This window comes from Ochrobactrum sp. P6BSIII (genome assembly GCF_014138065.1).
GTDB lineage: Bacteria > Pseudomonadota > Alphaproteobacteria > Rhizobiales > Rhizobiaceae > Brucella.
On record NZ_JACGXB010000003.1, the window covers coordinates 1 to 57,671 of the forward strand.

Genomic DNA, 57,671 nt, shown 5'->3' on the forward strand with positions numbered 1-57,671 from the left:
GGTGGCGATTTCCAGCGCGCGCTTGCGGCCATAGGACAGATCGGCAGCCAGTGCATGACGGGCATCGGCAAGGCCGACGCGTTCCAGAAGTTCGATTGCCTGCGCGTCCAGCCGATCCAGCGCGGAAAGCGCACGCCAGAATTGCGTGGCAAGGCCGTTCGGGCGCTGCAACGCCACCTTGACGTTTTCCAGCACAGTCAGATGCGGGAAGGTGGCCGAAATCTGGAACGAGCGCACCAGTCCCATCCGCGCCACTTTGGCCGGATCAGTTTTGGTGATCGTTTCGCCCAGAAGCGTGATCTCGCCGCTTGTCGGCTGCAAAAACTTGGTCAGGAGATTGAACACCGTCGTCTTGCCAGCTCCGTTCGGGCCGATCAGCGCATGAACACGGGCATGTTCCACATCAAGATCGACATTCTTCACCGCGTAAAAGCCGCCAAACGACTTGCCTAGTCCCCGCGCCGACAAAACATGACGCCCAGAACCCTGCCGTGAATTATCCGAACCAGACGGCCCTGCCTCACGCAGAGCCGCATCTCTCACAGTCGAAGCTTCCATCCAATCAGCCTCTTACTGCTTTACCAATGGACAGCCGCTTTCTTCCGGCTTCATATAAGCCTGATCGCCGGGGATCGTGGCCAGCACCTTATAGTAATCCCAAGGGGCCTTGCTTTCATCCGGCTTCTTCACTTCCATCAGATACATGTCGTAGATCATGCGTCCGTTGGGGCCGACCTTGCCGTGACGGGCAAAGACGTCTTCGACCGGCATTTCATGCAGCTTCTTGGCGACGGCTTCGGTTTCGTCCGTGCCCGCTTCCTTGATCGCCTTCAGATATTGCGTGACGGCGGAGTAGGTGCCTGCCTGGATCATGTTCGGCATACGGCCAGTGCGGTCGAAGAAGCGCTTGCCGAATGCGCGCGATTCATCATCGCGATCCCAGTAGAAGCCTTCGGTCAGGGTCAGGCCCTGTGCGGCTTCAAGGCCGAGACCGTGCACTTCCGACAGGGTGAAGAGCAGGGCGGCGAGGCGCTGTCCGCCTGCAACGATGCCGAATTCAGCGGCCTGCTTGATTGCGTTGGAGGTATCAAGGCCCGCATTGGCGAGACCGACAACCTTCGCGCCGGAAGACTGCGCCTGCAGCAGGAACGAGGAGTAATCCGTAGTGGACAGCGGATGGCGGACAGAGCCCAGCACCTTACCGCCCTTCGATTCCACGAACTTCGTGGTCTGTTCTTCCAGCGAATAGCCGAAAGCGTAATCGGCGGTCAGGAAGAACCATGTATCGCCGCCTTGCTGCACAAGCGAACCGCCGGTGCCAACTGCAAGCGCGTGGGTGTCATAGGCCCAATGGAACCCGTAAGGCGTGCACTGCTTGCCGGTCAGTTCCGACGTGGCGGCGCCCGTATTGATGGTGATCTTCTTCTTGTCCTTCGACAGTGCCTGCACGGCGAGGCCGACGGAGGAGGTCGTCAGTTCCATGATGGAATCGACCTGTTCTGTGTCGTACCACTGGCGCGCGATGTTCGACGCGACGTCAGGCTTATTCTGGTGGTCGGCGGTGATGATTTCAATCGGCGCATCGAGCACCTTGCCGCCGAAATCCTCGGCAGCCATTTTGGCGGCCTCATAAGACCATTTGCCGCCAAAGTCGGCATAGACGCCCGACTGGTCGTTCAAAATACCGATCTTGACTTTACCATCGGAAATTTCAGCTGCTGAAGATATGGCCGTTGCAGCCAGCAGTGCTGCCGTTGCGATCGCAAGACGCTTCATAAAATACTCCTCCCAATAATTCCCTTAACCCCTCGATAAAATCGAACGGTATCCTCCAGTGAAGCGGCCTTGTTACAGGCGGGACAATTGGCCTCCTCAGACCAGTCGTCTTTATGCTTCCGCCCGATTTTTTCCTCCATTCGGGCTTTCAATTCGAACGGTAGCATTGACAAATGCGTACAAGAACAACAATTTTTGAACAGCGTCTGTTCAGAAATGTACAGATGCGTTTGAAGAAATGCGGGCAGTCTTTTGGGAGCCAGGCATGCGGCAGTTTACATGGGACGATCTGCAATATTTTCTGGCCGTCGCGCGCACGGGACAGCTCTCTACTGCGGCGCGGCAATTGCGCACCAGCCATGTAACGGTGCTGCGCCGCATCGACCGGCTGGAGCAAGCGCTGGCGACCAAATTATTTGAGCGCAACCCGCGTGGTTATTTGCTGACGCCAATGGGTGAACGTCTGGTCGAGCCTGCGGAAGTCATGGAACGCGAGGCCATGAAGTTCCAGACCGAGGCCACCGGCAATCTTGCGGCGCTGTCGGGTGTCGTGCGTCTTTCGACGCTTGAGGGCTTCGGCAATTTCTTTCTGGCCGACCGCCTGCCGGTGCTGGCGCGGTCTTATCCGAGCCTGTTCGTGGAAGTGGTGACGATCCAGCAGATCATGTCGCTGTCGCGCCGTGAGGCAGAACTGTCGATCACGCTGCACATGCCGCGCAACGGGCCTTATCACAGCGACAAGCTCACTTCCTACCGGCTGTTTATCTACGGGCACCGCGACTATCTGGCCCGCCATCCGCCAATCCGCAGCAAAGAGGATTTGGCCCGCCATCCCTTCATCGGCTATATCGAGGACATGGTGTTTACACCGGGGCTGGACTATATGCGCGAGATCCTGCCGGGCCAGCGCTGCACCTATCAAAGCTCCAGCATTCACGCGCAGCTCCTCGCCACACAGACCAGCTATGGCCTGTGTGTGCTTCCCTTCTTTATCGCCAGCAAACATCCTGAACTGGTGCCAGTTCTGCCCCGCGACATGCATCTGGTGCGCGAATACTGGATGAGCTGCCATGTCGACGTCATGGCAGCGCCGCGTATCCGCGTCATCAGCGATTTCATGGTTCGCGCCGTGCGGGAATTCTCAAGCGATTTTCTGGGCGAAAGCCTTTTGCAGCCGTGATTGGCGTGGCCCTGACGTCAGAGATTGACGCCGGTAAAGGCGATAAAACATGCCACGGCGAGCGCGATGCAACCAAACAAAATAATGGATAGACTAAGCGTGTTCATGGTCCCCCTCCACTTTACGCAACGTAAAGTGGGTATGCGGGGCTTTTAAAGCGGAGTCCAGCTGGAAAGTTTGCCAGTGCGACAAAAGTTGTAGGTAACAAAGGAAAAGCCCCGGACGAACCGGGGCTTTGGATTACTTCTGTTTCGCGAGGCCTTGTTCCCGCATCTGGCTGAGCGACATTTTTGGCGAAAGCGCTTCCGGATCGATGCGGATTTCGATCAAAGCAGGTTTGCCGGATTGTTCGCAGCGCTCAAAAGCGGCTGCAAAATCGGCTGTCGCTTCGACCGTTTCACCATGCAGGCCATAGGCGCGTGCAAGAGCGGCGAAATCCGGATTGGCAAGGCCCGTGCCGGAAACGCGACCCGGATAGGTGCGCTCCTGATGCATGCGGATGGTTCCGTACATGCCGTTATTGACCACCACGAAAATCGCCTTGGCATTATATTGCGCGGCGGTCGCCAGTTCCTGACCGTTCATCAGGAAGCAGCCGTCACCGGCAAAAGCCACAACGGTCCGCTCCGGTGCGGCCAGCTTGGCCGATACCGCAGCCGGGACGCCATAGCCCATGGAGCCGTTGGTGGGCGCCAATTGGCTGCGATAGGTGCGGTATTGGTAAAAGCGATGCGGCCAGGCGGAATAATTGCCAGCGCCATTGGTGATGATGGAATCGGCAGGCAGATGTGCGCGCAGCCATTCCATGATCTCGCCCATCTGCACCGCGCCCGGTATGACCGGCGTTTTCATATTATCGCGATAATCGGCGTTGGCCGTTTCGGCCCATGCCTTGCTGCGTGGCGCGGCAATGGGGGCAAGCTTCGATGCAGCGCGGGCAAAAGCCGGCATGCTGGCATTGATCGGCAGATCGGCGTGATAGACACGGCCCAGCTCTTCAGCACCCGGATGGATGTGGATGAGCTTCTGTTGCGGCACCGGAATGCTGACAAGCTCATAGCCTTGCGTGGTCATTTCGCCGAGCCGCGCGCCGATGACCACGAGAAGGTCGCTGTCGCGCACGCGTTGCGCCAGCTTCGGGCTGATCGACGTGCCCATTTCGCCGGCATAAAGCGGATGGGTGTTGTCGAACATGTCCTGACAGCGGAAGGAAGCGGCCACCGGCAGATGCATGTTTTCGGCGAATGTGCGCAGGTCGCGCACCGCGTCCTGATCCCAGCCGCCACCGCCGACGATCATCAGCGGGCGTTCAGCCTTTTCGATCAGCTGCACCATGTCCTGCAACTGGTCCTGACCCGGATGCATCTCGACCTTTTTGTAGGCCGGGGCATCGCTGACGGCGGCATAAGATGTCAGCATATCTTCCGGCAGGGCAATCACAACCGGGCCGGGGCGTCCGTTGACGGCGCGATGAAAGGCCTGGCTGACGAGTTCTGGAATGCGGGCGGCATCGTCGATCTGCACGACCCATTTGGCCATCTGGCCGAACATGCGGCGGTAATCGACTTCCTGAAAGGCTTCGCGCTCCACCTGGTCGCTGGCCACCTGACCGATGAACAGGAGCATCGGCGTGGAATCCTGAAAGGCAGTGTGCACGCCGACGGAGGCGTTGGTTGCGCCCGGTCCGCGCGTGACGAAACAGATGCCGGGCTTGCCGGTCAGTTTGCCATGGGCGTCAGCCATATAGGCAGCGCCGCCTTCTTGACGGCAGACGATCAGATCGATTTCATCCGGTACGTCGTGAAAAGCGTCGAGCGCGGCGAGATAGCTTTCTCCGGGAACGCAGAAAACACGGTCCACGCCGTGAATGCGCAACGCGTCCACCAATATCTGGCCCCCGGTACGCGTATTGGGTTTGCTGGTCATCTGATGCATTTCCTCACTCTCAAATCTCGGACGATTGTTCGTCTCTTCTTTGGATGGCGGGGCGAACCGTAGGGCCCTTTGGATGCACCACACGCTGTTGATATTGTTCGGCCCCTCCCGGTCAAACATATGCATAACAGCATAGCCCCCGGCGTGAATACAGACTAAACATGATGAGCAAAACAGATGATCTCATGTCGGGAGGACAAGATGGCGCAAGCAAACTCTGGCAAAATTCGTGTCGGTATTGGCGGCTGGGCATTCGAGCCGTGGGACGAAAGCTTTTATCCGGAGAAGCTCGCGAAGAAGCGTCAGCTGGAATATGCGTCGAGCAAGCTGACCTCAATCGAGATCAATTCCACCTATTACGGCCCGCAAAAGCCGACGACCTTTGCCAAGTGGCACAACGAAACGCCAGACGGCTTTGTCTTTTCACTGAAAGCGCCACGTTTTTCGACCAATCGCCGTGTGCTGGCCGAAGCTGGCGAAAGCATTGAGCGCTTTCTGACGGGCGGCGTGATGGAGCTGAAGGAGAAGCTTGGCGTCGTCAACTGGCAGTTCATGGGAACGAAGAAATTCGATCCGGTGGATTTCGAAGCCTTTCTCAAGCTTTTGCCAAAGCGCCTTGACGGGCGCGACCTGCGCCATGCGGTGGAAGTGCGCCACGACAGTTTCAATTCGCCCGAGTTCACCGCACTGTTGCGGGAATATGGTGTTGCAGCCGTCATTGCCGGTGACAGCGCCTTTCCGCAATTTGCCGATCTGGCAGCCCCTTTCGCCTATCTGCGGATCATGGGAACCAAGGAAGGCGAGCCGCTCGGCTATAGCGAAGCCGAACTTGATCAATGGGCGACAAGGGCCAAAGCGATTGCCGCCGGAAAGGCCCCGGGCGGTTTGCGCACCATCGAACCTGCCGTGGATGACGGCGTGGCGCGCGATGTCTATCTCTATGTTATCAGCGGCTATAAGGCGCATAATCCCCATGCGGCTATGGCCTTGATTGATCGGCTGAAATGATGCCTCGTGACGGCTGTTGATTTTCATCCGAGTCGTCCGAGACCCATCATGCCGCATCTTGATCTTCCCGCCCTTCGCGCTTTCGTCGACACCATCCCGCAGAACTATAAAGGTCCCGGTGGTGTCGTCGCCGTCGTCAAGGACGGCGAAGTCGTCCTCAGTCATGCCTGGGGTTTTGCCGATCTGCGCGCGCGCCAGCCGATGACGGCGCAAACGCGGATGCCGATCTGCTCGGTCAGCAAGCAGTTCACCTGCGGCGTGCTTCTCGACAGCGTCGGCGAGCCGGAAGTGCTGGACGATGCGCTGGCCGCCTATCTCGCTGGTTTCGAGGATGAGCGCCCGAGCCTGCGCACCCTGTGCCACAACCAGTCGGGCCTGCGCGATTACTGGGCGCTAACGGTGCTGTGCGGCGGCGACCCGGAAGGCGTGTTTCTGGCCGAACATGCACAATCGCTGCTGAAACGCCTGAAGACGACGCATTTTACGCCGGGCAGTCATTATTCCTACTGCAATGGCAATTTCCGCATTCTGGCGGATTTGATTGAGAGCCATACGGGCCGCTCACTGGTCGATCTTCTGTCGGAGCGGATTTTCAAACCGGCTGGCATGAAGACGGCGGAACAGATCACTGATACGGCGCTTTTCACCGAATGCACCGGCTATGAAGGCGATACTGTGCGCGGCTTTCTGCCTGCCACCAACCGTATCCACTGGATGGGCGATGCGGGCATTTGCGCGTCGCTGGACGACATGATCGCCTGGGAACAGTTCATCGATGCAACGCGCGATGACGAGAACGGCCTTTATCGCCGTCTGAGCGGGCCGCAGGTTTTCAGCGATGGCGCAGCCGCGCCTTACGGCTTCGGCCTCAAATTCGAGGAAGTGGGCGGCAAGCGGCTCACCGGCCATGGCGGCGCGCTGCGCGGTTGGCGCTGCCAGCGCTGGCATTGCGCCGATGAGCGGATTTCCACCATCGCCATGTTCAATTTCGAAGGCGGCGCTTCTGATCTCGCGGCCAAGCTGATGAAGCTTGCGCTCGGTGTGCCATCGCCGGAACCGGAACGGGTCGAAGCCGATGCGGGCTGGTTCGGGTCGTGGCTCGACGCTGAAACTGGTCTGGTGCTCAGCCTTGAGGATGCCGGGCGCGGTCGGATGAAAGCGCGTTTCGGGACCGGCCCGGAAGTGATGGATGTGGTGAGTAAGGACGAGGCGCGTTCCTCCATGACCACGATCCGCCGAGAGGGCGATACGATCCATCTCGCGCGCGCCGATGAAAACCTGTTCCTCACCATGAGCCGTGTGACGGGCGAGGCCAAGCGCGACATTCTTGGGCGTTTCCGCAATGAAGAGCTTGGCGCAGACTTGGCTCTGGTGGCTGAAGGCGGCGCGATCTACGGCGCGTTCGAAGGTTTTCTCGGCAAAAGCGACATGTATCCGCTTTATGCCGTGGGCGCCGATGTCTGGCTTATGCCGGTGCAGCGTTCGATGGATGCGCCGTCGCCGGGCGAATGGAAGCTGGTCTTCCGTCGCAATGACAAGGGCGATATTATCGGGGCTTCGGTCAGCAGCTGGCTGGCGCGGGCTGTCGACTATGTGAAAGTCTCCGGCTGAACGAGGAAAGTCATGAGCGAGCTCAAGGTCAGAACCCGCGAGACGGGTGCGGTTGCCGAAATGCCGGAAGGCCAGTTGCCGGTGATCACCACGCCGACGGGCGGCAAGGTCGAGCTGGTGACGAGTGTGAGCCAGCCGGGTTTTAACCCGCTTGATCTGCTCTATGCATCGGTCGCCGCCTGCATGGCGCTGAGCGCACGCATTGCTGCGGGCAAGCTTGGTTTGCGTGAAAAGCTGGCCGATGTTCGTGTTGAGGTTAAGGGCGACAAGACACATGAAAGCCCGTCACGCATCGAGCAGTTCCATATCGCATTTCACTTCGATGGCGATCTTTCAGCCGAAGAGAAGCAACACATTGCCGAACTGGCCGAAGAAATCTGCACTGTCAGCAATACGCTGCGCAGCACTCCCGCTTTTGACCTGAAGGTCGAATAACAAAAAAGCCCGGTTACAACCGGGCTTTTCTTTGAATGGTGGGTGATCACACCGCTTCGTCGTTGGCAGGCTTTTCCCAAAGGTTCACGCCGCCTTCGACCGCATATTTGTCGATCTCGTTCAGCTCGTCTGCCGAGAAGGAGAGATTGTCCAGCGCCTTGACGTTTTCAACGATCTGCTCCGGCGAGCTTGCGCCGATCAGCGCCGAGGTGACGCGCGGATCGCGCAGCACCCAGGCCAGCGCCATCTGGGCGAGGCTCTGCCCGCGCTTCTTAGCGATTTCGTTGAGACTGCGGGCGCGCTCGATATTGTCGTCGCTCAGATGCACCGGGCGCAGCGATTTGTTGCCCGGCTGGTTGATGCGCGCATCCGCCGGAATGCCGTTGAGGTAGCGATTGGTCAGCAGACCCTGCGCCAGCGGCGTGAAGGCAATGACACCGGCGCCGACATCGTCGGTCGCCGACAGCAGATCCTTTTCGATCCAGCGGTTGAACAGATTGTAAGATGGTTGGTGGATCAGAAGCGGCACGTTGCGCGCGGCCAGTATCTTGGCGATTTCACGTGTCTTGCCGGCCGAATAAGACGAAATGCCGACATAAAGCGCCTTGCCCTGTTCGACGGCGCTGGCCAGCGCGCCAGCCGTTTCTTCCAGCGGCGTATTGGCATCGAAACGGTGCGAATAGAAAATATCCACATAGTCGAGGCCGAGACGTGACAGGCTCTGGTCGAGGCTCGCAAGGATTGCCTTGCGCGAGCCGCCGCCACGTCCATAGGGGCCGGACCACATTTCCCAGCCAGCCTTGCTGGAGATGATCAGCTCGTCACGATAACGGCCAAGGTCGCTTTTCAGGATCTGGCCGAAATTGCGTTCTGCCGAGCCGGGAGGCGGACCGTAATTATTGGCAAGATCGAAATGGGTGATGCCAAGATCGAAGGCCTTGAACAGCATCGCCTTCTGACGGTCGAGCGGAATTCCGTCTCCGAAATTGTGCCAGAGGCCGAGCGAAATGGCAGGCAGGACGAGACCACTGCGCCCGACACGGCGGAAATTGGCCTTGTCGTAGCGGTCGGAAGCGGCAAGATAAGACATGAAAAACCCTGTCGTGAGTATGGTGCGGGTGCACCTCGTATGAAATGGGCGGAAGGAATCCGATTTCTTTCCGGCGAATAACTAAGCCCACACTAGTTATAGGACGTGACGGATTTCTTTCAAACGCCGTGTAATTTTTATCCGCTTCTTCGTCAGATGACGTTGCGGATGCGTTCCACACCAAGTTTGATGACGCTTTCCATTGCTGCGCGGGCCTTTTGCGGATCGCGGGATGCGATGGCATGCGCAATACGCAGGTGGTTGGCCGCGCATTCGGCAATGCCTTCGCGCGATGCGGCAGGTGAGGAAAGCTGGAACGACACAGCAAGTGCTGCCTCGATCAGCCCGCTAACCGAACGCATGAACGGATTGCCCGACATGCGCGCAACCGCGAGATGGAATTCCAGGTCGACCTTGGCAATGGTTTCCGGCGTGTGCTGCGGATTATCGAACTTGGCGGCGAGCGCATAGAGTTCGACGATTTCGTCGCTGGTGGCGCGCTCGGCTGCGGCGGCGGCTGCAGCGGGTTCAAGCGCCATGCGCATTTCGGCCAGATGGTCGACAAAGACTTCATCGAAGCCCGCTTCGAAGCGCCATGTCAGAACATCGGGATCAAAGAAGTTCCAGCTGGCATGGCCCAGAACGCGGGTGCCGACCTTGGCCTTCGGTTCAATCAGGCGCTTGGCGGCAAGTGTTTTCATCGCCTCGCGCAGGACCGTGCGGGAAACGCCGAAGCGCAATGACAACTCGTTGTCACCGGGCAGGATCGAACCTTCGGGAATGGTGCCCGCGACAATGCCGCGCCCGAGTTCCCCCACGACGACAGCGTGGCTGTTATGCCGCTTGCGTCCGGTTATGGCCGTTTCCAGCAATCCCAATTCAGGCCTCCTTCATGCGTTGCCGCGCTAGTCTGAGATCCGAGAACCACAACAGTCCTCGTTGCAGGGCGATGAACAGGAACAGCAATATACCGATTGCGATTTTCGTCCACCAGGAAGACAGCGTGCCGTCGAAAACAATATAGGTCTGTATCAGCCCCTGTATCAGAATACCGACAAATGTTCCCGCAACCAGTCCCGCGCCGCCGGTCAGAAGCGTTCCGCCGATGACCACCGATGCGATGGCATCCAGTTCCACGCCCACCGTCGCCAGCGAATAGCCGGACGAGGTATAGAGCGTATAGACGATACCGGCGAGGCCGGAAAGCACACCCGACATTGTGTAGATGCCGATGGTCGTGCGGCCGATGGGAACGCCCATCAGTTCTGCCGATTGCTGGTTGCCGCCAAGCGCATAGATGTTTGCGCCAAAGCGCGTGCGGTGGGCGAGAATGCCGCCGACAATGAACACAGCCAGCATCAGCATGGCGATGAAAGTCAGCCTGCCGCCGCCCGGCAGCCGGAAATAGAGCCCCTGCAACGTGTCGATGAAGGGGTGCGAGATCGGCACGGATTCCGTCGAGATCAGGAAGGCCGCGCCGCGCGCGAGGAACATACCGGCCAGCGTCGCGACAAAAGGCGGGATGCCAAGATAATGGATCATCATGCCCATCCATGCGCCAAAAAGAGCGGCGATGATGAGAACGAGTCCGAATGCTACAAGTGGATGCACGCCGAGCTTGCCGACGAGAACCGCGACGAAAACGCTGGTGAAGGCAATCACCGAGCCAACGGAGAGATCAATGCCGCCGGAAATGATGACGAAGGTCATGCCAACAGCGGCAATGCCGAGAAAAGCATTGTCGGTCAACAGATTGCCGATCACTCGCGTCGACAGCATGTTCGGGAACTGCACGGCGCAGATCGCATAGGCGATCAGGAAAATCGCCACCGTGGTCAGAAAGGGCAGGTTGCGAAGAATTCTCATTGTCCTGCTCCTCGCTGAGGCCGGGCCTCTTGCCGGGGCTGTGGGTTCTGATGGGCGCCATTGGCCGCGCTCTTGTGCTGCGAGCGCAGGAAGCCGATCAGGTTGACGATGGCCGCCGACTGGAAGGTGAGCACCACGATGATGATGCCTGCCTTGATGATGAGGTTGAATTCCGGCGGGAAGCCCGCCATCAGAATGCCGGTGTTGATCGACTGGATGATGAGTGCGCCGAGCAGCGAGGCGGTGATCGAGAAGCGCCCGCCATTGAGTGATGTACCACCGATGACAACGGCCAGAATGGCGTCGAGTTCAAGCCACAGACCGGCATTGTTGGCATCCGCGCCGCGAATGTCGGCGGTCGCGATCAAGCCTGCAAGCGCTGCGCCAACGCCCGAAACGGCATAGACGCTGAACAGCAGGAAGCGTGCCTTGACGCCCGCCAGCATGGCAGCGCGGCGATTGATACCGGTTGCCTCGATCAGGAAGCCGAGCGCGCTGGAGCGCACCGCAATGCCGACCACCAGCCCGGCCAGAATCCAGATCAGCACTGGAATGGGTATGCCGATAAACGAGCCGGAGCCGAGTGCGGCGAAGGCGTCATTGTTGAAGGTGAGGATTGCGCCTTCGGTGATGAGCTGGGCGATACCGCGTCCCGCCACCATGAGGATCAGGGTTGCGATAATCGGCTGTATATCGAAGACGGCGACCAGAAAGCCGTTCCACAGGCCACAGAGCAGGCCGACGCCGAGAGCAGCCGGAATGACAATAGCGAGTGGATAGCCCGCGACGATCAACGATGCGGCGAAAGCGCCGCTGATCGCCATGACCGCGCCGACGGAAAGGTCGATGCCGCGTGTGGCGATCACCAGCGTCATGCCGACGGCCAGAATGGCGACAGGTGCTGCGCGCACCAGAATGTCGATCAGGCTGCCGTAAAGGCGGCCATTCTGGAACGAAACATCAAGGAAGCCGGGCGAGATAATGGTGTTCGCGGCAAGAATCAGAATGAGGGCTGCAAGCTGCGGCGCCAGTCTTTTGAATTTTCTGGATATGCGGGCGATCATGCTGCGGCTTCCTTCTGGCTCGCAGAAGCGATTTTCGGGCCGGTCTCTGCTATTGCGCGCACGATATTGTCGGCGGTGATTTCTTCACCCCGCAATTCCGCGACGTGGCGGCGGTCCGACAGAACCACCACGCGATTGGCGACGGCGGCCAGTTCTTCGAATTCGGACGAGATGATGACAAGCGCCATGCCTTGTCCGCAAAGTTCGCCGATCAGTTTGAGAATTTCGGCATGCGCCCCGATGTCGATACCGCGTGTCGGTTCATCGAGAATCAGAAGACGGGGATCGGTGGCGAGCCAGCGCGCCAGAATGGCCTTTTGCTGGTTGCCGCCGGACAGAAACTTGATCGGCTTGTGCGGATCGGGCGGACGGATATCGAGCGCCTTGATATAGCGATCGGCCAGTGCCGCTTTTTCACGCGAGGACAGCGGCTTTGACCAGCCGCGTTTGCCCTGCACGGCAAGCGCAATATTTTCGGCCACCGAAAAATCACCGATGATGCCGTCCGTCTTGCGTTCTTCCGGGCAGAAGGCGAACCGCTCGGAAATGGCCGCGACGGGTGAGGGCAGCTTTATCTCCTTGCCATCGACCGTGAGCTGGCCGCTATCGGCTTCATCAACGCCAAACATGAGAAGGGCGGTTTCGGTGCGGCCCGAACCCAGCAGGCCCGCAATGCCGACAGCTTCGCCGGGCTTGATGGCGAGATCGAACGGGGCAACGCTGCCTTTCTTGCCGTAGCCGGAAAAGCGGATGGGCGCGACCGTGTCGTCGCTGACCTCTTCGGTCAGCTGGCGGCGCACGGTTTCCTGCAACTGGTGGCCGAGCATCATGGAGATGAGGTCGGTGCGCGGCAGTTCCGACAGGTTGCGGCTGCCAACCAGACGACCGTTGCGCAGCACGGTGGCGCAATCGGCAATCGCATAGACCTGATCAAGAAAATGCGTGATGACGATGATGCCGAGCCCTTCAGCCTTCAGCTGGCGTAGCACGGTGAACAGCATTTCGACTTCGCGCGCATCAAGGCTGGCGGTCGGTTCGTCAAGGACAAGCACCTTGCCCGACAAATCAACGGCGCGTGCAATCGCGATGATCTGGCGTATGGCGACGGAATAGGCCGAGAGCGGCGCGCTGACATCGATGCCGAGACCGTAGCGCGCGAGGAGGGTGGTTGCGTCCTTTTCCATACGCCGACGATCGACAAAGCCGAAACGGCGCGGCTGGCGGCCAAGAAACAGGTTTTCGGCGACGGTGAGGTTCTCCAGCAGGTTCACTTCCTGATAGACGGTGCCGATGCCGAGCGTCTGTGCTTCTGCCACGGAGGCTGGCGCGATGGGCTCTCCGTCAAGAAGGATCGAGCCGTCAAAGCCATGATAGGCGCCGGTCAATATCTTGATGAGTGTGGATTTACCTGCGCCGTTTTCACCTAGCAAGGCATGGATTTCGCCGCGTTTGAGCGCGAAATCGACATGGTCAAGTGCGGTGACGCCCAGAAAGGATTTGGTGATCGAGCGAGCTTCGAGAAGCGGTATAACCGACGCCTGTTGAGCGCCTGTTTCAGGGCGAGTCATGGCAGTCTTCCGTTTGCGAATTGCAACGATACCCTTCGCCGGGACAAGCCGAAGCATGCCGCGCTGAAGGGAAACCCGGGCCGCCGAAAGCTGGCGGCCCGAATGACACGAAGATTAGTAGCCGAGGCCCTTCTTGGCTTCGTATACAGCCTTCGGATCGTCAGCCTGCGTATAAAGCTTGGATTCCGTCTGGATCCACTTCGGCGGAACGGTGCCCTTGGCCTTGAAGGCTTCAATCGCATCGAAAGCGGGACCGGCCATGTTCGGCGTCAGCTCCACGGTGGCATTGGCCTCGCCATTGGCCATGGCCTGGAAGATATCAGGCACGGAATCGATCGACACGATCTTGATGTCGGTGCCCGGCTTCAGGCCTGCTTCCTTGATGGCCTGAATGGCGCCGACGGCCATGTCGTCATTATGGGCATAGACAGCACAGATATTCTTGCCGCCGCCTTCAGCCTTGATGAAGCTTTCCATGACTTCCTTGCCCTTGGTGCGGGTAAAGTCGCCAGTCTGCGAACGGGAAATCTTGATGTTGTCGTGACCCTTGATCGCTTCTTCAAAGCCCTTCTTGCGGTTGATCGCAGGCGACGAACCGGTCGTGCCCTGAAGTTCGACCACATTGCAGGACTTGTCGCCCACGTCCTTCACCAGCCACTCACCGGCAACCTTGCCTTCATGGACCTGATCGGAAGTCACGGCGGTGAGATAGAGATCTTCCGGGGAATCGATCTGGCGGTCGAGCAGAACGACCGGAATTTCAGCTTCCTTGGCTTCCTTCAGGACAGCGTCCCAGCCGGTCGAGACGACCGGTGCGATCAGGATCGCATCCACACCCTGTGCAATGAAGCCACGCACGGCCTTGATCTGGTTTTCCTGCTTCTGCTGCGCATCGGCGAACTTCAGCGTATATCCGCGCTTTTCAGCTTCCTGCTTGGTCAGGGCTGTCTCTGCGGCGCGCCAGCCCGATTCAGAGCCGATCTGCGAGAAGCCGACCGTCAGCGATGCCGCCGACACGCTTGAAATCAAGGCGAACGAAAAGACAGCCGACAGGGCGGCGATACTGCGTTTCATGATTGTTCCTCCCAATAAAAAGGCCCTCCCGGCCTTCCTGTTTATGAAGCATATAATATTACTTTATAGCAAGCGTCTTTCGCTGGATCACAATAAATTTTGGCTGCGACAAACAGGCATTTCTGCCATTATATAAGTAAAATCAAATGGTTCATTACTTATATAGGCGCCTCATATCGTCCGTCTGTGTATGGGGCGGTTCAGCTTGCTTGACAAAGCAGGTCTTGGCAAAATAGTCATATTAATAATAGAAGTTGCCGCAAAGCGTTAGCATGCGTTTAATCGGCCGGTATGGAGTGCCCGCGATATTTTCGCGGTTAGGGAGGTTCAATGTTACGTCTGGTACAGTTCCGCGATGCGGGCGGTGAAACGCGTGTGGCTGCATGCGGGGATGATGGTGCGGCACATATCGTCAAAGGCGCTTCGACGACCTATGAACTGGCCTGGGCGGCAATTGGTGCGGGCATCAGCCTTGCAGAGCAGGTGGAGCGCAATGGTAAGGGCGAAGCCGTCGATATCGACGCTGCGCTGGCTGCGGGTCGCGTCGGCCTGCCGATCACCCATTCCGATCCGGCTCATCTGATCGTTGCAGGCACCGGCCTCACGCATCTTGGTTCCGCCGATGGTCGCGACAAGATGCACAAGGCGGCGCAGGCTGCCGAAAAGCCGACCGATTCGATGCGCATGTTCCTGATGGGCGTCGAAGGCGGCAAGCCTAAGCCCGGCGAAACCGGCGTTCAGCCGGAATGGTTCTACAAGGGTGATGGTTCTGCGCTGGTCGCGACCGGCGGCGAACTGGTTTCTCCTTCCTTCGCCGAAGATGGCGGTGAAGAGCCAGAGCTTGCAGGCATCTATCTGATCGGTCCGGATGGTCAGCCGCACCGCCTTGGCTTCTGCCTTGCCAATGAATTTTCCGATCATGTGACCGAAAAGCAGAACTATCTCTGGCTTGCCCATTCCAAGCTGCGTCAGGCATCGCTTGGACCGGAGCTTTATGTCGGCGCGCTACCGGATCATGTGGAAGGCGTGTCGCGCATTCGTCGCGGCAATGAGGTGATCTTCGAAAAGCCGTTCCTGTCGGGTGAAGCGAACATGTCGCACACCATCGCCAATCTGGAACATCACCACTTCAAATATGAGCTGTTCCGCCGCCCGGGCGATATTCACGTGCATTTCTTCGGCACGGCGACCTTGTCCTTCTCGGAAGGTGTGAAGACGCAAACCGGCGACCAGTTCGAGATTTCGGCCAAGCCGTTCCATTATCCGCTGGTCAACAAGCTCGCTGAGGCGACAAAGGCACAGGCTGCGGCGGAGAAAGTCGCCGTCAGCGCATTGTGAGTAGCAAGATGCCAGCTTCGTCCAACATCGCTTTAGCAATTGTCGGTCTTGGCAAGATCGCGCGCGACCAGCATCTGCCGTCCATCGAGGCGGTGGATGGTATTGCGCTGGCCGCCGTCGCCAGCCGCAATGCCGGGCTGGATAGTGTGCCGTCTTTCACGGATATCGACCAACTATTGGCATCGGGTGTCGCCATCGACGCCGTGTCGTTGTGCACGCCGCCGCAGGGCCGTTTCGCGCAGGCCTATGCCGCGCTGAAGGCCCGCAAGCATGTGATGCTGGAAAAGCCTCCGGGTGCGACCATTTCCGAAGTGCAGGCGCTGGACCGTCTGGCCAAGGCGGAAGGCTTGACGCTTTATGCCACCTGGCATTCGCGCGAAGCCGCAGCGGTGGAACCGGCCCGTGATTTTCTGAAAGACGCGGTGATCCGTTCGGTCGCTGTCGCGTGGAAGGAAGATGTGCGCCATTGGCATCCCGGCCAGCAGTGGATCTGGGAACCGGGCGGGCTTGGCGTGTTCGATCCGGGCATCAATGCGCTTTCCATCGTGACGCATATTCTGCCGGAGCGCTTTTTTCTCACGCAGTCCGATCTGTATTTCCCGGAAAATCGCGCCGCGCCGATTGCTGCCGACCTCAAATTCCAGACGGAAAGCGGCATTCCGGTTTCGTTTGAACTGGATTGGCGTCAGACCGGGCCGCAGACCTGGGACATTCGTGTTGAAACCGACAAGGGCACGCTTCTGCTCACCCATGGCGGCAGCCGCCTGACCATTGCGGGCAGGGAAAAAATGGCCGAGCCGGACCGTGAATATCAGCGCCTTTACAAGCATTTTGTGCAATTGATTGGTGAGGGGCGTTTGGATGTCGATCTCGCTCCGCTCACTCACGTCGCCGATGCCTTCCTGTTTGGAAGGCGACACGCGGTTGAAGCATTCGAAGATTAGGGTATGTCGCGGAAAAGTGGGAACCGGTTTTCCAGCAACGACATGCTTAGCAACAAACGGTTAAAGCGCGGCGTAGCGACCCTATAGGCGCGACGCATCAGGAAGCGAGGTTGTCGCAATGCGCGGCCTCTTACCCAGCAGGACAAAGATATGAACAAGCCCGTCACTCCGAAAACGCCAAAATTTCGCTCGCGTGCATGGTTCGACAATCCTGACAATGTCGACATGACGGCGCTCTATCTCGAGCGCTACATGAATTACGGCCTGAGCCAGGAAGAATTGCAGTCGGGCCGTCCGATCATCGGCATCGCGCAGACGGGTTCGGACCTGTCGCCCTGCAACCGTCACCATCTGGAACTGGCCAATCGCGTCCGCGAAGGCGTGCGTGAGGCAGGCGGTATCGTCATTGAATTCCCGGTTCATCCAATTCAGGAAACCGGCAAGCGCCCGACCGCCGGTCTGGACCGCAACCTTGCTTATCTCGGCCTCGTAGAAGTGCTTTACGGCTATCCGCTCGACGGCGTCGTGCTGACGATTGGCTGCGACAAGACCACGCCTGCCTGCCTCATGGCTGCTGCGACGGTCAATATTCCGGCGATTGCGCTTTCGGTTGGCCCGATGCTCAACGGCTGGTTCCGCGGCGAACGCACGGGTTCGGGCACCATCGTCTGGAAAGCACGCGAACTTCTGGCCAAGGGCGAGATCGACTATCAGGGCTTTGTGAAGCTCGTTGCTTCTTCGGCTCCGTCGACCGGCTATTGCAACACGATGGGCACGGCCACCACGATGAACTCGCTTGCTGAAGCGCTGGGCATGCAGCTTCCGGGTTCCGCCGCTATTCCGGCGCCGTATCGTGACCGTCAGGAAGTGGCCTATCTGACGGGCCGCCGTATCGTCGAGATGGTCTATGAAGACCTCAAGCCTTCGGACGTTCTGACCAAGGATGCTTTCGTCAATGCCATCCGCGTCAATTCCGCCATTGGCGGCTCGACCAATGCGCCGATCCATCTGAACGCGCTTGCCCGCCATGTCGGCGTTGAGCTGACCGTGGACGACTGGCAGAAATACGGCGAGGAAATCCCGCTTCTGGTCAATCTCCAGCCAGCCGGTGAATATCTTGGCGAAGATTATTACCATGCCGGTGGTGTGCCAGCTGTCGTCAACCAGTTGATGGGGCAGGGCCTCATCAATGAGGATGCACTGACCGTCAACGGCAAGACCATTGGCGAGAACTGCAAGAACGCCACGATTGAAGACAGCAATGTCATCAAGACCTATGATCAGCCGCTGAAGAAGCATGCCGGTTTCCGCGTGCTGCGCGGCAATCTCTTCTCGTCGGCGATCATGAAGCTCAGCGTTATTTCGGACGAGTTCCGCAATCGTTACCTTTCCGATAGCAAGGATCCGAATGCCTTTGAAGGCAAGGCGGTCGTGTTCGACGGACCGGAGGATTACCATCATAATATCGATGATCCGGCGCTGGAGATTGACGAGCATACGGTTCTGTTCATGCGCGGCGCTGGCCCAATCGGTTATCCGGGCGCAGCGGAAGTCGTCAATATGCGCGCACCGGACTATCTGCTGAAGAAGGGCATCAGCTCGCTGCCATGCATTGGCGACGGTCGCCAGTCCGGCACGTCGGGTTCGCCGTCGATCCTCAATGCCTCGCCGGAAGCTGCTGCTGGCGGCGGTCTGGCCATTCTCAAGACCGGCGACCGCGTGCGCATCGATCTTGGTCGCGGCACGGCGGATATTCTGATTTCAAATGAGGAATTGGCTGCGCGTCACAAGGCTCTGGAAGCCGCTGGCGGCTTCAAATATCCGGAAAGCCAGACGCCTTGGCAGGAAATCCAGCGTGCCGTTGTCGGCCAGATGGAAACTGGCGCGGTTCTCGAAAACGCCGTCAAGTATCAGGATATTGCGCATACACGCGGCGTGCCGCGCGACAATCACTAAGGTCGGCACGGAATGGCTGTTGATAAAAAGCCTTTTGCTGCCGTCGCCGACTGGGGCACCACCCGGTTGCGGCTCTGGACGCTGGATGCGGACGGTGCCGTGCTGGGTGAAAGCCGGGGCGATGACGGTTTGCTGCGGGCAAAGGAAGCCGGTTTCGAGCCAACGCTCGAACGGCATCTGGCCACGCTCGGTGCGCCTGCCGATCTGCCGGTGGTGATCTGCGGCATGGCCGGTTCGCGGACCGGCTGGATCGAAGCACCTTATATGAGCCTGCCTGCCGGGCTGGACGGTATTGTGAAGGCTGCGGTGCGCGTACCTGCGCGCCGTCATGTCATCATGCTGCCGGGCGTTGCGCGGCGGGACGAAGCTGCTCCCGACGTCATGCGCGGCGAAGAGACAAAACTGCTTGGTCTGGTGCATGGGGGCACGCATGACGCCGTTGTCGTCATGCCCGGCACCCATGCCAAATGGGTGCGGATTGCCGATGGCGGTCTCGCCGATTACCGGACCTTCATGACGGGCGAATTGTTCGCTCTCCTGAAAGACAAGTCGGTGCTGGCCGGTGCGCTGGAAGGCGCTGGCGAGGTCGATCCGGCTGGAGCGGCTTTTGCGGCGGGTGTCAAAGCCTCGCTCGAAACGCCGGAACTGATCGCCAATGCGCTGTTTTCGGTTCGTGCGGGCTGGCTTGTGCATGACCGCAAGCCGACCGACCAGCTGGCGCGGCTTTCCGGCCTGTTGATCGGGCTGGAAGTTGCAGGTGGGCGCACGCTTTACGGCAAGCCGCAGCAGGTGCTGCTGTTGTCCGACGGCATGATGGGCGGGCTCTATGCAAGCGCACTTGAAATTGCCGGGCTGACAGTCAAGCGCGTCGAGGCGGACGAACTGGTGCGCGATGGCCTGTTCATGGCGGCAAAGCACGCCTTTGCGGGAGGTGCCCAATGAGCGCGCGCGTTGCATGGCCGAAGCTGCGCTATCCGCTGGTCGCGATCCTGCGCGGCATTCGTCCAGAGGAAAGCGAAGCAATCGTCGAGGCGCTGATCGAGACGGGCTTTGAAGCCATCGAGATCCCGCTCAATTCGCCCGATCCGTTCGTGTCGATTGGCAAGGCTGCGAAGCTCGCGCCTGCCAATGTGCTGATCGGTGCCGGCACAGTACTGAGCGTCGAGGATGTCGACCGGCTGCACGATGTTGGCGGCAGGCTGATGGTCAGCCCCAATGTCGAGCCGGATGTCATTCGCCGCGCGGGCGGCCATGGCATGGTGACGATGCCGGGCGTGTTCACGCCGACGGAAGCCTTTGCGGCGATCCGTGCAGGGGCATCGGCGCTGAAATTCTTTCCGGCCAGTGTGCTGGGCGCAGACGGAATCAAGGCGGTCTCCGCCGTCCTGCCGAAGGATATTCCGTTTGGCGCGGTGGGCGGCGTATCGGAAAGCGATTTCGCAACCTATGTCGCGGCAGGGGTGAGCTGTTTTGGCCTCGGATCAAGCCTTTACAAGGCTGGTTTCACGGTGGCCGATGTGCGTGAGCGCGCTAGGCGCGCTGTCGCGGCATGGGAGGCAATTGCGGGCTGAAGGAGGCGCGCAATTTGTTTGGGTTTAGGCATGTCCGGTTTCGGGCATGGTCTTGGAGGCATTCCGCAAACTGCTGGCCAACAATTTGGGCGGGGAGCGGGAGTTTGGGAGAACGGCAGGCTTCGTGGAGAAGTCTGTCCCAATTTTTGGGAGTGTAACAATGGCAGGCATGAAAACTCTAACCCTGGCAGTCGCGATGGCCGCGCTTGCCTTCACGGGCATCGCCCGCGCCGAAGACAAAGGTCTTGTGGCAGTCGCCATGCCGACGAAGTCGTCGGCTCGCTGGATCGCGGATGGCGACAACATGGTCAAGGTTCTGAAGGAACGCGGCTATCAGACCGATCTTCAGTACGCTGAAGACGATGTGCCGAACCAGCTGGCGCAGATCGAAAACATGGTGACCAAGGGCGCCAAGGTTCTCGTTGTTGCGTCCATCGACGGCACCACGCTGTCGGACGTGCTGGCGAAGGCGCATGATGCAGGCATCAAGGTCATCGCTTATGACCGCCTGATCCGCGATACGCCGAATGTCGATTACTATGCGACCTTCGATAATTTCCAGGTCGGCGTGCTTCAGGCGCAGTCGATTGAAACGGCTCTGGACCTCAAGAACAAGCCGGGCCCGTTCAATATCGAACTCTTCGGCGGCTCGCCGGACGATAACAACGCCTACTTCTTCTACAATGGCGCCATGTCCGTATTCCAGCCTTACATTGACAGCGGCAAGGTTGTCGTTGCCAGCGGCCAGACCGGCATGGACAAGGTTGCAACGCTGCGTTGGGACGGTGCGACGGCTCAGGCCCGCATGGACTCCATCCTGTCCGCTTTCTATTCGGACAAGCGCGTCGATGCGGTTCTGTCGCCTTATGACGGCATCTCCATCGGCATCCTGTCTTCGCTGAAGGGCGTCGGCTATGGCAGCGGCGACATGCCGATGCCGGTCGTTTCCGGTCAGGACGCCGAAGTGCCTTCGGTCAAGTCGATCCTCGCCGGTGAACAGACCGCGACGATCTTCAAGGACACCCGCGAACTGGCCAAGGTCACCGTCGATATGGTCGACGCGCTGATGAGCGGCAAGGAACCGGAAGTCAACGATACCAAGACCTATAACAATGGCGTCAAGGTTGTGCCAGCCTATCTTCTGAAGCCGGTTATCGTCGACAAGTCGAACTGGAAGCAGGTTCTGATCGACAGCGGTTACTACAAGGAAGACCAGATCAAGTAATCTGGACTTCCAGAGCATAGTCCGATCCTCGTGAAACGAGGATCGATTAAGATTACGCTTGAAAAAGAGTGGAGGCGGACGCGCCCGATGGTGCAGCTTGACGGCGCGTTCGACACCACCTTGCATATGCGCGGTTTCGGGCCGAAAATCCGGCAGTGTTCCGGTTTCGCCTGAAACAGCATCGAATTTCTGTAATGCCATTGCCTCAATCCCAAGCTTACCTCAGTTTTGAACTGGGGTAGGCCGTAAGATTGACAGCGTTGTCTTTTTTAGTGCGTGTTTAAAAACACATTCTGAAACAAGGCTCTAGCCTGAAGGCAATGGCATTCGGAAATCCTGCGCCATCAGTTAAAGCAACGGCAACGGGGCTTCGAATGGGCAGGGTTCAACAGGGTTTGGAGCGTCGTGTTGAGCATCCGGAGGGATGCGAGGCGCTCTGTCGGGAGTGAGCGATGAATGTAGCCAATCCTGTCCCGCTTGAGGAGCAGGGAGGCCAGCACAACGCGGCTGGCAAACCTATTCTTGAAATGCGCGGCATCAGCAAATCCTTCGGGGTCGTGAAGGCGTTGAGCGACGTCAATTTCACGGTCATGCCGGGGGAGATTCACGCATTTGTCGGCGAAAATGGCGCTGGCAAATCCACACTCATGAAGGTGCTCTCGGGGGTCTACCCCCATGGCAGCTATGAAGGTTCGATCTTCTTCGACGGAGAAGAACGGCAGTTTCGCGACATCAATGATTCCGAAGCGTTGGGCATCGTCATCATCCATCAGGAGCTGGCGCTGATCCCGCTGATGTCGATTGCGGAAAATATTTTCCTCGTCAATCCACCGGCGAGCCGTGGCGTCATCGACCGCAGTGCCGTGCATATGCGCACGCGGGAACTTTTAAAAAAGGTCGGCCTGTCGGAATCGCCCGATACGCTGATCACCGATATCGGTATCGGCAAGCAGCAGCTGGTGGAAATCGCCAAGGCCTTGTCAAAGCGCGTGCGCTTGCTGATCCTCGATGAACCGACGGCCAGTCTGAACGAAACGGACAGTGCAGCGCTTCTGACGCTCCTGAAGGAGTTTCGCGCGCAGGGCATCACCTCGATCCTGATCTCGCACAAGCTCAATGAAATTCGCGAAGTTGCCGACAAGATCACAGTGCTGCGCGACGGCAAGGCCGTGGCGACACTTGATTGTCATGCAGGTGAGGTCGAGGAAGACGATATCATCCGCAAGATGGTCGATCGCGATCTGGAAAGCCGCTATCCGAAGCGTGACCCGAAGATCGGGGACGTGATTTTGGAGGTCGACAACTGGTCCGTCTATCATCCGCTGCACCCAGAGCGGCATTCGGTCAAGAACGTGTCGTTCAAGGTCAAGGCGGGCGAAATCGTCGGCATTGCAGGCCTGATGGGCGCTGGCCGCACTGAATTCGCGATGAGCCTGTTCGGGCGTTCGTGGGGTACGAATATCACCGGCGAGGCGCGTATCAACGGCAAGGCTGCTGATATTTCCACCGTGGCGCGCGCGATCAAATCCGGGCTTGCCTATGTGACCGAGGATCGCAAGAAGCTCGGCCTCGTTCTGGGTGAAAACATTGCGCGTAACGTTTCGCTGGCCAATCTGCGTGGCGTCAGCCCGAAGGGCGTCATCGACGATATTCGCGAAATGAAGGTTGCCGGTGAATATCGCAACCAGATGAGCATTCGCAGCCACAATGTCTTTCAGCAGACCGGCACGCTTTCGGGCGGCAACCAGCAGAAGGTCGTGCTGTCGAAATGGCTGTTCACGGGACCGGATGTGCTCATCCTCGATGAGCCGACGCGCGGCATCGATGTCGGCGCGAAATACGACATTTACACCATCATCAATTCACTGGCGGAGAGCGGCAAGGGCGTGGTCGTCATTTCTTCGGAAATGCCGGAACTGATCGGCATCTGCGACCGCATCGTCGTCATGCATGAAGGCGCTTTCGTCGGCGAAGTCGCCGGCGAAGAGGCAACGCAGGAAAACATCATGCGCGCCATCATGCGGAACAAGGGAAAACGGCAATGAGCGAGAATATTATCGGAAGCAGCCAGACGAGCAGCGTGGGGCGTTATCTCAAGAACAATCTGCGCGAATCCGGGATGCTGCTCTCGCTCGTCGCGATCATGATCTTCTTCCAGATCGTCACGGGCGGCGTGCTGATGAAGCCGCTGAACCTGACCAATCTGGTTCTGCAGAACAGCTATATCGTCATCATGGCGCTCGGCATGCTGCTGATCATCGTGACCGGCCATATCGACCTGTCGGTTGGTTCGGTGTGTGGTTTCGTCGGCGCACTGGCGGCGGTTATGATGGTGCATTGGGGCATCCCGTTCCCGATTGCCGCCATTCTCTGTCTTGTGGTTGGTGGTCTGATCGGCGCGTTGCAGGGCTTCTGGGTCGCCTATTTCAACATACCGTCCTTCATTGTGACGCTGGCGGGCATGCTGGTCTTCAAGGGCCTGATGCTGGCGGTGCTCGGCGGCCAGTCGGTCGGCCCGTTCCCGGTCGTGTTCCAGAAGCTCTCATCGGGCTTCATCCCCGAAATTTTCGGCACCACGGCAGGCGGCGTCTATCTGACTTCGCTGATCATCGGCGTGCTGCTGGCCGCTTTCATGATCTGGCAGAATGTGAAGTCGCGTCAGCGCCATATTGCGCATGAAGTGGAAACGGAGCCGTTTGGCCTGTTTGTCATCAAGAACATTCTGTTCTTTGCGGCCATTGCCTATTTGTCACTCCTGATTTCCATGCATCGCGGACTGCCGAATGTGCTGATCATCATGGCGGTGCTGATTGCGGCCTATGCGTTTCTCACCAACCGCACGGTGATCGGTCGCCAGATTTATGCGGTCGGCGGCAACCGCCATGCGGCCAAGCTGTCCGGCGTGAAGACCGAACGACTGACCTTCCTCGCTTTCGTCAATATGGGTGTGCTGGCAGCTCTGGCCGGTCTGGTTTTCGCGGCGCGCCTGAATACGGCAACGCCCAAGGCCGGTATCGGCTTCGAGCTGGACGTGATCGCAGCCTGCTTCATCGGTGGTGCATCGGCTTATGGCGGTGTGGGTCGCGTGACAGGTGCAGTGATCGGCGCGCTTATCATGGGCGTCATGAACAACGGCATGTCGATCCTCGGCATCGGTATCGACTATCAGCAGGTCATCAAGGGTATCGTGCTGCTGGGTGCGGTCTGTATCGACGTCTACAACCAGAAACGCTGATGTTCTGACTCTGGCGGCCTGCAAAGGAGGCCAGCGTCACATGTTTTGCGGCTTCGCCGTCGGGGGGCGGGCGAAGCTCCAGACCGCGCCGGAAGCAATTCCGGCGCGGTTCTGCTTTGTTAGATCGCGGTTCGGCGGGCGTGATCGAGATAGATCTCGCGCAGGCGCTGGGCGACAGGGCCGGGCTTGCCCGTGCCGATGGTCTTGTCGTCAATGACGGTGATCGGAGTGACGAATGTGCCGGCGCTGGTGAGAAAAGCTTCCTTGGCCGCGTAGGCTTCGTCGATGGTGAAAAGGCGTTCTTCCAGCTTCATGCCGGTCTCCGCGATCAGTTGCAGCAGCGACAGGCGCGTGCAGCCGGGCAGAATGGCGTTGCTGTTGGGGCGCGTGACGACGACATCGTCGTTGGTCACGATATAGGCCGTGGACGATGCGCCTTCGGTGACATAGCCGTCCTCGATCATCCAGGCTTCATCGCAACCGGCATTCTTGGCGATTTCCTTGGCGAGCGCTTGCGGCAGCAGGCACACCGTCTTGATGTCGCGGCGCTTCCAGCGCAGATCATCCAGCGAGAGCACGCGTGCGCCGGTTTTCAGCGCAGGCTTGTCGAGCAGATTGGCTTCCTGCGTGAACAGAACCACTGATGGCTTGATACCTTTACCCGGCACAAAGTCGCGGTCGCGGCCATCGCCACGGGTGATCTGTAGATAGACCAGCCCCTCGGTCAGATTGTTGCGGCGCACCAGCTCGCGCTCGATCGCGACGATCTCGTCTTCGCTCAATGGCATCGGAATGCCGATTTCGCCGGTGGAACGGCGCAAGCGTGTCATATGCGGGCCGCTGTCGATCAGCTTGCCTTCCAGCACGGCGGTTACTTCATAAATGCCGTCGCCGAAAAGGAAGCCTCGGTCGAAAATGGAAATGCGGGCATCGCGCGCGGCAACATAGTCACCGTTGACGTAGACAATACGGTTCTCGAGGTCTTCTGCTGTAACGGCCATGGTGGAATCTGTCCTGAAAAGAAAGGGCCGCGACGAATGTCGCAGCCCTTTCATAATTCACCCGATAATCTCAAGAAACCGTTATTTTCAGGCAGCCTGCCTGGCTGCTTCAATGGCTTCGCTGCGGATTTCTTCCGTCAGTTTGAGGCGCAGTTCGGAAAATTCCGGGCTTGCCTTGACGTGGTAGGAACGCGGATGCGCGATATCGACCGGCGTGATCGATTTGATCTTGCCGGGGCGTGCGGTCATCGTGACCACACGGGTGGCCATGAAGATCGCTTCTTCGATATCGTGGGTGACGAAAATCACGGTCTTGTGCTCGCGCTCCCAGATGCCGAGCAGCAGTTCCTGCATCAGGCCGCGCGTCTGGTTGTCGAGCGCGCCGAATGGCTCGTCGAGCAACAGGATCTTTGGATCATTGGCCAATGCGCGGGCAATGGCGGTGCGCTGCTGCATACCGCCCGAAAGCTGCTTCGGCCAGTGATTTTCAAACCCGCGCAGCCCCACCTTGTCGATATAGCTGTCGACGATTTCGCGGGCCTCTTTTTCCGGCAGGCCCTTTTCACGCAGGCCAAAACCGACATTCTGACGAATGGTCAGCCATGGAAACAGCGTATAGGACTGGAACACCATGCCGCGATCAGCACCGGGGCCGGTAACCGGCTTGCCTTCCAGCGTCACCGTGCCCGTCGTCGGCTTGTCGAGACCGGCGATGATGCGCAGAAGCGTGGACTTGCCGCAGCCCGAAGGGCCGAGAATGGTGACGAAGTCGTTCTTTGGAATGATGAGATCGGTTGCTTGCAGGGCCAGCGTCGGCTTGCCGCCATGCACGCCGGGGAAGGTGCGGCTGACGCCCTTAACAACCAGTTCCTGATCGGTCTTGGGAGCCATTATGCGAACCTCCATGCAAAGAGCCAGCGGTTGAAATATTTGAAGGCAAGATCGGAAATCAGGCCGATGACGCCGATGATGATGATGCCGAAAATGATCTGGCCAGTGGCCATCAGCGCCTGGCTGTTGATGATCATATAGCCGATACCCGACGATGCGCCGATGAGTTCGGCCACGATCACATAGGTCCATGCCCAGCCGAGCACGAGACGCAGTGTTTCAGCAATGTCGGGTGCGCTGGCAGGCATGAGCACGCGGCGGATGATCCCGCTGTTGGACGCGCCGAGCGTATAGGCTGCTTCCACCAGATCGCGGCGGGTATTGGCGACGATGACGGCGATCATAAGAATGATCTGGAAAACCGCGCCGATGAAGATAACGAGCAGCTTCTGGGTTTCGCCGATGCCAGCCCAGAGGATCAGGAGCGGCACGAAAGCCGAAGCAGGCAGATAGCGCGCAAAGGAGACGAAAGGCTCCAGCAGTGCTTCGATGGGCTTGTAGGCGCCCATGGCCACACCGACCGGAATGGCAACGAGGCTTGCCAGCACGAAGCCGCCCAGCACGCGCCAGACCGTCATGCCGATATCGGACAGGAAGCCCTGATTGGCGATGAGGTCGTAGCCGTCTTTGACCATGGTGATCGGATCGGCGAGGAAGGTGGCGGAGACAAAGCCGCCAAGCGTGGCAATGCCCCAGAATACAAAAAATAGAATGAAAAACAGGATGCCCAGTAAGACCCGGGTCGTGTTGCCTATCGGCTGCAAAGGCTGCATGTCATTGTCCGTTCAGTCGCGCGCCCGTCTTCAAAGAGAGACGGAAGGGGAGAGGTCGGTCCGGGCGTCGCCGCCCGGAACAGCACTCACTATCTGTTTTGAACGCTTTGCCCGAAAAGCGTTTCATGCCGTTCGAGCTGCGTTCCAGAAAGCGATCTTACTTGATGAAGCTCGTATCCACGATGTCATCGAGGTTCGGCTTCGACTTGATCACGCCAGCTTGCAACAGCAGATCAGCTGCTTCAGCGGTGAATTCCTTGAACTCGCCATCGAAGAACTTGTGGTTGGCAGCCTTGTCCTGCCAGCGCAGATATTCGGCAGAGGCACCAAACTCCTTGCCCGACTGCTTCACGTCCTTGCCCATGATTTCATAGGCCTTGTCCTTGTCGGCAGCGATCATGTCCAGCGCTTCGAAATAGCTGTCGGCAAGCGCCTTGGCAGCTTCCGGGTTCTTTTCGAGGAAGGCAGGTGTGCAACCAACCGTATCCGTCACAGCCGGATAGTCGAGCGTCGTGGCGAGAATCTTGCCCTTGTCAGGCGCCGCACGCACTGTCGAGAGATAAGGCTCGTAGGTCATGGCGGCGTCGTTCTGGCCAGCCACAAAAGCCTGTGCTGCCGGTCCCGGCTCCATGTTGACGACCTTCACATCCTTGGTGGTCATGCCGTTTTTGGCGAGCATGAAGGCCAGCAGGAAGTAAGGCGAGGTGCCCGGTGCAGAAGCCGCAATCGTCTTGCCCTTCAGATCGGCGAAGGAGTTGACGTCGGCGCGCACTGCAATGCCGTCAGCACCATAGGACTTGTCCATTTGGAAAATCTGCTTGGACTTCACACCAACAGCGTTCCAGACGATCCAGGTTTCAACGGTGGTGGCTGCGCACTGAATGTCTCCCGATGCCAGCGCCAGATGGCGGCTCGCCTGCGGGATTTTGTTCAGCGTCACGTCCAGTCCGTGCTTCTTGAAAATGCCGGCTTCCTTGGCCAGCGTCAGCGGGCCAAAACCCGTCCAGCCGGAAAAGCCGATGGAAACGGCTGTCTCAGCATGTGCTGCCGATGCGAAAGCGAATGCTGCCAGCGCAACACCGGCAAACCACGATTTTTTCATGAATAGTACCCCTTTTATGTGTTTATAAGCCTATACATATCGATCTCAGCAAATTAGCAGGACCGTATTTCCTGTCCAGAGAGGCAGACAAAGATTTCTTTGCGGGCATTTCTGGCGGGAATTTATTTAAGCGTCTGATCCGATTGCAGTAATCGTGATCAGGAACAGGTCTCCCTTACCCTTAAGTTCAACGGAATTTTTGACAGGCGCAGCCAGGATCGCCGCGTCATGCGGACCGAGATGCGCGATTCCCGTGTCGGTCTGGAGTGCAAACTCTCCTTCTGCACAGAAAATAAGCATCGTCTCGCCCGAAGTTCCGGTTTCCAATGTCGCCGCAGCATTGCTCCCGGTGATGCGGCGGACGCGATGCGTATAGCGCGTGCGTCGGGTCATGACATTGAGGTCGGTGATGGCGGAGCCGATCAGGCGCGCTGCCGAACGGCTGTCAGCCGCAAAAGCCAAGGGGGTGCTTTCGCGGGTGAGGGTGCTCGCCTGTCCGTCGACATCGAGCAGGATGCCGTCGCCCTCCAGCACCGACAATGTTCGGTCGATACCGGGAAAGACGGAAAATGGGCCGTCATTTGCGACGGTTGCCATAGAAATACGCCAGTCGAAATCATCGACTGACGCGCCTTGCGGGTGGACGGCGATCTCAACCGTCACGCCGCCGCCGTTTTTCCACGGCATGCGGCGATGATTTTCGGCCTTGAGAAGAGTGACGGCCATTCGACCTCAGTTCCCAAGAATGCCGGGCAAGCGCAGGCCCTGCTGCTTGGCCCAATCGAGCGCGACTTCATAGCCCGCATCGGCATGGCGCATGACGCCGGTGGCCGGGTCGTTCCACAGAACGCGCTCCAGACGGCGGTCCGCATCTTCCGTGCCGTCGCAGCAGATGACCATGCCCGAATGCTGGCTGAAGCCCATGCCGACGCCGCCGCCATGATGCAGTGACACCCAGGTTGCACCTGAAGCGGTGTTGAGGAGGGCGTTGAGGAGTGGCCAGTCGGACACGGCATCCGAACCGTCTTTCATGGCTTCCGTTTCGCGGTTTGGCGAAGCGACCGAGCCGCTATCGAGATGGTCGCGACCGATGACGATAGGCGCTTTCAGCTCGCCATTGCGGACCATTTCGTTGAAGGCAAGGCCGAGGCGATGGCGGTCGCCGAGGCCAACCCAGCAAATGCGTGCTGGCAGGCCCTGAAACGCGATGCGTTCTTTCGCCATGTCGAGCCAGTTGTGCAGATGCTTGTTGTCCGGCAGCAGTTCCTTCACCTTGGCGTCGGTCTTCGCAATATCTTCCGGATCGCCGGAAAGGGCCGCCCAACGGAACGGACCGATGCCGCGGCAGAATAGCGGGCGGATATAGGCCGGCACGAAGCCGGGGAAGGCAAAGGCGTCTTCGAGGCCTTCTTCCAGTGCCATCTGGCGAATATTATTGCCATAATCGAGGGTTGGAATGCCCATATTCCAGAAGTCGACCATTGCCTGCACATGCAGCTTCATCGAAGCGCGCGCGGCTTTTTCGACGGCTTTCGGATCGCTCTCCTGCTTGGCGCGCCATTCGGCGACGGTCCAGCCGAGCGGCAGATAGCCATGCACCGGATCATGCGCGGAGGTCTGGTCGGTCACGATATCCGGCTTCACGCCGCGCTTGACGAGTTCCGGGAAGATTTCAGCCGCATTGCCGATCAGCGCAATGGACTTTGCCTCGCCTGCCTTGGTCCAGGCATCGATCCTGGCCAGCGCTTCGTCGAGACTGTGGGTCTTTTCATCGACATAACGGGTGCGCAGACGGAAATCGGCGCGGGTCTCGTCGCATTCGACGGCGAGGCAGCAGGCGCCAGCCATCACCGCCGCCAGAGGCTGCGCGCCGCCCATGCCGCCGAGGCCGCCGGTCAGAATCCACTTGCCGGTGAGGTTGCCGTCAAAATGCTGGCGACCGGCTTCGACAAAGGTTTCGTAAGTGCCCTGAACGATGCCCTGCGCACCGATATAGATCCAAGAACCGGCGGTCATCTGGCCATACATGGCGAGACCCTTCTTATCCAGTTCGTTGAAATGATCCCAGGTTGCCCAATGCGGCACGAGGTTGGAATTGGCGATCAGAACACGCGGCGCATCCTTGTGGGTGCGGAAAACGCCGACCGGCTTGCCCGACTGCACGAGCAGGGTTTCATCTTCATTGAGCGTCTTGAGGGTCGCAACGATGCGGTCGAAATCGTCCCAGGTGCGGGCAGCGCGGCCAATGCCGCCATAGACCACCAGCTCATGCGGGCGCTCGGCCACGTCGGGGTCGAGATTGTTCATCAGCATGCGCAGCGGCGCTTCGGTCAGCCAGCTCTTGGCGTTGAGTTCGTCTCCGCGCGGCGCTCGGACTTCGCGCTCATTATGGCGTGGGTTCGACATGGTGTTCTCCTCAGGATTTGAGTTCGTGCGCGATTTTTTCCAGTCGCTGCAAAAGGGTTTTGAGATGGACGCGCAGCTTGTCTGCCTTGGCCTGATCATAGGCGAAGGGAACGGCTTCGGTTACAAGATGGGTCGATTGGGCAAGCTCCATCTGGATGGCGTGGACGCCGGTTTCCGGCTTGCCGTAATGGCGCGTCGTCCAGCCGCCTTTGAAACGGCCATTGAGGATCGACGTGTAACCATCTGCCTTGGCGGTTACTTCGACAGCTGCCGCCTCGATCCTCGGATCGCAGGTCTTGCCCATATCCGTGCCGATGTTGAAATCGGGCAATTTACCTTCAAACAGGAACGGAATATGCGAGCGGATCGAATGGCAGTCATAGAGGATGGCGACGCCGTGGATTGCCTTTACGCGCTCGATCTCGGCGGCCAGCGCCTCATGATAGGGCTTGTGAAAACGCGCTGTGCGGTCGGCAATATCGGCCTCGGTCGGCGCTTCTCCATCCTTCCAGATCGAAAGCCCGTCAAAGTCGGTTTCCGGAATCAGCGTCGTGGTGTTCTGTCCCGGATAGAGGCTTGCGCCCGCCGGATCGCGATTGGCATCGATGCAATAGCGATGGAAGGTTGCACGCACCATGGTCGCGTCGTCGATGAGATCGTCATAGAGCTTGTGAATATGCCAGTCGGTATCGGCAAGAATTTTGCCATTGTCGTTGAGACGCGCCCAGATATCCTGCGGCACATCGGTTCCGGTGTGCGACAGGCCGATAATGACCGGCGATGTTCCCTGACGAACTTCAAACGGACTCATGATCACGCCTCCAGTGCAGGTAGGATGCCGCTCGAAACCGCACCGGCAAGCGCACCGTCAGCCACCAGATCGGCGGCATTCTTGAGGTCGTCGGCCATATAGCGGTCGTCTTCCAGCGTCGGCACGCGCCCGCGCAACACGGCGATGACCTTGGCCAGTTCCGGGCTGGTGGTTAGCGGCTCGCGCAGCTCGACGCCCAGTCCGCCGGTCAGGGCTTCGATGCCGATGATGGCATTGAGATTGGCGGTCATCTGCAACAGGCGGCGCGCGCCATGGCAGGCCATGGACACATGGTCTTCCTGATTGGCGGAGGTTGGCGTGGAATCGACGGAAGCCGGATGCGCCATCTGCTTGTTTTCGCTCATCAACGCGGCAGAGGTGACTTCTGCGATCATCAGGCCGGAATTGAGCCCCGGCTTGCGGGCGAGGAAAGCCGGCAGGCCGAAGGACAGCGCCGGATCGACCAGCAGCGCGATACGGCGCTGGGCGATTGCGCCGATTTCGCAGACGGCAAGCGCAATCTGGTCGGCGGCGAAGGCGACAGGTTCGGCGTGGAAGTTGCCGCCCGATACGGCGCGTCCATCCGAGAGAACCAGCGGATTGTCGGTAACCGCGTTGGCTTCGATTTCCAGCGTGCGGGCGGCCTGTCGCAGAATGTCGAGGCAAGCGCCATCGACCTGCGGCTGGCAACGGATGCAATAGGGGTCCTGCACGCGCTGGTCGCCTTCAAGATGGCTCTGGCGAATGACCGAACCGTCGAGCAGGGCGCGCAATGCACGGCCAGCATCGATCTGGCCCTTATGGCCGCGCAGCGTGTGGATTTCCTCGTGGAACGGGGCATCGGATCCCATGGCGGCATCGGTGGACAGTGCGCCGGTGATCAGAGCCGTCTGCGCTGCGCGATGAGCGCGGAACAGACCCGCCAGTGCGAGGGCCGTCGATGTCTGCGTGCCGTTGATCAGCGCCAGCCCTTCCTTGGCGGCAAGCACGACCGGCTTCAGGCCAGCCTTTTCCAGCGCCTTTGCGCCGGAGAGGCGTTCGCCCTGATAGAAGGCTTCACCTTCGCCGATCATGGCGGCAGTCATGTGGGCCAGCGGCGCAAGGTCGCCGGACGCGCCGACAGAACCCTTTTCCGGGATCATCGGGATCACGCCTTTTGCCAGCATGTCTTCGAGAAGCGTGATGACTTCAAGCCGCACGCCGGACGCACCGCGACCGAGCGAAATCAGCTTCAGCGCCATGATGAGGCGCACGATGTTTTCCGGCAGCGCATCGCCGACGCCGCAGCAATGCGACAGGATCAGGTTGCGCTGAAGCGTGGCGACATCGCCGGGCGCGATGCGGATTGAGGCGAGTTTGCCGAAGCCGGTATTGATGCCGTAAACCGGCTCGTCGCCTGCTGCGATTTCTGCAATGCGCGCAGCGGCTTTTTCAACACCGGCATGAAATGCGGGGTCGATGCGGACGGGAACCGCATCGCGATATATTGTTTCCAGCGTTTCAAGCGGAACAGAACCGGGCTTGAGGATAATGGTCATGAAAGGCTCCGTTGGGTTCCCGTATGGGCCAGGCCCATACGGACAATATTAAATTCGACCCTTGAAAACCCGCTTCCACAGCGGGTTGAAGCCGATACGGTAGACGAGTTCGGCGGGGCGCTCGACGTTCCAGATGGCCAGATCGGCATCCTTGCCAACTTCCAGCGTGCCGGTCTGATCGAGAATGCCAAGGGCGCGTGCAGCCTCACGGGTGACGCCTGCGATGCATTCATCAACCGTCATGCGGAAGAGCGTTGCGCCCATATTCATGGTGAGCAGAAGCGAGGTCAGCGGCGATGTGCCCGGATTGTTGTCGGTGGCAAGCGCCATCTTTGTGCCCGCAGCGCGGAAGGCTTCAACCGGCGGCTTCTGGGTTTCGCGGATGAAGTAATAAGCGCCGGGAAGCAGCACGGCCACTGTTCCGGCCTTGGCCATGGCGGCAGCACCTTCCGCATCGGTATATTCAAGGTGATCGGCGGACAATGCGCCATAGGATGCGGCAAGGGCTGCGCCATGCAGATTGGAAAGCTGGTCGGCGTGAAGCTTGACCGCGATGCCATGCGCCTTGGCCGCATCGAATACCCGGGCGATTTCATCCGGCAGGAAGGCGATGCCCTCGCAGAAACCATCCACTGCATCGGCCAGATGCGCGGCTGCAATGGCAGGCAGCATGTCATCGACGATCTTGTCGATATAGGCAGCCTTGTCGCCATTCATTTCCGGCGGCAGTGCGTGCGCGCCAAGGAAAGTGGTGCGGATTGCCACGTCGCGCTCTTCGCCAAGCCGACGGGCGGCTTTCAGCGACTTGATTTCGCTGTCGCGATCGAGACCGTAACCGGATTTGACCTCGACGGTGGTCACGCCTTCGGCGATCAGCGCATCAAGACGGGGCAGGGTCTCACGCACCAGATCGTCTTCGCTGGCAGCACGCAGGTTCTTGACCGAGGAAACAATGCCGCCACCGGCCCGTGCAACTTCCTCATAGGAAGCGCCCTGCAAGCGCAGCTCGAATTCATGCGCGCGATTTCCGGCATGAACGAGATGGGTGTGACAATCGACGAGGCCCGGCGTGATCAGCCGGTTTTCGCAATCGATTTTGTCAAAGGTCGCATAGTCTTCCGGCAGTGCCGACTGCGGGCCGACATAGGCGATCAAACCGTCCTTGACGGCAAGTGCTGCGTTCTCGATGAGGCCGAGGCCGTCCGCGTCTTCGTCCAGCGTCGCAATGCGCGCATTGATAAAAACGGTGCTTGAATTTTTGAGCATGAGCGTTTTCTCGCTTCCCCTGTTTTTTGATAATGTATATACATATTACTGAAACAGCCAAGAGAAAAATGCGCAGACAAGCGAACTGTTGAAAGATGGCATTCTAGCCTGAAAACTGTGACACGGCTTTTCGCATTGGAATGGCAACATATTGAGCTGGTCTGTGCGGGAACATTTGAGGAGAACCTATTCATGTCAGCTGCTACGCCCGAACTGCGTTTTATCCATGCCGGTCAGGCGCTTCTCGACAATGGCTGGGCCGAGAATGTCCGCATTGGCATTGCCGATGGAAAGATCACTTCTCTTGAGGCCGACAAGGCTGCCGGGGCAGGGGATGAACGCCACGCGGCGATTGTCGCAGGCATGCCGAACCTGCACAGCCATGCGTTCCAGTATGGGATGGCGGGGCTTGCTGAAAAGCGCGGCCCCTCTGCCGATTCGTTCTGGAGCTGGCGCGAGATCATGTACAAATTCGCGCTCACCATGTCGCCCGAACAGGCGGAAGTTGTGGCATTGCGGCTTTATGTCGACATGCTGGAGGCCGGGTTCACCCGCGTCGGCGAATTTCATTATCTGCATCATGATCGCGACGGCACGCCCTATGCCAATCTCTCCGAAATGGCTGACCGCATTGTCGCTGCCGCGAAGGCGGCAGGCATTGGCCTGACGCTGCTTCCGGTTTTCTATGCACGTTCGGGTTTCGGCGGCAGCGCGCCCAATGAAGGCCAGCGCCGCTTCATCAACGATCCGGACCGCTTTGCGCGGCTGATCGAAGGCTGCAAACAGGCGCTGTCGGGTTTCGACGGCGCGGTTCTTGGTGTCGCGCCGCACAGCCTGCGCGCCGTGACGCCGGATGAACTCAATCGGGTGACGAAGCTTCTGCCCGAGACGCCAGTGCATATCCATGTGGCCGAGCAGGTGAAGGAAGTGGAAGACAGCATTGTCTGGTCGGGCAAGCGTCCGGTCGAGTGGCTTCTCGATAATCAGGATCTTTCCTCGCGCTGGTGCCTGATCCATGCGACCCATATGACGGACGACGAAACCCGACGCATGGCCAAGGCCGGGGCGATTGCCGGTCTCTGCCCTGTGACGGAAGCCAATCTCGGCGACGGAACCTTCAATGCAACGGTGTTTGCGGAGGCGGGCGGCAAGTTCGGTGTCGGTTCGGATTCGAATGTGCTGATCGGCATTGGCGATGAATTGCGTCAGCTGGAATATTCGCAGCGCCTCCATCATCGCGCCCGCAATGTGCTGGCCGAAAGTGAAGCTTCCACGGGGCGCGCCCTGTTTGATGGCGCGGTGCGCGGCGGCAACATCGCGATGGGTCGCGCCGATGACGGATTGAAGCTGGGCGCTTCGGCGGATTTTGTCGCGCTGGATACCGGGCGTCTGCCGCACGCCAAGGGCGATGCCGTGCTGGATGGCTGGATTTTTGCCGGTCGCGCGCAGGTCAGTGATGTGTGGGTACGCGGCGTGAAACAGGTGGAGGGCGGACGTCACCGCTTGCGCGATCAGGCCGAGCGTGCTTTCCAGAAGGCGATAGGCGAGTTGCTTGCCTGACGCATTTCCGGCAAAAGCGGGAAAACAAAGGGGACGTGGCATGGCGGATGGCGATTCAGCGACAAAAGACGGTCCGGTGCTTTCACTGCATCAGCGTATTTTGGACGATATTGAATCGCGCATCCTGTCGGGGGAATGGGCGCCGGGGCACCGTATCCCGTTCGAGCACGAGCTGACCGAACAATATGGCTGTTCGCGCATGACGGTGAACAAGGCGCTGACCCAGCTTGCCAAGGCCGGACTGATTGAGCGCAAGCGCAAGTCCGGCAGCTTCGTTTCCTTCCCGCGTTCGCAGGCCGCCATTCTCGAAATTCATGATATTCGCGATGAGGTTGCAGCGCTCGGCGCGCCGTACCGGTTCGAACTGCTCAAGCGCTGGGACCGTCTGAGCGGGCCAGCCGATGCGCAGAAGATCGATATTCCGCGCCACACGCAGATCATCGATCTGGTTTGCCGCCATCACGCCGGACAGCGGGTTTTCGCGCTGGAAGAACGCATCATCAATCTGGACGCGGTGCCGGATGCGGCGGCAGCGGACTTTTCCGAACATTCGCCCGGTCCGTGGCTCGTGGCCTGTGTGCCGTGGAGCAGTGCACAGCACTCCATTCGCGCCACAGCGGCCACGCCGGAAAACGCTGCATTGCTCGATATTGCGCCGGGTTCACCCTGTCTGGTCGTTGAACGCCAGACTTGGAACGCCGATCTGCCCGTGACGCATGTGCGCTTCACCTATCCTGGCGACAGCCACGCGCTGGTGGCCAGATTCACGCCTTCGCAGGGCTGACCGCGCTAGAGCGGTTCCTATTTTAACAGAATCGTCGGAACCGCTCTATCCATTTGCTTTCACGCATTATCCTACGCAAAACCGCTTCGCACTTTTGCTGGAAATGCTCTAAGAAAAAAGCCGCCGCAATGGGAGCGGCGGCCAAGTGGCGGTATGATCTGGGTGGAGATCACACCGCGCATTGGTTGGAAGTTTTAGGCGGCGCGCTTCAGGGCGTCGCGGATGACCGAAACGATTGTGTCGATCTGTTCCTTTTCCACGATCAGCGGCGGCGATAGTGCAATCACATCGCCGGTGACGCGGATCAGCAGGCCCTTCTTGAAGCAATCCACGAAGACGTCATAGGCGCGTGCGCCCGGTGCGTCCTTGCGCGACGACAGCTCAATAGCGCCGACCAGACCGAGATTGCGGATGTCGACGACATTCGGCGCATCTTTCAGCGAATGCAGTGCTTCCTGCCAATGATCGGCAAGCTGCGCACCACGGGTCAGCAGGCCTTCTTCGGCGTAGACTTCCAGTGTTGCAAGGCCAGCGGCACAAGCGACCGGATGGCCGGAATAGGTGTAGCCGTGGAAAAGCTCGATTGCGTTTTCCGGACCGGTCATCAGGCCGTCATATACCTTGCGCGCGGCGAAGACTGCGCCCATCGGAATAGCGCCGTTGGTCAGGCCCTTGGCGGTGGTGACGAGGTCTGGAACCACGCCGAAATAATCGACGGCAAACGGCGTGCCGAGACGACCGAAACCGGTGATGACTTCGTCGAAGATCAGCAGGATGCCGTATTTGTCGGCGGTGGCGCGGATGCGCTCCAGATAGCCCTTCGGCGGCAGAACGACGCCAGCCGAACCGGACATCGGCTCGATGATGACCGCGGCAATCTTTTCAGCGCCGTGCAGCTGAACCAGACGTTCCAGATCATCCGCCAGCTCGATGCCATGCGCAGGCAGGCCCTTCGAGAAGGCATTGCGCTCGATGTCGAGCGTGTGGCGCATATGGTCGGCAGGGATCTGCGGGAAGACGCGGCGATTGTTGACCAGACCGCCAACCGAAATGCCGCCGAAACCAACGCCGTGATAGCCCTTTTCGCGACCCAGCACCATGGTGCGGGTGCCCTGACCAATGGCGCGCTGATAGGCGATGGCGATCTTCAGCGCCGTATCGACCGATTCCGAACCGGAATTGGTGAAGAATACGCGGTCGAGCTGCGCAGCCGGACCACCCGGCGCGATGGCCGCGAGCTTTTCGGCGAAATCGAATGCAATATTGTGGCCCATCTGGAAGGTGGGCGCGAAGTCCATCGTGGAAATCTGGCGCTCAACGGCTTCGGTAATCCGCTTGCGGCCATGGCCGGCATTGCAGCACCACAGACCAGCCGTCCCGTCGAGAACCTGATGGCCGTCGGTGTCGGTGTAATACATACCCGATGCGCTGGCGAGCAGGCGCGGAGCGGCCTTGAACTGCCGGTTTGCGGTGAACGGCATCCAGAAGTTTTCAAGGCTGGGCGCGTTGGTTTTGGTGAGCATGGTAACCTCCTATTTTAAGCCAACAGGACACGCTTTGCGAAGGGCAACAAGCCCTTTTCTTCAAATGTTTAAGCTATTGATTTTATGGAGATGATTTCAGAAAATTATGCTATATCGAACATCATAAACAGAAGAGGATTGTCCGATGAGCATCGATATCGGCGGAAGGTTGCGCTATGTGCGCATGCGGCAGAATCTGTCGCAGCGCGAGCTTGCCAAACGGGCTGGTGTGACCAACTCGACCATATCGCTGATCGAGGCCAATCAGTCCAATCCGTCGGTCGGCGCGCTCAAGCGTATTCTCGATGGTATTCCGATCGGCATGGCCGAGTTTTTCGCGCTGGAGCCGGATACGCCGCACAAGGTATTCTATCAGGCGGAAGAGCTGGTGGAAATCGGCAAAGGCCCCATTTCCTACCGGCAGGTGGGCGACCATCTTTTTGCGCGCTCGTTGCAGATATTGAAGGAGCGGTATGAGCCGGGCTCCGACACGGGCAAGGTGCTGCTCATGCATGAGGGCGAGGAGGGCGGCATTGTCATATCGGGCCGCATCGAGGTGACGGTCGGCAGCGACCGGCGCATATTGGGGCCGGGCGACGCCTATTATTTTTCCTCAAAACTGCCGCATCGCTTTCGCTGCATCGGGCCAACAGCCTGCGAGGTTGTCAGCGCCTGCACGCCGCCGAGTTTCTAGAGCATTTCCAGCAAAAGTGCGAAGCGCCTACGCGGGGAAATCAGTCCACTGGACTGATTTCTGATCCCGCTTCGATGCGTTCGGAAATGCGGAGAAACACAACGGCGCGCAGGCTACTTTTTAGTTGTAGCGCGAGATGCCGAGATCGTCGGCGCGGATATCCGGCTTGTTGCCGCTGACCAGATCGGCCAGAAGCTTGCCGGAGCCGCAAGACATGGTCCAGCCCAGCGTACCGTGACCGGCATTGATGAACACATTGTCGTAACGGGTTCCGCCGATGATCGGCGTGGAATCTGGTGTCATCGGGCGCAGGCCGGACCAGAAGGTCGCGGCCTTGAGGTCGCCGCCCGGGAACAGATCGCTGACCGACAGGTCGAGCGTTGCGCGGCGGGCAGCCGGCAGATCCTTGGTGAAGCCGGACACTTCCGCCATGCCGCCGACACGGATGCGGTCGCCCAAGCGGGTGATGGCGATCTTGTAGCTTTCGTCCAGAACCGTCGAGACGGGCGCGCGGGCTTCGTCGATGATCGGCGCGGTGATCGAATAGCCCTTCACCGGATAGATCGGCGCATTGAGGCCAAGCGACTTTACGAGCGCAGGCGTGTAGCTGCCGAGCGCGACCACATAACGGTCTGCTGTGAGAATGCCGTCTGAGGTTTCCACGCCGGAAACGCGACCACCGGACAGAACCAGCGACTTGATATTCACACCGAAGCGGAACTTGACGCCCATGCCTTCGGCAATCTTGGCCAGCGCATTGGTGAACTTGAAGCAGTCGCCGGTTTCGTCATGGGGCAGGCGCAGGCCGCCGACAAACTTGTCCTTCACACGGGCCAGCGCCGGTTCAATCTTGGCGCAGTCGTCACGGTCGAGCACTTCGAACGGTACGCCGTCCTGACGCAGCACTTCGATATCCTTGCCAATGCCATCGAGCTGATATTGCTCGCGGAAGAGCTGCAACGTGCCCTGCATGCGCTGGTCATATTCGATGCCGGTATCCTTGCGGAGATCGACAAGGACGTCGCGGCTATATTCCGCCACGCGCACCATGCGGGTCTTGTTGACCTTGTAACGGCTGTCCGTGCAGTTGGCGAGCATCTGCATCAGCCAGACATACTGCTTGGGATCGGATGTCGGGCGGATGATGAGCGGCGCATGCTTCTGGAACAGCCACTTTGCGGCTTTCAGCGGAATGCCGGGAGCCGCCCATGGCGAGGCATAGCCGGGCGAAACCTGACCGGCATTGGCGAAGCTGGTTTCCAGCGCCGGACCTTCCTCGCGGTCGATGACCGTCACTTCATGGCCAAGCTTGGCCAGATAGTAAGCCGTTGTGACGCCAATGACGCCGCTGCCGAGTACGGTAATCTGCATGTTCGCCTCTTTTTTGTTATGCATTTTGGCTCGAACGCGCGCTATCCACGTAAATACGGGCATAGCGGTTGCCGAGCGCTGTCAGAATTTCATAAGGGATCGTGTCACATTCGCTCGCCACGTCTTCCAGACGCTGATGCGGGCCGATCAGTTCCACGAGACTGCCGAGCTTCAGCGTGCCTTCCGGCAGAGCGCTGACATCAAGCGTGATGGAATCCATCGAAACGCGCCCGACGATGGGCAGGCGGGTATCGCCATAAAAGGCCGAACCCTTGTTGCTGAGCGCACGGAACCAGCCATCGGCATAACCCACCGCAATGGTGGCGATCCGCATGGGGCCTTCGGCGATATAGGTGCCGCCATAACCGATGGCCGCACCCTTTTCCACGTCGCGCACCTGAATGACGCGCGCCGACAATGTCAGCACCGGAACGATCCGGTTTTCCGCCTCGTGCTCCGTGGCCGGATCAACGCCATAAAGCGCGACGCCGGGGCGTGCGAGGTCGAAGTGATAGGATTTTTCAAGGAAGCTGCCGCCCGAATTGGCGAAGGCGACGGGCAGTCTCGGCAGGCGCGCCAGTGCTGCGCGCATGGCGGCAAGCTGGCTCGCATTGGCCGGGTTTGCCGGTTCATCGCCGCTCGCCAGATGGCTGATGATGAACCGCACATCGATGCCATCGAGCAGCGACAGATTGTCGGCCAGCCGGTCCAGTTCCCTGGCTGAAAGGCCAAGACGCGACATGCCGGTATCGACTTGCAGGAGCGCTGGCAGTTTCTTGCCGCTGCTGGCCGCAAGATTGGCCCAGTTTTCAACCTGTTCCAGAGAATTGAGCACCGGCACAATGCCTTCGCGGGCGCAGGCGGCTTCGGTGCCGGGTTGCAGGCCGTTCAGCACATAAAGCGTCGCATCGGCTTTGAGCACAGGCCGCAGTGCGATGGCTTCGCCCAGATGCGCAACGAAGAAGTCGCGGCAGCCAGCTTCGTAAAAGGCGGGCGCAACGCGCTGCGCGCCAAGGCCATAGGCATCGGCCTTGACGACCGCTGCCGCGCGGGTCGGCGCGATATGCCGCGCAACGGCGGAATAATTGTGCCGCAACGCCGCAAGATCGATGGTCAACACGCCGCCAGCGGCGAGATCGCTTTGCTCTTTCGAAAAATGCATCGACATATCAACCATATCCATTGCGCAATTCTTATTGCCCCTGATCCGCTGGATGCATTGCCGCATCCAAACGGGCATCGAGATATATTAATCGAAGACTATTCGAATGTTTTTGCTATCTGTCGCAGATTATGCGAATTTTGGCACATCCTGCGCACGTTTTAGCTTTTCATTCGAAGAATATGCATGGCGACACTCGACAGTATTGACCGGAACATCATTCGTTGCCTGCGCCGCGACGGGCGCATGACCAACAGCCAGCTTGCCGCCGAAGTGGGGCTGTCCCAGTCCGCCTGTCTGCGAAGGGTGCAGATTTTGGAGGAGGGCGGCGTCATCCGTGGCTATACGGCCATCGTCGGCTCATCAGGCGGTGACGAGCGGCTGGTCGCCATTGTGCGCATCACGCTCGACCGGCAGACCGAAGAATATCTCAACCGCTTTGAAGAAGCCGTGCGGCGACACCCGGAAGTGCAGGAATGCTATCTGATGACGGGGGATGCGGATTATATTCTGCGCGTCGAAGCTGAAAACGCTGCGGCTTATGAAATCATTCACAAGGAAATCCTGTCGCGCCTGCCGGGCGTGGCGCGCATCCATTCCAGCTTCGCCATTCGCACGGTGCTGCTCTCGAAAGCGCCGTCATCGCGTGCGTAACAAGCAAAAGCCCGGCAGTGCCGGGCTTTTCCAACGCATGTGCTGATCATGTAGATCAGAAATTGACCGAATGCAGGACCGATGCGTCGATCGTGTTGATATCGCGCTTGCCGCATAGCGCCATGGTGACGTCGAGTTCTTTGCGGATGATCTCAAGCGCCAGCGAGACGCCTTCCTTGCCCATGGCGCCGAGGCCATAGAGGAAGGGGCGACCGATGAAGACGCCCTGTGCGCCGAGCGCGCGGGCCTTCAGCACGTCCTGACCGGAGCGGATGCCGCCATCGACATGCACTTCGATCTGATCGCCCACGGCGTCGACAATCGGCTTCAGCATGGAAATGGACGACGGTGCGCCGTCGAGCTGGCGGCCGCCATGGTTGGAGACGATGATGGCATCGGCGCCGGTCTTGGCGGCCATCTTCGCATCTTCAACATCAAGGATACCCTTGAGGATCAGCTTGCCGCCCCATTGTTCCTTGATCCAGGCCACATCATTCCAGTTCATCTGCGGGTCGAACTGTTCTGCAGTCCAGGAGGAAAGCGAGGACAGGTCGGTCACGTTCTTGGCGTGGCCGGCAATGTTGCGGAAGGTGCGGCGCTGCGTGCCCATCATGCCCAGGCACCAGCCGGGACGGGTCGCCATCTGCCAGATATGCTTCGGGGTGAACTTTGGCGGGGCGGACAGACCGTTGCGGATATCCTTGTGGCGCTGGCCGAGGATTTGCAGGTCGAGCGTCAGCACGAGAGCCGAGCAGCCTGCGGCCTTGGCACGACCGATCAGGTTCTTCACGAAGTCGCGGTCCTTCATCACATAAAGCTGGAACCAGAACGGCTTCTTGGTCACCGAGGCAACATCCTCGATGGAGCAGATGCTCATCGTGGAGAGCGTGAAGGGCACGCCGAAAGCCTCAGCAGCCTGAGCGGCCAGCATTTCGCCATCGGCGTGCTGCATGCCGGTGAGGCCTGTCGGCGCAAGCGCGACCGGCATGGCCACATCCTGACCGATCATGGTCGTTGCGAGCGAACGGTTGGTCATGTCGACCAGCACACGCTGGCGCAGCTTGATCTTCTTGAAGTCATCCTCGTTGGCACGATAGGTCGACTCAGTCCATGCGCCCGAATCCGCATAATCGAAAAACATTTTCGGGACACGGCGCTGGGCGAGCCGCTTCAGATCGGCGATTTCAACGATGTTGGACATTACTCTTGCCCCTTGTGGTAAGTTTTCTTGACCACTCGCATGAAGGATCGCGCGACTGAAATCAAGTGCGAAGCTACAAAACACCGACATCAATTGGTCGTCAATTGAAGGGTGGGGCTATTTTGCTTATGCTAATGCTCTCCATAATACGTTCGCAGTGGAACAAGGATTGAGACATGAGCAAGGATGGCAAGGGTTCCAAAACCGGCTTTATCGGCAAAAGCTCAAGTGCTGCCGGTGGCTGGGGGGCTCTGAAAAGCTGCGGCAAGCAGCTTTTGGCCAGCGGTGCGCCGCTGACGGGCGCCCGTGCTCTTCTCAAGGCCAATCAGCCCGATGGTTTCGACTGTCCCGGTTGCGCCTGGGGCGACCCGGAACATGGCTCGTCCTTCGAATTTTGCGAAAACGGCGTCAAGGCGGTGGCCTGGGAGGCGACCGACCGGCGCACCACGCCCGCTTTCTTCCGGGACCATACGGTTTCGCAATTGCGCAAGTGGACCGATTACGACCTGGAAAATACCGGCCGTCTGACGCATCCGCTTCGCTATAATGCGGCGACCGACAAATATGAGGCGGTTGAATGGGATGTGGCTCTGGAGCGCATTGGCGCGCTTCTGCGTGCGTTCGATCATCCCAACCGGGTTGAGTTCTACACGTCAGGCCGCGCTTCCAACGAGGCTGCTTTTCTCTACCAGCTTTTCGTGCGTGCCTATGGCACCAATAATTTCCCCGATTGCTCCAATATGTGCCACGAAGCCAGCGGCGTGGCGCTGAAACAGTCGGTCGGTGTCGGCAAGGGCACGGTGCTGCTTGAGGATTTCGAACAGGCCGACGCGATTTTCGTCGTCGGGCAAAACCCCGGCACCAATCATCCGCGTATGCTGGGCGATCTGCGCCGTGCTGCCGAACGTGGCGCGCGCATTGCGGTGTTCAATCCAATCCGCGAGCGCGGGCTGGAGCGTTTTGCCGATCCGCAGAACAAGCTCGAAATGCTGCATGGCGGCAGCGAAGCGATTGCCAGCGATTATTTCCAGCCGCGTCTTGGCGGTGATCTGGCGGCGTTTCGCGGCATGGCAAAGGCGGTATTCGCGGCGGATGACGCAGCGCTCGCCGCAGGTGAGCCGTCCATTCTCGCCCGGGATTTTCTGAGCGCGCATACCGCCGAACTCGAGGCCTATCGCGCCGCCGTGGATGCGACGACCTGGGAGGAGATCGAAGATCAGTCCGGTCTGCTGCGGCAGTCTCTGGAGCGGGCCGCGCAGATCTATATGGATGCCGAGCGCGTGATCTGCACCTGGGCCATGGGCGTGACCCAGCATCGCCATTCGGTGATCACCATCCGCGAGATCACCAATTTCATGCTGTTGCGCGGCAATATCGGCAGGCCCGGCGCTGGCCTGTGCCCGGTGCGCGGCCATTCCAATGTGCAGGGCGACCGCACGGTTGGCATTAACGAAAATCCGCCGCGCGCATTTCTCGATGCGCTGGAAAAGGAATTCGGTTTCGATGTGCCGCGTGAGCCGGGCCATAATGTCATCGGCGCCATTGGCGCGATGCTGGACGGCACGGCACAGGCCTTTATTGGCCTCGGTGGCAATTTTGCCCGCGCGACGCCGGACAGCCCGATCATCGCGAAAGCGCTGTCGAGCCAGCGTCTGACTGTGCATATCGCAACCAAGCTCAACCATTCGCATCTGGTGCCGGGGCAGGATTCGTTCATTCTGCCATGTCTCGGGCGCACCGAAATCGACCTGAATTCCAAGGGTGTTGCCCAGATCGTCACGGTCGAGGATTCCATGAGCATGGTGCATGGATCGGGCGGCATCAATTCGCCAGCCTCGCCGCATCTGCGGTCGGAAGTGGCAATCATTGCGGGCATGGCCAATGCGACGCTGGGCCCCAAGCCTGTCAACTGGCTGGAAATGGCTGACGATTACGACCTGATCCGCGACCGCATTGCGCGGGTGCTGCCTGATTTCTACGACTTCAACAAGCGTGTGCGTGTGCCGCGCGGTTTCCATCTGCGCAACACGGCGCGTGAACTGGAATGGAATACAACGAACGGCAAGGCCACTTTCTGGACCGGCGCACTGCCGGAAGCCATCGAGCACCAGCAGGCGCGCGGGCGACCGGGGCGTTATGTGTTGCAGACCTTCCGCAGCCATGACCAGTACAATACGACCATCTACGGCATGGATGACCGCTATCGCGGCGTCTATGGCGAGCGGCAGGTTGTATTCATGAATCCGCTCGACATGGCGGATATCGGTGTCGAGGCCGGCGACCGCGCCGATATTGTCGGCGACTTCGTTGACGGTCTGGAACGGGTCGCACGCGATTTCCGCTTTGTGCCCTATGACATTCCACGCGGTTGTATCGCTGGCTATTATCCGGAGATGAATGTGCTTGTGCCGCTTGGCAGCTCCGGCGACGAGAGTTTTACGCCGACCTCGAAATCGGTGATCGTCTCGTTCCGGCCGGTACAGCCCGTCGCCGCTTGATGGATCAAGCCGCCGCCGACTATATGGCGCTGGTCGAAAAGCTGGCCGGTCATGCGCCGGACCTGTCTTCGCTTGGCGCAGGCATTATTGCCGCGCTGGCGCTGGGCGTTGCCTCCGACAGCCGGAGTTTCGCACGGGTGCTGGGGGTTGCGCATGCGCTGGTGCTGCGCGAGGTGAACCTGCTTGGCGCAGACGGCGGCTATATCGTGATCACGCAGCGTGATCCGCGCACCCAGCGCACGCGGTATGAACTTAGCCCCGCCGGTCGCCAGCTGGTTGATAAAATCTAGAACCAATCCGCTTCCAATTTGAAGAGTTATACGGTTGCGTCCCGCCGGGCGCGGCCCTGTTGCGCCCATGGACTGGCAAAATCGCCAGCTGCAACGGGCGCTTGCGTACTTCATAAAAACATCACTTGCTATTGGTTCTATATAGGTTCTATCATGCCGACCATGAATAGAACCACCTTGATCACTTCCATTGAAGAGCGCGGCCTGCACGATCCGCAGCGGACGGGGCCGCTTTATCGCAATCTGGCGCGTATTCTGGGTGAGTTGATCGAGGAGGGAAAGCTGGCCCCTGCGGTTGGTCTGCCGCCAGAGCGTGATCTGGCCGAGGAGCTTGGGCTTGGGCGCATTACGGTGCGCAATGCCTATAAGGAACTGCTGGCGCAAGGCGCGGTTGAATCCCGGCGCGGCAGCGGTACATTCGTTGCAGAACGTCCGGCGCGCATCAGCCAGCATCTGTGGCGGCTGACATCGTTTTCGGAAGACATGCTTTCGCGCGGCAAGGAGCCGGGCGCGCGCGTGGTGACGAACCGTATCGACAAGCCGTCGCCGGATGAAGCCTTCCGGCTGGGCGTCGGCGTGGATACGTCGATTGTGCGGCTCGATCGTTTGCGTCTCGCCGATGGCGTGCCGATGGCTTTCGAGCGCGCCGTGGTGCCGCGCCATTATCTGGATACGGATCGTGTCGACGAAGCATCGCTTTACGGTGCGCTGGCGCGGCGCGGTTACAAGCCTGTGCGCGCCTTGCAGCGACTGACTGCCGTTACGCTTGATCCCGGCACAGCGCGCCTTCTCGGCGTGCATCGCGGCGCTCCGGCGCTTTTGATTGAACGCATCTCGCATCTCGATGACGACCGTATCGTCGAATACACCCGCTCGCATTATCGCGCCGACGCTTATGACTTCGTCGCTGAACTGAAAATTGGAGAATGATCATGGTGAACCAACCATCCCTCATGTTGCAGGAAACCGAGCAATCGCCTGCGGTGGTTGCAACGCTTCTGGAAAAGGAAGCCGGTACGCTGGCCGAGATCGCAAAGATTTTCGCGAAGAATGAACCGGCGGTCATCACGACGGCAGCCCGCGGTTCTTCCGATCATGCGGCGACATTCTTCAAATATCTGATGGAAATCACCATGGGCATTCCGGTCGCCTCGATCGGGCCTTCGGTTGCTTCCGTCTACGGCTCCAAGCTGAAGCTTGCCGGCGGCGTGCATTTCACCGTTTCGCAGTCTGGCGCCAGCCCCGACATCGTGGCCGCACAGGCGGCAGCCAAAAAGGGCGGTGCGACGACGATTGCCGTGGTCAATGTGGTGGACAGCCCGCTCGGCAAAGAGGCGGATCTGGTTCTTGCGCTGAATGCTGGCGAGGAAAAGAGCGTCGCGGCTACAAAGTCTTTCATTGCCGCCGTTGCTGCCCTGTCGGGCGTGGTGGCTGCTGCCAGCGGCGATGCCGATCTGCGCGCCGGTTTGCAGCGTCTGCCGGAAGCGCTTGCCGCAACCCGCCCGGATGGGCGCGAAGCGGTCGAGACCCTTCTGTTCAATGCGCGCTCGCTTTATACGGGCGGTCGCGGCACTGCCTATGCCATTGCGCTGGAAGCTGCCCTGAAGGCCAAGGAAACCGCCAATATCCACGCCGAGGCTTTCTCACTGGCCGAGCTGATGCACGGTCCAATGCGACTGGTTGAGGAGGGGTTCCCGATCCTCTCCTTCCTGCCGCGCGATGAGGCTTTCGACACCAATATTCAGGCTCTGAAGCGGCTGCATTCCTTTGGCGCGAGCATTGTGACGCTGTCCGATGCCGAAACGCCGGGCTTCCGCTTGCCATCGGCCAGTACGGGCAGCCCGCATCTTGATCCGCTGGTCTCGCTCATCAATTACTACCGCGTCATTGAAGCGGTGACGCGCCGCAAGGGTTTCGATCCCGACAAGCCGCGCAATCTCAACAAGGTCACGGTGACGGTATGACGAAAAAATCAGCAATCGCCGGTGCGCGGATTTTCGATGGCGAGCGGTTTCATGACCAGTCCGCCCTTGTTTTCAGTGACGGCAAGGTTGAAGCCATTGTGCCCGAAGCAGCCCTTGGCGAGGCCCATCAGATCGAGCGCCTGAAGGGTGGCGTCATTGCGCCGGGTTTCATCGATGCGCAGGTGAATGGCGGCGGCGGGCGTATGCTCAACGATCAGCCGACACCTGAGACGATGTTCGTGATTGCCGAAGGTCACCGTAAATACGGTACGACCAGCCTGCTGCCGACGCTCATTACCGACACCACGATTGTGCGTGACCGCGCCATTGAGGCCGCAGTCGAAGCGGTGAAGGCCGACAAAGGCGTCGCAGGCCTGCATCTTGAAGGGCCGCATCTGGCACCTGCGCGCAAGGGCGCGCATCTGGCCGAGCTGATGCGCCCGGTCGATGACGCTGATATCGCGCTTTATATCCACACGGCGGAGCAGATCGGCACCTTGCTTGTGACCGTCGCTGCCGAACAGGTCACGCCCGAACAGGTGCGCCGTTTGAGTGATGCGGGGGTTGTGGTCAGCATCGGCCACAGCGACACGACGGCGGAAGAAGCCTTCAAGCGCTTTGACGCGGGTGCGCGCAGCGTTACCCATCTCTTCAACGCCATGAGCCAGATCGGCCATCGCGCGCCGGGTCTTGCCGGGGCGGCGCTTGATCATCCGGATATCTGGTGTGGGATCGTTGCCGATGGTCATCATGTCGATCCGATGGCGCTGCGTCTGGCGCTGCGCGCCAAGCGCGGCGACGCCCATCTGTTCTTCGTGACGGATGCGATGTCGCTGGTCGGCTCCAATGCGACCAGTTTTGAAATCAATGGTCGCGCCGTGCACCGCGTGCCGGGCGGCATCTGCCCCAAGCTGATCCTGTCCGATGGCACCATTGCCGGTTCCGACCTCGATATGGCCTCGGCGGTGCGCTTCGGCGTGGCCGAACTGGAGCTGACGCTGGCCGAAGCCCTGCGCATGGCGAGCCATTATCCGGCACGGTATCTGCGGCTTGCAGATCGCGGATTGCTGCGTCCGGGCATGCGCATGGATGCGGTGCATCTTGATGATGGGTTGTTTGCGAAGACAACCTGGCGCTCCGGCGTGAAACAGGCAGCCGGGTGAGGGGAAAGCAGATGACAGCTATAACAGACCGCTATTTCAACGATCTGATTGCCCGTCTGACGAGCCTGCGTGACCGCCTGGCCGAGCCGATGGAAAAGGCAGCCGACCTGATTGCCGCCGCCGCACGCGCTGACCGCCGAGTCTATGTGTTCGGCACCGGCCATTCCCACATGATGGCGGAAGAGTTGCATTATCGCGCCGGTGGTCTGGCGATCACCGTGCCGATCCTCTGCGGCGCGATCATGTTGCAGGATGGTGCAGTTGCCAGCTCGCATTTCGAGCGGATCGAAGGCGCGGTGCTGCCGATCCTCGATCGCTATGGCATTCGGGCGGGCGACGTGTTGATCGTCGTTTCCAATTCCGGCGTCAATGCCGCGCCAATCGAAGCGGCGCGCTATGCTCGCGAGAAGGGGGCGGCGGTGATCGCGGTCACTTCCGTTACCTATTCCAGCGCGATTGCCAAGGGACGCACACAGCTGCTTTCGCTCGCGGATGTCGTTCTCGACAATGATGCGCCTGCGGGTGATGCCGTGCTGGAAGTGGAGGGCAGCGCCCTGAAGGTGGGACCGGTTTCCACCGCGCTTGGCGTGACGATCCTGAATGCGATCTTTGCCGATGTCGCATCCCGTCTCGTGGATGATGGTGCCGCTCCGGTCTATCTCAGCGCCAATATGCCGGGCTCCGGTGACGTGAACCGGGAACTGGTCGCGCGGTATAGGGATCGCAATCCGCATCTTTGATCAAATAAGAGCAATCTTTCTTCCAAAGTTGCTTGATAGCGCAATCCGGTCAGTGCATTACGCATTCTGGCATGGCGGAGACCGCATCGTGAACTAGTTTCAAGGCGCGCGCTTTGGCTTGCGCCTTCGAAAACTGAGGAAGTCCGATGCATAATTTTGTCCTGACCGTCACCTGCAAGTCCACCCGCGGCATCGTTGCTGCAATTTCGGGTTATCTTGCGGCCAAGGGTTGCAACATCATTGATAGCGCCCAGTTCGACGATCTCGATACGGGTCGTTTCTTCATGCGCGTCAGTTTCATTTCGGAAGAAGGCGTGGCGCTCGAGACCCTGAGCGAAGGCTTCCAGCCCGTCGCAGCGCCGTTTGAAATGGATTTCGATTTCCATGACAACGCCAAGCGCACCAAGACGCTTTTGATGGTCTCGCGCTTCGGCCATTGCCTCAATGATCTGCTCTATCGCTGGAAGATCGGCGCGCTGCCGATCGATATTGTCGGCGTGGTGTCGAACCATTTTGACTACCAGAAGGTCGTCGTGAACCACGACATTCCGTTCCACCATGTAGCCGTCACCAAGGCCAACAAGCCCGAAGCCGAACAACGCCTGATGGATATCGTCAACGATACCGGCACGGAGCTGGTCGTTCTGGCGCGCTACATGCAGGTTCTGTCCGACCAGCTTTGCAAGCAGATGTCGGGCAAGATCATCAATATTCATCACTCCTTCCTGCCGTCTTTCAAGGGCGCGAACCCTTACAAGCAGGCCTATGAGCGCGGCGTGAAGCTGATCGGCGCGACGGCGCATTACGTCACCGCCGATCTCGACGAAGGCCCGATCATCGAGCAGGACGTGGCGCGCATCACGCACGCGCAGAGCGCTGCCGATTATGTTTCCATCGGTCGCGATGTCGAGGCGCAGGTGCTGGCGCGTGCAGTCCACGCCCACATCCACCACCGTTCATTCCTCAACGGCAACCGTACCGTGGTCTTTCCGGCGAGTCCTGGCTCGTTCGCGTCGGAACGCATGGGCTGATATTGCCATTGGATAAATATAAAAGGCGGCTCATTGAGCCGCCTTTTTGCTATCTGATAATTGATCATGAATTGTTGGAATAGATTGTGCAGGGCAATAATATAAAAGGTAAATTGTAAAATTTATTTGGAGTGGGATTATGAAAAAATATTTTTTATTTTTCTTCGCAATGCTTTCGTTCAATATTGTCAGTCATGCTTATGCTGGGGATGGCAAATTGAAAGACGGCGACTTTGTTTCCACACAGAGCGAGTGTGAATCGAAGTGTGATGGACAATGCTTGCAGACAAGCAATCACTGGATGTGTTCCGGTATCCCCAAGTAGCGAGCGGTTACGCCAAACTCTTCGACATCCGGGCGAAGCCTCGGAGTGAAACGTGCTGATATAAAAAAACCCCGCCGGAGCGGGGTTTTCTTTTGACCGTTGATCAAGATCAGTCGATGTCGAAGGAAACACCCTGTGCGAGCGGGAGAGCCTTCGAATAGTTGATCGTGTTGGTTGCGCGGCGCATATAGCCCTTCCACGCATCCGAACCGGATTCACGACCGCCGCCGGTTTCCTTTTCGCCGCCGAATGCACCGCCGATTTCGGCGCCCGAGGTGCCGATATTGACGTTGGCGATGCCGCAATCCGAACCTTCAGCCGAGAGGAAGCGCTCTGCTTCCTGCAGGTTCAGCGTGAAGATCGAGGACGACAGGCCTGCGCCGACTTCGTTATGGCTCGCCAGAACGTCGTCGAAATCGGAATACTTCATCACATAAAGGATCGGAGCGAAGGTTTCTTCGAGAACCGGGCCTTCCTGCTTTGGCATTTCGACGATGGCCGGACGCACATAGTAAGCGTTTTCATGGCCGCTATCGACGCGCTCACCACCCTGAACCTTACCGCCGTGAGCGGAAGCTTCCTTGAGGGCCTTCTGCATGTTGTCGAAGGCAACCTTGTCGATCAACGGGCCGACCAGAGCAGTGGTTTCAAGCGGCGAGCCGACGGAAACGCTGGCATAGGCCTTCTGCAGGCGCGGGACGAGAGCGTCATAAACGCTTTCATGAACGAACAGGCGACGCAGCGTCGTGCAGCGCTGGCCAGCGGTGCCCATGGCGCCGAAAGCAATTGCGCGCAGCGCCATGTCGAGATCGGCCGACGGGCAGACGATACCGGCATTGTTGCCGCCGAGTTCGAGGATCGCGCGAGCGAAACGCTTGGCAAGACGCGGACCGACTTCGCGGCCCATGCGGGTCGAGCCGGTGGCCGAGAGAACCGGAACCTTCGGGCTGTCCACGAGGACTTCGCCGATTTCGCGGTCGCCGAGCAGTACCTGCGAGAGGCCTTCCGGTGCATCGCCGAAACGCTTGAGGGCGCGCTGGAAGATCGCATCGCAGGCGAGAGCCGTGAGGAGGGTCTTTTCAGACGGCTTCCAGACAACCGAGTTGCCGCAAACGATGGCGAGAGCCGCGTTCCACGACCAGACGGCCACAGGGAAGTTGAAGGCGGAGATGACGCCGACAACACCGAGCGGATGCCAGGTTTCCATCATGCGATGGCCGGCGCGTTCGGTTGCAATCGTCAAGCCGTAGAGCTGGCGCGACAGACCGACAGCGAAATCGCAGATGTCGATCATTTCCTGCACTTCGCCGAGGCCTTCCGAAGTGATCTTGCCAGCTTCGATCGAAACGAGGCGGCCGAGATCTTCCTTGGAAGCGCGCAGTTCTTCGCCCAGAAGGCGGATCAGTTCGCCGCGCTTCGGTGCCGGAACGTTGCGCCAGGCGCGAAAGGCTTCATCGCCCTTGTCGATGATCTTGGCAGCGTCGTCCTTGCTGTGGGTCTTGACGGATGCGATCTGCTCGCCCGAGACCGGGCTGAAACCAGCAAGGTTGCCTGCGGTGTAAACGGCAGCGTCAACACCGAGCTTGGCGAGAAGCTCTGCGGCTTCCTTCTTCACGTCGACTTTTCTGACAGCGGTGTTCATAGCTTTCCTCTCTATGTCTTAACTTTACTCTGCCGCTTCAAGGCCGCCGAGGCGGGCCTGTACGGCTTCGATGGATTCACGTTCGATACGGGCGTAATGCTCGAATTCGTTGAGAACCTTGGCGCCAAGGTCTTCTTCAAAGCGCTTCTGGTTCGGGCTTTCCACGAATTCCTGCGTGTCGTCATCGCCCAGATTGGACTGGAATATACCGGCAGCACTGACCGGCAGGAAGTCTTCATAGGTCAGCGGGTCGAACTGAACCGCGCCAGCGGCTACAAGAAGCTCGATATCGGTGTTCGGCTTGAAGCTTGCAAGCTTTGCGGCGTCCTTGACCGAATAGGCGAAGTAGCCGAGGCCCGCTTCACGAATGCCAGCCCATGTGTCCGGGAAAGCTGCGAACGTGTCGCTCAGTGCCTTCACATAGGTGCTTGCATTGGAGCCATCCGGGGCCGGACGGGCAATGGCGCGGGTGTCGTTGAGAAGCTTGTCGTAAAGACCGCGCCCCTTTGGCGTCAGGGCAATGCCGCGCTGTTCGATTTCACCGAAGCGGGCGGTGTGCGAGCCGGGGGTCCACTGACCGTCGCTGCCGATGAAGGATACTTCTTCTTCCAGCGCCTTGAACGAGGTCTGGCGCAGGAGGATCGGGCACTTGCGGGTTGGCGGGCCTTCGACGACAGCCTTCGGATTGATGCCCCGTTCCGGCATCTGGTCCTGCACGGCGTCGATGTCGAGCGTGCGCGGTGTCAGATGGTTGATGTGCGGGCCCTTGAACGAAACAACGTCGGCAATCAGGCGGTGTGCATCATGCAGGCGATGGTAAAGCTCGGTCGAGACATTGGCGTGATCGTGCCAGCGGAAGGTTTCCAGCACTTCGGCCACGAACGCCTTGGCGTCGGCATCATTGAGGCCGCCTTCGGCTTCTGCCTTCTCGACGAGCACTACCGCGCCCGCGGTGAAGATGTTGCGCTTGGCCAGAACGTCTTCCGACTCCGCACGCAGCTTCTCGTCGGCGATGAGGTCGAGACGCAAGAGCGAGGTGAAGACGCGGAACGGATTGTGCTTCAGTGCGGCATCGTCAATCGGACGGAAAGCGGTGGAGTGAACGGGAACGCCAGCCGCGCTCAGGTCGTAATAGCCGACCGGGAACATGCCCATGACCGCGAAGACGCGGCGCATCATGAAAAGTTCAGCAGCGGTGCCGAGGCGAATAGCGCCATGACGCTCTTCGGAAATACGCTCCAGTGAGTCGGTTTCCGTCAGGCGTTCGTGCAGATGGCTGTCGTCCGCCAGAACCTTGGCGTTCACATCTGCGACGAGTTCCATCAGGGTGCCGTAGGCAGGCACTTCTTGCTTGTACATGCCGGACATCGCAGCCGAAAAGGCGGAGCGAATGGCGTCTGGCGATACGAATTTCTGCGCGTTCATGGCGTATGCTTCCGTAGAACTTGGATCGTCTTGGTAGGGGTCATATTCAGCATTGCGAAAACATGACGGGATTATGATGAAAATGTATCATATCAGCCGCTTTCCGGTTATGATTGCGCCGAAAGCAACTATGTTAATGCGAGATTGGAATGAAGCTAAGCAGGAGACTGATTCCGGACATCGCCACTTTGCAAGCCTTTGAATGTGCTGCGCGGCATGGCAGCTTCACCCAGGCGGCCAATGAACTCAATCTCACCCAGAGCGCCGTCAGCCGTCAGATCAAGGATCTGGAAAGCCAGCTCGGCGTGCTTCTGTTCGAGCGTATCCGCCAGCGCATTCTCCTGTCCGATGCGGGGCGCAAGTTTCTGCCGGAAGTCCGGCGTCTTCTCAACCAGACCGAAGATACGATGTTGCGCGCGATGGCCTCGGCGCAGTCCACATCGTCCTTCAGCGTCGCAACCCTGCCGACATTCGGCACGCGCTGGCTGATGCCGCGCATTCCCGATTTTGTCGAGAAACATCCGGGCATTGCCATCAATGTGGCGTCGCGTTCGGGCGTTTTTGATTTCGAGGAACAGCCGCACGATCTTGCCATTCACTATGGGCAGCCGGTTTGGGCGCACGCAACCTGCACTTTCCTGTGCAGCGAGGTGATTGTGCCCGTCGCAAGCCCGCGCCTGCTGGAAGCGCGCCATCCGGCCGCGCCGGAAGATCTGGAAAGCGAGCCGCTTCTGCATCTCGCGACACGTCCGAAAATGTGGGCGCAATGGTTCGAAAGCTGCGGCGTCGAAGGGCAGTCCGCTTATCGGGGGCACCGTTTCGACCAGTTTTCGATGGTGATCGGGGCGGCTCTGGCTAGTCTCGGCTTTGCGCTTCTGCCGCTTTATCTGATCGAGCAGGAGCTGCGCGATGGCGATCTGGTGCTGCTTTTCGAAAAGCCCATGCGCACGGAGAATGACTATTATCTCGTTGTGCCGGAAGGAAAACTGGAGAACCCGCTGACCCAGGTATTCTGCCAGTGGATCGCCGGGCAGGTGGGCAATACGGACTATTCGGCACTGGTTCATTCCAAACCGGAATGAATTGTTGCGCAATTAGCGCTGTCCATCCGGCTTTCGCGACGTGAAATAGATGCAGTCGGGTGGCTAGCCCGTTTTCCAATATATGAAATGGTTGCTCTCAATGTTGAACGATCCGCGCTCTCATGGTCTTTGGGAAAAGACCGCTCCGGCTGCTCCGAAGACCACGTCGCTGCAAGGCGACCTGACGGCCGACGTGGTGATTGTGGGCGGCGGTTTCTCCGGTCTTTCCACGGCTTTGCATCTGGCGGAAAAGGGCGTGAAGGCGATCGTCCTTGAAGGTATTGAGATCGGCTTTGGCGGTTCGGGTCGCAATGTGGGTCTGGTCAACGCCGGCATGTGGGTGATGCCCGATGATCTGCCGGGTGTTCTCGGCGAAAAATACGGTGCGCGTCTGCTCGATGTTCTGGGCAATGGCCCGAAGCTGGTTTTCGAAATCATCGAGAAAAACAAGATTGCCTGCGAAGTCGAAAAGCAGGGCACGCTGCATTGCGCCGTGGGCGCGAAGGGTCTGAAGGAACTGGAAGACCGCTGTGAGCAATGGGCGCGTCGTGGCGCCAATGTGAAACTGCTCGACGCCAGGGAAACCGAAGCCAAGGTCGGCACCAAGGCCTATGCCGGTTCGTTGCTTGATCTGCGTGCGGGTACGATCCAGCCGCTGGCCTATGTGCGCGGTCTGGCCCATGCGGCAGTTGGTGCAGGCGCACAGATTTTCACGGGCAGCCCGGTGGTCGGTGCTGAAGAAAAGAACGGCAAATGGACCGTCAAGACCGCCAAGGGTTCGGTCACGGCTGACTGGGTGGTCGTTGCCACCAATGCCTACACCAATGCGCCATGGGCTGAAGTCCGCGCCGAACTGGTGCATCTGCCTTATTTCAATTTTGCAACCACGCCGCTCTCCGACAATCTGAAAAAGAGCATTCTGCCGGAACGTCAGGGCGCGTGGGACACGAAGGAAGTTCTGTCGTCCTTCCGTTTCGACCAACAGGGCCGTCTGGTGTTCGGCAGCGTCGGCGCCCTGCGCAATACAGGCGCTTCCGTGCACAAGGCCTGGGCGAAGAAGTCGCTCAAGCGCCTGTTCCCGCAGATCGGCAATGTCGAGTTCGAAGCGGAATGGTATGGCAAGATCGGCATGACCAATGACAGCCTGCCGAAGTTCCATCGTCTGGCGCGCAATGTGGTCGGCTTCTCCGGCTATAATGGTCGCGGCATCGTGCCGGGCACCGTGTTCGGCAAGATCCTGTCGCAGCTCGTTTCGGGCGAAATCCAGGAAGACGATCTGCCACTGCCGGTCAGCGATCCGAAGGCGCAGAATTTCCGTGGTGTTCGCGAAGCTTACTACGAAGCAGGCGCGCAGATCGCCCATGTCGCAGAAATGGTAATTTGATTTTTCTGCACCCCTGCGGCTTGTCATAAAACCGCAGCGCAAATCCTCTATTGCGATGCGCATCGTCTCCAGATTGGAGAGATGCGGATCGCTGATGGCCATGAACATTCAATGCCTTAAAAGCCTTCCGATGGACGTGATTCCGCCGGAAGGCTTTTTTGCTTTCCGACTTTACGGCGCAGGATGTTTGACAGGTGCAGCATGAATAGAAATGATCGTGCCTATCGCCATAACAGTATCTGCGCGCTATCAGTTCGCACGCGGCAGGGCTGCGCTGGCATTGCCGGCCATGCTGGCGAGCATTACACCGAAATTCGAGGAGCAAACCCCATGAACAAGATGCTGAAGCGGGCCGTTGCCGTACCTGCGCTTCTTGCTCTATCCATCGCTGTGGCACAGGCCGACACGCTGACGCTTTATACCTCGCAGCCTGAAGCGGATGCGACCAAAACCGTCGAGGCTTTCCGCAAGGCCAATCCGGAAACGGAAGTGCAGATTTTCCGCTCCGGCACAA

50 protein-coding genes (1 of these 50 running past the window's edge) are annotated in these 57,671 nt (G+C 59.2%); 26 read left to right on the forward strand and 24 right to left on the reverse strand.

The annotated features are described in order from the left end of the window. Positions 1–558, reverse strand: a 558-nt coding sequence (locus FHW00_RS04370) for an ATP-binding cassette domain-containing protein (RefSeq protein WP_182514637.1), incomplete at its 3' end; no start/stop codon positions are given. A 12-nt stretch (positions 559–570) separates the two neighbouring features. Continuing rightward, positions 571–1,776 carry an ABC transporter substrate-binding protein gene (locus FHW00_RS04375; RefSeq protein WP_078338859.1) on the reverse strand — a complete coding sequence of 402 codons (1,206 nt, stop codon included), beginning with the start codon at positions 1,774–1,776 and terminating at the stop codon, positions 571–573. Between the two features lie 265 nt (positions 1,777–2,041). On the opposite strand from FHW00_RS04375, the gene FHW00_RS04380 reads away from it, so the two are divergent. Beyond that, on the forward strand, positions 2,042–2,956 hold the full coding sequence (locus tag FHW00_RS04380; RefSeq protein ID WP_078338858.1) for a LysR family transcriptional regulator: 915 nt from the start codon (positions 2,042–2,044) through the stop codon (positions 2,954–2,956). A gap of 240 nt (positions 2,957–3,196) precedes the next feature. Here the strand turns inward: FHW00_RS04380 and FHW00_RS04385 are convergent, their stop codons facing one another. Further along, on the reverse strand, positions 3,197–4,882 hold the full coding sequence (locus FHW00_RS04385; RefSeq protein WP_078338884.1) for a thiamine pyrophosphate-binding protein: 1,686 nt from the start codon (positions 4,880–4,882) through the stop codon (positions 3,197–3,199). 210 nt (positions 4,883–5,092) lie between these two features. Between FHW00_RS04385 and FHW00_RS04390 the strand changes: the two genes are divergently transcribed. The 3 genes from FHW00_RS04390 to FHW00_RS04400 are packed head-to-tail and all read left to right on the forward strand — an operon-like array spanning position 5,093 to position 7,945. Next, positions 5,093–5,899, forward strand: a complete 807-nt coding sequence (locus FHW00_RS04390) for a DUF72 domain-containing protein (protein WP_078338857.1) — start codon at positions 5,093–5,095, stop codon at positions 5,897–5,899. A gap of 48 nt (positions 5,900–5,947) precedes the next feature. Continuing rightward, the gene (locus tag FHW00_RS04395) at positions 5,948–7,510 is read left to right on the forward strand and encodes a D-aminopeptidase (RefSeq protein ID WP_113533841.1); all 1,563 of its coding nucleotides are present in this window, start codon (positions 5,948–5,950) and stop codon (positions 7,508–7,510) included. A gap of 12 nt (positions 7,511–7,522) precedes the next feature. After that, positions 7,523–7,945: an OsmC family protein gene (locus tag FHW00_RS04400; protein WP_078338856.1), complete on the forward strand. Its 423-nt coding sequence runs from the start codon at positions 7,523–7,525 to the stop codon at positions 7,943–7,945. Positions 7,946–7,991: 46 nt separating this feature from the next. On the opposite strand, the gene mgrA is transcribed toward FHW00_RS04400, so the two are convergent. The 6 genes from mgrA to ytfQ form a co-directional block, all read right to left on the reverse strand. Then, complete coding sequence (mgrA, locus tag FHW00_RS04405) at positions 7,992–9,035, reverse strand: L-glyceraldehyde 3-phosphate reductase (RefSeq protein WP_078338855.1); 1,044 nt, start codon at positions 9,033–9,035, stop codon at positions 7,992–7,994. Positions 9,036–9,187: 152 nt separating this feature from the next. Next, a complete protein-coding gene (locus tag FHW00_RS04410) occupies positions 9,188–9,913 on the reverse strand; it encodes a FadR/GntR family transcriptional regulator (RefSeq protein WP_078338854.1) in 726 nt (241 codons plus the stop codon). Between the two features lies 1 nt (position 9,914). Beyond that, a complete protein-coding gene (gene yjfF, locus FHW00_RS04415; RefSeq protein ID WP_078338853.1) occupies positions 9,915–10,901 on the reverse strand; it encodes a galactofuranose ABC transporter, permease protein YjfF in 987 nt (328 codons plus the stop codon). Next, positions 10,898–11,965, reverse strand: a complete 1,068-nt coding sequence (locus tag FHW00_RS04420) for an ABC transporter permease (RefSeq protein WP_078338852.1) — start codon at positions 11,963–11,965, stop codon at positions 10,898–10,900. Before FHW00_RS04420 ends, yjfF begins: the two co-directional genes overlap by 4 nt. Beyond that, positions 11,962–13,533 carry a sugar ABC transporter ATP-binding protein gene (locus FHW00_RS04425; protein ID WP_078338883.1) on the reverse strand — a complete coding sequence of 524 codons (1,572 nt, stop codon included), beginning with the start codon at positions 13,531–13,533 and terminating at the stop codon, positions 11,962–11,964. Before FHW00_RS04425 ends, FHW00_RS04420 begins: the two co-directional genes overlap by 4 nt. Positions 13,534–13,647: 114 nt before the next feature. Beyond that, the gene (gene ytfQ / locus FHW00_RS04430; RefSeq protein WP_078338851.1) at positions 13,648–14,607 is read right to left on the reverse strand and encodes a galactofuranose ABC transporter, galactofuranose-binding protein YtfQ; all 960 of its coding nucleotides are present in this window, start codon (positions 14,605–14,607) and stop codon (positions 13,648–13,650) included. A 330-nt stretch (positions 14,608–14,937) separates the two neighbouring features. Between ytfQ and araD1 the strand changes: the two genes are divergently transcribed. From araD1 to mmsB, 8 genes are all read left to right on the forward strand, one after another. Further along, complete coding sequence (araD1, locus tag FHW00_RS04435) at positions 14,938–15,945, forward strand: AraD1 family protein (RefSeq protein ID WP_078338850.1); 1,008 nt, start codon at positions 14,938–14,940, stop codon at positions 15,943–15,945. An 8-nt stretch (positions 15,946–15,953) separates the two neighbouring features. Further along, positions 15,954–16,889: a Gfo/Idh/MocA family protein gene (locus FHW00_RS04440; protein WP_078338849.1), complete on the forward strand. Its 936-nt coding sequence runs from the start codon at positions 15,954–15,956 to the stop codon at positions 16,887–16,889. 150 nt (positions 16,890–17,039) lie between these two features. Then, on the forward strand, positions 17,040–18,845 hold the full coding sequence (locus tag FHW00_RS04445; protein WP_182514638.1) for an IlvD/Edd family dehydratase: 1,806 nt from the start codon (positions 17,040–17,042) through the stop codon (positions 18,843–18,845). A 12-nt stretch (positions 18,846–18,857) separates the two neighbouring features. Next, the gene (locus tag FHW00_RS04450; protein WP_078338848.1) at positions 18,858–19,787 is read left to right on the forward strand and encodes a 2-dehydro-3-deoxygalactonokinase; all 930 of its coding nucleotides are present in this window, start codon (positions 18,858–18,860) and stop codon (positions 19,785–19,787) included. Next, entirely contained in the window at positions 19,784–20,416 is a 633-nt protein-coding gene (locus tag FHW00_RS04455; RefSeq protein ID WP_078338847.1) for a 2-dehydro-3-deoxy-6-phosphogalactonate aldolase, read from the forward strand. Before FHW00_RS04450 ends, FHW00_RS04455 begins: the two co-directional genes overlap by 4 nt. A gap of 160 nt (positions 20,417–20,576) precedes the next feature. Beyond that, positions 20,577–21,641: a multiple monosaccharide ABC transporter substrate-binding protein gene (chvE, locus tag FHW00_RS04460; protein WP_078338846.1), complete on the forward strand. Its 1,065-nt coding sequence runs from the start codon at positions 20,577–20,579 to the stop codon at positions 21,639–21,641. Between the two features lie 452 nt (positions 21,642–22,093). Beyond that, positions 22,094–23,686 carry a multiple monosaccharide ABC transporter ATP-binding protein gene (gene mmsA / locus FHW00_RS04465; RefSeq protein ID WP_078338845.1) on the forward strand — a complete coding sequence of 531 codons (1,593 nt, stop codon included), beginning with the start codon at positions 22,094–22,096 and terminating at the stop codon, positions 23,684–23,686. Beyond that, positions 23,683–24,876, forward strand: a complete 1,194-nt coding sequence (mmsB, locus tag FHW00_RS04470; protein WP_078338844.1) for a multiple monosaccharide ABC transporter permease — start codon at positions 23,683–23,685, stop codon at positions 24,874–24,876. Before mmsA ends, mmsB begins: the two co-directional genes overlap by 4 nt. A 119-nt stretch (positions 24,877–24,995) precedes the next feature. Here mmsB and FHW00_RS04475 read toward each other — a convergent pair whose 3' ends face one another. The 9 genes from FHW00_RS04475 to hutI all read right to left on the reverse strand — a co-directional run bounded on the left by FHW00_RS04475 (position 24,996) and on the right by hutI (position 34,664). Then, positions 24,996–25,877, reverse strand: a complete 882-nt coding sequence (locus FHW00_RS04475) for a D-amino-acid transaminase (RefSeq protein WP_078338882.1) — start codon at positions 25,875–25,877, stop codon at positions 24,996–24,998. Between the two features lie 87 nt (positions 25,878–25,964). Next, on the reverse strand, positions 25,965–26,768 hold the full coding sequence (locus FHW00_RS04480) for an ABC transporter ATP-binding protein (RefSeq protein ID WP_078338843.1): 804 nt from the start codon (positions 26,766–26,768) through the stop codon (positions 25,965–25,967). Further along, on the reverse strand, positions 26,768–27,541 hold the full coding sequence (locus FHW00_RS04485; RefSeq protein ID WP_078338842.1) for an ABC transporter permease: 774 nt from the start codon (positions 27,539–27,541) through the stop codon (positions 26,768–26,770). The genes FHW00_RS04480 and FHW00_RS04485 overlap by 1 nt, the downstream gene beginning before the upstream one ends. A gap of 157 nt (positions 27,542–27,698) precedes the next feature. Continuing rightward, entirely contained in the window at positions 27,699–28,643 is a 945-nt protein-coding gene (locus tag FHW00_RS04490) for an ABC transporter substrate-binding protein (protein ID WP_078338841.1), read from the reverse strand. 126 nt (positions 28,644–28,769) lie between these two features. Next, entirely contained in the window at positions 28,770–29,369 is a 600-nt protein-coding gene (locus tag FHW00_RS04495) for a HutD/Ves family protein (RefSeq protein ID WP_078338840.1), read from the reverse strand. Between the two features lie 6 nt (positions 29,370–29,375). Continuing rightward, on the reverse strand, positions 29,376–31,049 hold the full coding sequence (gene hutU, locus FHW00_RS04500; protein ID WP_078338839.1) for a urocanate hydratase: 1,674 nt from the start codon (positions 31,047–31,049) through the stop codon (positions 29,376–29,378). A gap of 10 nt (positions 31,050–31,059) precedes the next feature. Next, complete coding sequence (gene hutG / locus FHW00_RS04505; protein ID WP_078338838.1) at positions 31,060–31,860, reverse strand: N-formylglutamate deformylase; 801 nt, start codon at positions 31,858–31,860, stop codon at positions 31,060–31,062. A gap of 2 nt (positions 31,861–31,862) precedes the next feature. Then, complete coding sequence (gene hutH, locus FHW00_RS04510; RefSeq protein ID WP_078338837.1) at positions 31,863–33,398, reverse strand: histidine ammonia-lyase; 1,536 nt, start codon at positions 33,396–33,398, stop codon at positions 31,863–31,865. A 48-nt stretch (positions 33,399–33,446) separates the two neighbouring features. After that, positions 33,447–34,664, reverse strand: coding sequence for an imidazolonepropionase (hutI, locus tag FHW00_RS04515; protein WP_078338836.1), 1,218 nt, complete (start codon positions 34,662–34,664; stop codon positions 33,447–33,449). 192 nt (positions 34,665–34,856) lie between these two features. Here hutI and FHW00_RS04520 point away from each other — a divergent pair, with 192 nt between their 5' ends. Both FHW00_RS04520 and hutC read left to right on the forward strand, forming a co-directional pair. Next, a complete protein-coding gene (locus tag FHW00_RS04520; RefSeq protein ID WP_078338835.1) occupies positions 34,857–36,224 on the forward strand; it encodes a formimidoylglutamate deiminase in 1,368 nt (455 codons plus the stop codon). A 40-nt stretch (positions 36,225–36,264) separates the two neighbouring features. Next, on the forward strand, positions 36,265–37,008 hold the full coding sequence (hutC, locus tag FHW00_RS04525; protein ID WP_078338834.1) for a histidine utilization repressor: 744 nt from the start codon (positions 36,265–36,267) through the stop codon (positions 37,006–37,008). A gap of 194 nt (positions 37,009–37,202) precedes the next feature. Here hutC and FHW00_RS04530 read toward each other — a convergent pair whose 3' ends face one another. Then, positions 37,203–38,531: an aspartate aminotransferase family protein gene (locus tag FHW00_RS04530; protein WP_078338832.1), complete on the reverse strand. Its 1,329-nt coding sequence runs from the start codon at positions 38,529–38,531 to the stop codon at positions 37,203–37,205. 145 nt (positions 38,532–38,676) lie between these two features. Here FHW00_RS04530 and FHW00_RS04535 point away from each other — a divergent pair, with 145 nt between their 5' ends. After that, positions 38,677–39,225, forward strand: a complete 549-nt coding sequence (locus FHW00_RS04535; protein WP_078338831.1) for a cupin domain-containing protein — start codon at positions 38,677–38,679, stop codon at positions 39,223–39,225. A gap of 120 nt (positions 39,226–39,345) precedes the next feature. Here FHW00_RS04535 and FHW00_RS04540 read toward each other — a convergent pair whose 3' ends face one another. Both FHW00_RS04540 and alr read right to left on the reverse strand, forming a co-directional pair. Beyond that, positions 39,346–40,596 (reverse strand): D-amino acid dehydrogenase, encoded by a 1,251-nt coding sequence (locus FHW00_RS04540; protein WP_078338881.1) that lies wholly within the window; start codon positions 40,594–40,596, stop codon positions 39,346–39,348. A gap of 16 nt (positions 40,597–40,612) precedes the next feature. Beyond that, complete coding sequence (gene alr / locus FHW00_RS04545; RefSeq protein ID WP_078338880.1) at positions 40,613–41,773, reverse strand: alanine racemase; 1,161 nt, start codon at positions 41,771–41,773, stop codon at positions 40,613–40,615. 171 nt (positions 41,774–41,944) lie between these two features. On the opposite strand from alr, the gene FHW00_RS04550 reads away from it, so the two are divergent. After that, positions 41,945–42,412: an Lrp/AsnC family transcriptional regulator gene (locus tag FHW00_RS04550; RefSeq protein WP_078338830.1), complete on the forward strand. Its 468-nt coding sequence runs from the start codon at positions 41,945–41,947 to the stop codon at positions 42,410–42,412. A 55-nt stretch (positions 42,413–42,467) separates the two neighbouring features. Here FHW00_RS04550 and FHW00_RS04555 read toward each other — a convergent pair whose 3' ends face one another. Continuing rightward, positions 42,468–43,613, reverse strand: coding sequence for an alpha-hydroxy acid oxidase (locus FHW00_RS04555; RefSeq protein WP_078338829.1), 1,146 nt, complete (start codon positions 43,611–43,613; stop codon positions 42,468–42,470). 176 nt (positions 43,614–43,789) lie between these two features. Between FHW00_RS04555 and FHW00_RS04560 the strand changes: the two genes are divergently transcribed. From FHW00_RS04560 to purU, 7 genes are all read left to right on the forward strand, one after another. Continuing rightward, a complete protein-coding gene (locus tag FHW00_RS04560; RefSeq protein WP_078338828.1) occupies positions 43,790–46,111 on the forward strand; it encodes an FdhF/YdeP family oxidoreductase in 2,322 nt (773 codons plus the stop codon). Next, positions 46,108–46,401: a hypothetical protein gene (locus FHW00_RS04565; RefSeq protein ID WP_078338827.1), complete on the forward strand. Its 294-nt coding sequence runs from the start codon at positions 46,108–46,110 to the stop codon at positions 46,399–46,401. Before FHW00_RS04560 ends, FHW00_RS04565 begins: the two co-directional genes overlap by 4 nt. Positions 46,402–46,563: 162 nt before the next feature. Further along, positions 46,564–47,331, forward strand: coding sequence for a GntR family transcriptional regulator (locus FHW00_RS04570; RefSeq protein WP_078338879.1), 768 nt, complete (start codon positions 46,564–46,566; stop codon positions 47,329–47,331). A gap of 5 nt (positions 47,332–47,336) precedes the next feature. After that, positions 47,337–48,365, forward strand: coding sequence for an SIS domain-containing protein (locus tag FHW00_RS04575; protein WP_176168319.1), 1,029 nt, complete (start codon positions 47,337–47,339; stop codon positions 48,363–48,365). After that, the gene (gene nagA, locus FHW00_RS04580) at positions 48,362–49,528 is read left to right on the forward strand and encodes an N-acetylglucosamine-6-phosphate deacetylase (RefSeq protein ID WP_078338826.1); all 1,167 of its coding nucleotides are present in this window, start codon (positions 48,362–48,364) and stop codon (positions 49,526–49,528) included. The genes FHW00_RS04575 and nagA overlap by 4 nt, the downstream gene beginning before the upstream one ends. 11 nt (positions 49,529–49,539) lie before the next feature. Then, positions 49,540–50,268 (forward strand): SIS domain-containing protein, encoded by a 729-nt coding sequence (locus FHW00_RS04585; RefSeq protein WP_078338825.1) that lies wholly within the window; start codon positions 49,540–49,542, stop codon positions 50,266–50,268. Between the two features lie 146 nt (positions 50,269–50,414). Next, positions 50,415–51,299 (forward strand): formyltetrahydrofolate deformylase, encoded by an 885-nt coding sequence (purU, locus tag FHW00_RS04590; protein ID WP_078338824.1) that lies wholly within the window; start codon positions 50,415–50,417, stop codon positions 51,297–51,299. A gap of 434 nt (positions 51,300–51,733) precedes the next feature. On the opposite strand, the gene amaB is transcribed toward purU, so the two are convergent. Both amaB and hglS read right to left on the reverse strand, forming a co-directional pair. Further along, positions 51,734–53,266, reverse strand: a complete 1,533-nt coding sequence (gene amaB / locus FHW00_RS04595; RefSeq protein WP_078338823.1) for an L-piperidine-6-carboxylate dehydrogenase — start codon at positions 53,264–53,266, stop codon at positions 51,734–51,736. A gap of 24 nt (positions 53,267–53,290) precedes the next feature. Beyond that, complete coding sequence (gene hglS, locus FHW00_RS04600) at positions 53,291–54,691, reverse strand: 2-oxoadipate dioxygenase/decarboxylase HglS (protein WP_078338822.1); 1,401 nt, start codon at positions 54,689–54,691, stop codon at positions 53,291–53,293. Between the two features lie 149 nt (positions 54,692–54,840). Between hglS and FHW00_RS04605 the strand changes: the two genes are divergently transcribed. The 3 genes from FHW00_RS04605 to FHW00_RS04615 all read left to right on the forward strand — a co-directional run. Next, positions 54,841–55,773 carry a LysR family transcriptional regulator gene (locus FHW00_RS04605; RefSeq protein WP_078338821.1) on the forward strand — a complete coding sequence of 311 codons (933 nt, stop codon included), beginning with the start codon at positions 54,841–54,843 and terminating at the stop codon, positions 55,771–55,773. 100 nt (positions 55,774–55,873) lie between these two features. Further along, positions 55,874–57,157 carry an NAD(P)/FAD-dependent oxidoreductase gene (locus FHW00_RS04610; protein WP_113533835.1) on the forward strand — a complete coding sequence of 428 codons (1,284 nt, stop codon included), beginning with the start codon at positions 55,874–55,876 and terminating at the stop codon, positions 57,155–57,157. A 330-nt stretch (positions 57,158–57,487) separates the two neighbouring features. Beyond that, a protein-coding gene (locus tag FHW00_RS04615; RefSeq protein WP_078338820.1) for an ABC transporter substrate-binding protein crosses the window boundary here: on the forward strand, positions 57,488–57,671 show its beginning. It continues 797 nt past the right edge of the window; the window shows 184 of its 981 coding nt (coding positions 1–184); its start codon is at positions 57,488–57,490; its stop codon lies off the right edge, out of view.

Coding starts and splice junctions, on each gene's coding strand:
- FHW00_RS04375 (WP_078338859.1), bottom strand. CDS start 1,776: ATGAAGCGTCTTGCGATCGCAACGGCAGCACTGCTGGCTGCAACGGCC.
- FHW00_RS04380 (WP_078338858.1), top strand. CDS start 2,042: ATGCGGCAGTTTACATGGGACGATCTGCAATATTTTCTGGCCGTCGCG.
- FHW00_RS04385 (WP_078338884.1), bottom strand. CDS start 4,882: ATGACCAGCAAACCCAATACGCGTACCGGGGGCCAGATATTGGTGGAC.
- FHW00_RS04390 (WP_078338857.1), top strand. CDS start 5,093: ATGGCGCAAGCAAACTCTGGCAAAATTCGTGTCGGTATTGGCGGCTGG.
- FHW00_RS04395 (WP_113533841.1), top strand. CDS start 5,948: ATGCCGCATCTTGATCTTCCCGCCCTTCGCGCTTTCGTCGACACCATC.
- FHW00_RS04400 (WP_078338856.1), top strand. CDS start 7,523: ATGAGCGAGCTCAAGGTCAGAACCCGCGAGACGGGTGCGGTTGCCGAA.
- mgrA (WP_078338855.1), bottom strand. CDS start 9,035: ATGTCTTATCTTGCCGCTTCCGACCGCTACGACAAGGCCAATTTCCGC.
- yjfF (WP_078338853.1), bottom strand. CDS start 10,901: ATGAGAATTCTTCGCAACCTGCCCTTTCTGACCACGGTGGCGATTTTC.
- FHW00_RS04420 (WP_078338852.1), bottom strand. CDS start 11,965: ATGATCGCCCGCATATCCAGAAAATTCAAAAGACTGGCGCCGCAGCTT.
- FHW00_RS04425 (WP_078338883.1), bottom strand. CDS start 13,533: ATGACTCGCCCTGAAACAGGCGCTCAACAGGCGTCGGTTATACCGCTT.
- ytfQ (WP_078338851.1), bottom strand. CDS start 14,607: ATGAAACGCAGTATCGCCGCCCTGTCGGCTGTCTTTTCGTTCGCCTTG.
- araD1 (WP_078338850.1), top strand. CDS start 14,938: ATGTTACGTCTGGTACAGTTCCGCGATGCGGGCGGTGAAACGCGTGTG.
- FHW00_RS04440 (WP_078338849.1), top strand. CDS start 15,954: ATGCCAGCTTCGTCCAACATCGCTTTAGCAATTGTCGGTCTTGGCAAG.
- FHW00_RS04445 (WP_182514638.1), top strand. CDS start 17,040: ATGAACAAGCCCGTCACTCCGAAAACGCCAAAATTTCGCTCGCGTGCA.
- FHW00_RS04450 (WP_078338848.1), top strand. CDS start 18,858: ATGGCTGTTGATAAAAAGCCTTTTGCTGCCGTCGCCGACTGGGGCACC.
- FHW00_RS04455 (WP_078338847.1), top strand. CDS start 19,784: ATGAGCGCGCGCGTTGCATGGCCGAAGCTGCGCTATCCGCTGGTCGCG.
- chvE (WP_078338846.1), top strand. CDS start 20,577: ATGGCAGGCATGAAAACTCTAACCCTGGCAGTCGCGATGGCCGCGCTT.
- mmsA (WP_078338845.1), top strand. CDS start 22,094: ATGAATGTAGCCAATCCTGTCCCGCTTGAGGAGCAGGGAGGCCAGCAC.
- mmsB (WP_078338844.1), top strand. CDS start 23,683: ATGAGCGAGAATATTATCGGAAGCAGCCAGACGAGCAGCGTGGGGCGT.
- FHW00_RS04475 (WP_078338882.1), bottom strand. CDS start 25,877: ATGGCCGTTACAGCAGAAGACCTCGAGAACCGTATTGTCTACGTCAAC.
- FHW00_RS04480 (WP_078338843.1), bottom strand. CDS start 26,768: ATGGCTCCCAAGACCGATCAGGAACTGGTTGTTAAGGGCGTCAGCCGC.
- FHW00_RS04485 (WP_078338842.1), bottom strand. CDS start 27,541: ATGCAGCCTTTGCAGCCGATAGGCAACACGACCCGGGTCTTACTGGGC.
- FHW00_RS04490 (WP_078338841.1), bottom strand. CDS start 28,643: ATGAAAAAATCGTGGTTTGCCGGTGTTGCGCTGGCAGCATTCGCTTTC.
- FHW00_RS04495 (WP_078338840.1), bottom strand. CDS start 29,369: ATGGCCGTCACTCTTCTCAAGGCCGAAAATCATCGCCGCATGCCGTGG.
- hutU (WP_078338839.1), bottom strand. CDS start 31,049: ATGTCGAACCCACGCCATAATGAGCGCGAAGTCCGAGCGCCGCGCGGA.
- hutG (WP_078338838.1), bottom strand. CDS start 31,860: ATGAGTCCGTTTGAAGTTCGTCAGGGAACATCGCCGGTCATTATCGGC.
- hutH (WP_078338837.1), bottom strand. CDS start 33,398: ATGACCATTATCCTCAAGCCCGGTTCTGTTCCGCTTGAAACGCTGGAA.
- hutI (WP_078338836.1), bottom strand. CDS start 34,664: ATGCTCAAAAATTCAAGCACCGTTTTTATCAATGCGCGCATTGCGACG.
- FHW00_RS04520 (WP_078338835.1), top strand. CDS start 34,857: ATGTCAGCTGCTACGCCCGAACTGCGTTTTATCCATGCCGGTCAGGCG.
- hutC (WP_078338834.1), top strand. CDS start 36,265: ATGGCGGATGGCGATTCAGCGACAAAAGACGGTCCGGTGCTTTCACTG.
- FHW00_RS04530 (WP_078338832.1), bottom strand. CDS start 38,531: ATGCTCACCAAAACCAACGCGCCCAGCCTTGAAAACTTCTGGATGCCG.
- FHW00_RS04535 (WP_078338831.1), top strand. CDS start 38,677: ATGAGCATCGATATCGGCGGAAGGTTGCGCTATGTGCGCATGCGGCAG.
- FHW00_RS04540 (WP_078338881.1), bottom strand. CDS start 40,596: ATGCAGATTACCGTACTCGGCAGCGGCGTCATTGGCGTCACAACGGCT.
- alr (WP_078338880.1), bottom strand. CDS start 41,773: ATGGTTGATATGTCGATGCATTTTTCGAAAGAGCAAAGCGATCTCGCC.
- FHW00_RS04550 (WP_078338830.1), top strand. CDS start 41,945: ATGGCGACACTCGACAGTATTGACCGGAACATCATTCGTTGCCTGCGC.
- FHW00_RS04555 (WP_078338829.1), bottom strand. CDS start 43,613: ATGTCCAACATCGTTGAAATCGCCGATCTGAAGCGGCTCGCCCAGCGC.
- FHW00_RS04560 (WP_078338828.1), top strand. CDS start 43,790: ATGAGCAAGGATGGCAAGGGTTCCAAAACCGGCTTTATCGGCAAAAGC.
- FHW00_RS04570 (WP_078338879.1), top strand. CDS start 46,564: ATGAATAGAACCACCTTGATCACTTCCATTGAAGAGCGCGGCCTGCAC.
- nagA (WP_078338826.1), top strand. CDS start 48,362: ATGACGAAAAAATCAGCAATCGCCGGTGCGCGGATTTTCGATGGCGAG.
- FHW00_RS04585 (WP_078338825.1), top strand. CDS start 49,540: ATGACAGCTATAACAGACCGCTATTTCAACGATCTGATTGCCCGTCTG.
- purU (WP_078338824.1), top strand. CDS start 50,415: ATGCATAATTTTGTCCTGACCGTCACCTGCAAGTCCACCCGCGGCATC.
- amaB (WP_078338823.1), bottom strand. CDS start 53,266: ATGAACACCGCTGTCAGAAAAGTCGACGTGAAGAAGGAAGCCGCAGAG.
- hglS (WP_078338822.1), bottom strand. CDS start 54,691: ATGAACGCGCAGAAATTCGTATCGCCAGACGCCATTCGCTCCGCCTTT.
- FHW00_RS04605 (WP_078338821.1), top strand. CDS start 54,841: ATGAAGCTAAGCAGGAGACTGATTCCGGACATCGCCACTTTGCAAGCC.
- FHW00_RS04610 (WP_113533835.1), top strand. CDS start 55,874: ATGTTGAACGATCCGCGCTCTCATGGTCTTTGGGAAAAGACCGCTCCG.